At 46.0% G+C, this 57671-nt stretch carries 42 protein-coding genes, 1 tRNA gene and 1 pseudogene (1 of these 44 running past the window's edge); 9 read left to right on the plus strand and 35 right to left on the minus strand.

The features are described from left to right. Nucleotides 1-144 (plus strand): annotated as a pseudogene (locus ACKI5J_RS14910) (acetyl-CoA carboxylase carboxyl transferase subunit beta); the annotation flags it as partial. An 86-nt stretch (nt 145-230) separates the two neighbouring features. Here ACKI5J_RS14910 and ACKI5J_RS14915 read toward each other — a convergent pair. The 3 genes from ACKI5J_RS14915 to glmM form a co-directional block, all read right to left on the minus strand. Then, entirely contained in the window at nt 231-671 is a 441-nt protein-coding gene (locus ACKI5J_RS14915; protein WP_407430279.1) for a hypothetical protein, read from the minus strand. Nucleotides 672-766: 95 nt separating this feature from the next. Beyond that, a complete protein-coding gene (locus tag ACKI5J_RS14920) occupies nt 767-1891 on the minus strand; it encodes a cysteine desulfurase family protein (protein WP_407430280.1) in 1125 nt (374 codons plus the stop codon). 13 nt (nt 1892-1904) lie between these two features. Further along, nucleotides 1905-3293: a phosphoglucosamine mutase gene (gene glmM / locus ACKI5J_RS14925; protein ID WP_407430281.1), complete on the minus strand. Its 1389-nt coding sequence runs from the start codon at nt 3291-3293 to the stop codon at nt 1905-1907. A 132-nt stretch (nt 3294-3425) separates the two neighbouring features. Between glmM and ACKI5J_RS14930 the strand changes: the two genes are divergently transcribed. From ACKI5J_RS14930 to ACKI5J_RS14940, 3 genes are read left to right on the plus strand one after another with little or no spacing between them, the layout of a single operon-like run. Next, on the plus strand, nt 3426-4187 hold the full coding sequence (locus ACKI5J_RS14930) for a class I SAM-dependent methyltransferase (RefSeq protein ID WP_407430282.1): 762 nt from the start codon (nt 3426-3428) through the stop codon (nt 4185-4187). Next, nucleotides 4180-4761: a phosphatase PAP2 family protein gene (locus ACKI5J_RS14935; protein WP_407430283.1), complete on the plus strand. Its 582-nt coding sequence runs from the start codon at nt 4180-4182 to the stop codon at nt 4759-4761. Before ACKI5J_RS14930 ends, ACKI5J_RS14935 begins: the two co-directional genes overlap by 8 nt. After that, a complete protein-coding gene (locus ACKI5J_RS14940; protein WP_407430284.1) occupies nt 4743-5462 on the plus strand; it encodes a ZIP family metal transporter in 720 nt (239 codons plus the stop codon). Before ACKI5J_RS14935 ends, ACKI5J_RS14940 begins: the two co-directional genes overlap by 19 nt. Before the next feature lie 5 nt (nt 5463-5467). On the opposite strand, the gene ACKI5J_RS14945 is transcribed toward ACKI5J_RS14940, so the two are convergent. From ACKI5J_RS14945 to ACKI5J_RS14985, 9 genes are all read right to left on the minus strand, one after another. Next, nucleotides 5468-5917, minus strand: a complete 450-nt coding sequence (locus ACKI5J_RS14945) for a MarR family winged helix-turn-helix transcriptional regulator (protein WP_407430285.1) — start codon at nt 5915-5917, stop codon at nt 5468-5470. Then, complete coding sequence (locus tag ACKI5J_RS14950) at nt 5880-6086, minus strand: DUF5522 domain-containing protein (RefSeq protein ID WP_407430286.1); 207 nt, start codon at nt 6084-6086, stop codon at nt 5880-5882. The genes ACKI5J_RS14945 and ACKI5J_RS14950 overlap by 38 nt, the downstream gene beginning before the upstream one ends. Further along, nucleotides 6086-7027, minus strand: coding sequence for an MBL fold metallo-hydrolase (locus ACKI5J_RS14955; protein WP_407430287.1), 942 nt, complete (start codon nt 7025-7027; stop codon nt 6086-6088). The genes ACKI5J_RS14950 and ACKI5J_RS14955 overlap by 1 nt, the downstream gene beginning before the upstream one ends. After that, nucleotides 7014-7619 (minus strand): dephospho-CoA kinase, encoded by a 606-nt coding sequence (coaE, locus tag ACKI5J_RS14960; protein WP_407430288.1) that lies wholly within the window; start codon nt 7617-7619, stop codon nt 7014-7016. The genes ACKI5J_RS14955 and coaE overlap by 14 nt, the downstream gene beginning before the upstream one ends. A 4-nt stretch (nt 7620-7623) precedes the next feature. Further along, nucleotides 7624-8481, minus strand: a complete 858-nt coding sequence (locus ACKI5J_RS14965) for a hypothetical protein (protein ID WP_407430289.1) — start codon at nt 8479-8481, stop codon at nt 7624-7626. Nucleotides 8482-8635: 154 nt separating this feature from the next. After that, nucleotides 8636-8950, minus strand: a complete 315-nt coding sequence (gene yajC / locus ACKI5J_RS14970; RefSeq protein WP_407430290.1) for a preprotein translocase subunit YajC — start codon at nt 8948-8950, stop codon at nt 8636-8638. A gap of 7 nt (nt 8951-8957) precedes the next feature. After that, complete coding sequence (locus ACKI5J_RS14975) at nt 8958-9395, minus strand: DUF1573 domain-containing protein (RefSeq protein WP_407430291.1); 438 nt, start codon at nt 9393-9395, stop codon at nt 8958-8960. Between the two features lie 6 nt (nt 9396-9401). Then, on the minus strand, nt 9402-10349 hold the full coding sequence (gene nusB / locus ACKI5J_RS14980) for a transcription antitermination factor NusB (protein ID WP_407430292.1): 948 nt from the start codon (nt 10347-10349) through the stop codon (nt 9402-9404). Nucleotides 10350-10420: 71 nt separating this feature from the next. Next, nucleotides 10421-11509: a Glu/Leu/Phe/Val family dehydrogenase gene (locus ACKI5J_RS14985; protein WP_407430293.1), complete on the minus strand. Its 1089-nt coding sequence runs from the start codon at nt 11507-11509 to the stop codon at nt 10421-10423. 314 nt (nt 11510-11823) lie between these two features. Here ACKI5J_RS14985 and ACKI5J_RS14990 point away from each other — a divergent pair, with 314 nt between their 5' ends. The 4 genes from ACKI5J_RS14990 (at nt 11824) to ychF (ending at nt 16177) form a co-directional block, all read left to right on the plus strand. Then, nucleotides 11824-13617: an ABC transporter ATP-binding protein gene (locus ACKI5J_RS14990; RefSeq protein ID WP_407430294.1), complete on the plus strand. Its 1794-nt coding sequence runs from the start codon at nt 11824-11826 to the stop codon at nt 13615-13617. Nucleotides 13618-13695: 78 nt separating this feature from the next. Further along, nucleotides 13696-14019: a DUF3276 family protein gene (locus ACKI5J_RS14995; RefSeq protein ID WP_106290833.1), complete on the plus strand. Its 324-nt coding sequence runs from the start codon at nt 13696-13698 to the stop codon at nt 14017-14019. A 130-nt stretch (nt 14020-14149) separates the two neighbouring features. Then, nucleotides 14150-15037 (plus strand): agmatinase, encoded by an 888-nt coding sequence (speB, locus tag ACKI5J_RS15000; protein WP_407430295.1) that lies wholly within the window; start codon nt 14150-14152, stop codon nt 15035-15037. A gap of 39 nt (nt 15038-15076) precedes the next feature. Continuing rightward, nucleotides 15077-16177, plus strand: a complete 1101-nt coding sequence (ychF, locus tag ACKI5J_RS15005) for a redox-regulated ATPase YchF (protein ID WP_407430296.1) — start codon at nt 15077-15079, stop codon at nt 16175-16177. A gap of 83 nt (nt 16178-16260) precedes the next feature. On the opposite strand, the gene ACKI5J_RS15010 is transcribed toward ychF, so the two are convergent. From ACKI5J_RS15010 to ACKI5J_RS15110, 21 genes are all read right to left on the minus strand, one after another. Continuing rightward, the gene (locus ACKI5J_RS15010; RefSeq protein ID WP_407430297.1) at nt 16261-18846 is read right to left on the minus strand and encodes an alpha-amylase family glycosyl hydrolase; all 2586 of its coding nucleotides are present in this window, start codon (nt 18844-18846) and stop codon (nt 16261-16263) included. Nucleotides 18847-18877: 31 nt separating this feature from the next. Next, nucleotides 18878-20227, minus strand: coding sequence for an MFS transporter (locus tag ACKI5J_RS15015; protein WP_407430298.1), 1350 nt, complete (start codon nt 20225-20227; stop codon nt 18878-18880). Nucleotides 20228-20244: 17 nt separating this feature from the next. Beyond that, entirely contained in the window at nt 20245-22053 is a 1809-nt protein-coding gene (locus ACKI5J_RS15020; RefSeq protein ID WP_407430299.1) for an alpha-amylase family glycosyl hydrolase, read from the minus strand. Nucleotides 22054-22082: 29 nt separating this feature from the next. Then, nucleotides 22083-24401 (minus strand): glycoside hydrolase family 65 protein, encoded by a 2319-nt coding sequence (locus ACKI5J_RS15025; protein ID WP_407430300.1) that lies wholly within the window; start codon nt 24399-24401, stop codon nt 22083-22085. Between the two features lie 32 nt (nt 24402-24433). Continuing rightward, a complete protein-coding gene (pgmB, locus tag ACKI5J_RS15030) occupies nt 24434-25084 on the minus strand; it encodes a beta-phosphoglucomutase (protein ID WP_407430301.1) in 651 nt (216 codons plus the stop codon). A 1-nt stretch (nt 25085) separates the two neighbouring features. After that, nucleotides 25086-26939 (minus strand): glycoside hydrolase family 13 protein, encoded by a 1854-nt coding sequence (locus ACKI5J_RS15035; RefSeq protein ID WP_407430302.1) that lies wholly within the window; start codon nt 26937-26939, stop codon nt 25086-25088. A 115-nt stretch (nt 26940-27054) separates the two neighbouring features. Beyond that, nucleotides 27055-28125, minus strand: a complete 1071-nt coding sequence (locus tag ACKI5J_RS15040) for a SusE domain-containing protein (RefSeq protein ID WP_407430303.1) — start codon at nt 28123-28125, stop codon at nt 27055-27057. Nucleotides 28126-28225: 100 nt separating this feature from the next. After that, a complete protein-coding gene (locus ACKI5J_RS15045; protein WP_407430304.1) occupies nt 28226-29803 on the minus strand; it encodes a RagB/SusD family nutrient uptake outer membrane protein in 1578 nt (525 codons plus the stop codon). 17 nt (nt 29804-29820) lie between these two features. Continuing rightward, entirely contained in the window at nt 29821-32808 is a 2988-nt protein-coding gene (locus ACKI5J_RS15050) for a SusC/RagA family TonB-linked outer membrane protein (protein ID WP_407430305.1), read from the minus strand. A gap of 354 nt (nt 32809-33162) precedes the next feature. Beyond that, the gene (locus ACKI5J_RS15055; protein ID WP_407430306.1) at nt 33163-34167 is read right to left on the minus strand and encodes a LacI family DNA-binding transcriptional regulator; all 1005 of its coding nucleotides are present in this window, start codon (nt 34165-34167) and stop codon (nt 33163-33165) included. 120 nt (nt 34168-34287) lie between these two features. Then, nucleotides 34288-34776 (minus strand): peroxiredoxin family protein, encoded by a 489-nt coding sequence (locus tag ACKI5J_RS15060; protein WP_407430307.1) that lies wholly within the window; start codon nt 34774-34776, stop codon nt 34288-34290. A 140-nt stretch (nt 34777-34916) separates the two neighbouring features. Continuing rightward, nucleotides 34917-36086 carry an alginate lyase family protein gene (locus ACKI5J_RS15065; protein ID WP_407430308.1) on the minus strand — a complete coding sequence of 390 codons (1170 nt, stop codon included), beginning with the start codon at nt 36084-36086 and terminating at the stop codon, nt 34917-34919. 3 nt (nt 36087-36089) lie between these two features. Then, on the minus strand, nt 36090-37262 hold the full coding sequence (locus tag ACKI5J_RS15070; protein WP_407430309.1) for a glycoside hydrolase family 88 protein: 1173 nt from the start codon (nt 37260-37262) through the stop codon (nt 36090-36092). A 12-nt stretch (nt 37263-37274) separates the two neighbouring features. Beyond that, the gene (locus ACKI5J_RS15075; RefSeq protein WP_407430310.1) at nt 37275-39725 is read right to left on the minus strand and encodes a glycoside hydrolase family 2 TIM barrel-domain containing protein; all 2451 of its coding nucleotides are present in this window, start codon (nt 39723-39725) and stop codon (nt 37275-37277) included. A gap of 49 nt (nt 39726-39774) precedes the next feature. Continuing rightward, a complete protein-coding gene (locus ACKI5J_RS15080) occupies nt 39775-42471 on the minus strand; it encodes a glycoside hydrolase family 2 TIM barrel-domain containing protein (protein WP_407430311.1) in 2697 nt (898 codons plus the stop codon). 23 nt (nt 42472-42494) lie between these two features. Continuing rightward, a complete protein-coding gene (locus tag ACKI5J_RS15085) occupies nt 42495-43595 on the minus strand; it encodes an alginate lyase family protein (RefSeq protein WP_407430312.1) in 1101 nt (366 codons plus the stop codon). Then, on the minus strand, nt 43595-45835 hold the full coding sequence (bglX, locus tag ACKI5J_RS15090) for a beta-glucosidase BglX (protein WP_407430313.1): 2241 nt from the start codon (nt 45833-45835) through the stop codon (nt 43595-43597). Before bglX ends, ACKI5J_RS15085 begins: the two co-directional genes overlap by 1 nt. An 81-nt stretch (nt 45836-45916) precedes the next feature. After that, the gene (locus ACKI5J_RS15095; protein ID WP_407430314.1) at nt 45917-46735 is read right to left on the minus strand and encodes a hypothetical protein; all 819 of its coding nucleotides are present in this window, start codon (nt 46733-46735) and stop codon (nt 45917-45919) included. 55 nt (nt 46736-46790) lie between these two features. Next, entirely contained in the window at nt 46791-48419 is a 1629-nt protein-coding gene (locus ACKI5J_RS15100; protein ID WP_407430315.1) for a RagB/SusD family nutrient uptake outer membrane protein, read from the minus strand. Between the two features lie 12 nt (nt 48420-48431). Then, entirely contained in the window at nt 48432-51629 is a 3198-nt protein-coding gene (locus ACKI5J_RS15105) for a SusC/RagA family TonB-linked outer membrane protein (RefSeq protein ID WP_407430316.1), read from the minus strand. Between the two features lie 380 nt (nt 51630-52009). Continuing rightward, complete coding sequence (locus tag ACKI5J_RS15110) at nt 52010-53950, minus strand: 7TM diverse intracellular signaling domain-containing protein (protein ID WP_407430317.1); 1941 nt, start codon at nt 53948-53950, stop codon at nt 52010-52012. A 266-nt stretch (nt 53951-54216) separates the two neighbouring features. Between ACKI5J_RS15110 and ACKI5J_RS15115 the strand changes: the two genes are divergently transcribed. Continuing rightward, a tRNA-Arg gene (locus tag ACKI5J_RS15115) sits at nt 54217-54291 on the plus strand. Between the two features lie 316 nt (nt 54292-54607). Here ACKI5J_RS15115 and ACKI5J_RS15120 read toward each other — a convergent pair. Beyond that, complete coding sequence (locus tag ACKI5J_RS15120) at nt 54608-56254, minus strand: glycoside hydrolase family 28 protein (protein WP_407430318.1); 1647 nt, start codon at nt 56252-56254, stop codon at nt 54608-54610. 86 nt (nt 56255-56340) lie between these two features. Further along, nucleotides 56341-57671, minus strand: partial view of a sialate O-acetylesterase gene (locus tag ACKI5J_RS15125; protein ID WP_407430319.1) — the 3' portion only. Its footprint extends 667 nt past the window's final position; the window shows 1331 of its 1998 coding nt (coding positions 668-1998); the start codon falls outside the window, past its right edge — the gene reads right to left on this strand; the stop codon is at nt 56341-56343.

Raw genomic sequence — 57671 nt, forward strand, 5'->3', positions numbered from 1 at the left:
ATTAAAGAAACCATTAAAAAAGACCTTCCTAAAGGATTTCAGACTTCAGAGTTTGTACTGGAGCACGGCTTCCTCGACTTCATCGTAGACCGGAGAGAAATGAAAAGCAAAATCTCCAACTTCATTTCACTGATGAATAACTAACGTATCCATGCGGGCAGACGCCTGCTGCTACACCGAAACGCCCCGTCTGCAACATGCAAACGGGGCGTTTTAGTGAAACAAAACGCTTAAAGATCACCTCCGGACCCGGTTCCTGGCTCATGGCCTACAATGGGATCTGACCTTCTGGATTCCAACCGGGACGAAAATCCCGTGTCAGGCGAATTAAGATGCTGAGGGGCATTGCTTGCAGTGGTCGGCTCATCATCATCGTCTAAAACGATATCTTCCTCATCATCATCATCGTCCAGAATAATGTCATCGTCATCAGCAAAGTCATCATCCTCCGTGAGGTCATCGTCTGCAATCAGATCATCGTCGTCATCATCAGGATCCATATCACGTGCAACGATATCATCATCTTCATCGTCATCTATTTCATCAACGTCGAGATCAAAGTCGCTGTCATCTTCATCATCAAGAGGTGTTATATCATCTTCGTCTTGAGGGCCGGAATAGGTTTCCGCTATTCGCTCTCTTTCCTGATACTTTTCTTCAAATAGTTCCATACATCAATCAGTTTAAAGGTTTAACACCCTTACTAACAAACGCATACAGGTACATTGTTTGAGGAAATAAGAAATATTACATTAGCCCCACGATATTAAACGGCCAGGGCTTCCTTCAACTTCGCTATGGTGAAATCAATTTCTTCTCTTGTAGTGAACTTACTGAAGGAGAATCGGATCGCTGGCCTGTCCGGACTTGCCCCGATGGCTTCCAACACATGCGAGCCGATGTTCGTACCCGAACTGCAGGCACTGCCGCCCGAAACTGATATACCCGAAATATCTAAATTAAACAACAGCATATCAGCCATTTCCATCTCCGGAAAAGATGCATTCAACACCGTGTACAGGCTCAAAGAAGGATCCGTTTCACCGTTGAAACTAACACCCTGTATGGTCTCCAGCTGTTCTTTCATATAAGACTTGATACCCTGAATGTGCTGATGATGCTCATCCATATCCCTGTATGCAATCTCCAGGGCCTTAGCCATGCCGACAATGCCATAGATGTTTTCCGTGCCGCCACGCATATTCCGCTCCTGGGCACCACCGCTAATCATCGGAGCAATCTTCACCTGATGGTTGATATATAAAAATCCGGTTCCCTTTGGTCCGTGAAGTTTATGCGCCGCACATACCAGAAAATGCACTTTCAGCTTCTGAACATCATGAGGATAATGCCCCATCGTTTGGACCGTGTCACAATGAAACAATGCACCGTGCCTTTCACATATCTCCCCTACCGCCTCGATATCCGTCAGCGTACCCAGCTCATTATTCGCGTGCATAAGCGACACCAAGCTCTTTTCCTGCGCGATAAGCTCCTCCAGGTGAGCGAGGTCAACATTTCCCTTACTGTCAATGTTCACATAGCTTAGCCGGATCTGCCCCTGCTTCTCCAGGTCCTCCAACGTGTGCAATACCGCATGATGCTCAGTCCTTGCCGTCACCGCATGCTTAATGCCATAGCTGGCAATTCCCGACCGGATAGCCGTATTATCTGCTTCCGTGCCGCCGGAAGTAAAAAAAATCTCCGAAGGTGCCGCATGCAGCAAACCTGCAACTGTTTTCCGCGACTTCTCCAATAGCGATCTCGCCTCCCTGCCATGACCATGAATTGATGATGGATTGCCAAAACAGTTTTCCATCACCGAAGTCATCTCCTTCAACACTTCCGTATCAAGAGGAGTGGTCGCGGCATTATCTAAATACACCCGCATTACATCCTATTAATTAAGCTCCTAAAATTGTATTCATATCTGCAATCAACCTGGTTGCCAAGGCGTTTGCATTTTCTTCCGACGTCGATTCAGAATATATCCTGATAATCGGTTCAGTATTTGATTTTCTCAAATGCACCCATTCATTATCAAATTCGATCTTCAAACCATCTATGGTCGAATGAGGCTGATCGATATACTTATCCTGTACCTGCTTCAACAACGCATCAATGTCCATACCTTCTCTAAGCGTCATCTTATTCTTGGAGATGAAGTAGTTGGGATAAGAAGCACGCAACTGAGACACTTTTTGACCAGATTCAGCCAGATGAGTCAGAAATAAAGCGATTCCAACAAGAGCATCCCTGCCATAGTGCAATTCAGGGAAGATCACTCCACCATTACCTTCACCGCCTATAATCGCATTAGTCTCCTTCATCTTGTTCACCACATTCACCTCGCCCACTGCAGCCGCCTGGTAGGTAAAACCAGCCCTTTCAGTCACATCCCGCAATGCTCTCGTCGAAGAAAGATTCGATACCGTATTACCTCCCTGCTTCTTCAAAACAAAGTCTGAAACCGCTACCAGCGTGTACTCTTCTCCAAATACAGAGCCGTCTTCACAGATAAAGCACAGGCGATCCACGTCCGGATCAACCGCAATACCCAGATCGGCACGTTTTGCCACTACCTCCTGCGAAAGCGCTACCAGGTTTTCAGGCAGAGGTTCAGGGTTATGAGGAAAATGGCCGTCAGGGGTACAATACAACTCATGGATCGTCTGGACGCCTAAAGCTCTCAATAAAGCCGGCACGAAGATACCACCCGAAGAGTTAACACAGTCAATCGCAATCTTAAACTGCGCCTTTCTGATCAGCTCCACATTCACCAGAGGCAAAGCAAGAATCAGATCAATATGCTTTTGCATATAACTGTTATCCATCGTGATGGTTCCCAAACAGTCTACTTCCGAAAACTCAAGATCATCCATCGTCTCCGCCAGCTCGAGAACCTCCTTACCTTCGATATCATTGATAAACTCGCCCGAAGCATTAAGAAGTTTCAGTGCGTTCCACTGTTTCGGGTTATGGCTCGCCGTAATGATAATACCACCACCGGCACGTTCTAAAGGCACCGCAACCTCAACAGTAGGCGTAGTAGAAAGCCCCAGATCAATAACATCCATCCCGATACTTTGCAGGGTGCCGGCAATGAGGTTACGAACCATTTCACCGGAAATACGCGCGTCCCTGCCAATAACAATCTTGTTCTTTCCGGTCTTCGCAGCTATCCACTTGCCATAAGCCGCCGTAAACTTCAATATATCTACAGGGGTTAGACCATCTCCGGATTTACCGCCGATAGTACCTCTGATTCCTGAAATTGATTTTATAAGAGTCACGTTTAGATTTTTATATGAGCGTCAAAAATAAGAATAAAACAGTTAAATCATCTTACCTATACCTGTGTCCGTTTTGCCTTCCAACGCGTCTTTTACTATGGTTGTTAAAGGGAGATAAAAAAATATGTAAGTTTGCAACTTTGTAAATTCTACGATATGCCCGACAAATGGTATCAGAGCTGGTTTAACTCGCCATACTATCACATTCTATACAGTCAGCACAATGATTCTGAGGCCGAGTTTTTTATCGATAACCTTTGTTTGCGACTGAAGCCTGCTCCCAATGCCCGGATCCTCGATATTGCAAGCGGCAGAGGCAGGCATTCCATCTACCTCAATAAAAAAGGTTTTGATGTTACAGGCATTGACCTATCGCACTCCAATATTACTTATGCCAAGCACTATGAAAATGAAACACTTCATTTTTACGAGCATGACATGCGGCACCTGCTATACATCAACTATTTCGACGTCGCGCTGAACCTTTTCACAAGCTTTGGCTACTTTGAATCAGAGAGCGATCACGTTAAGGCCCTTCAGGCATTCCGTAAATCACTCAAACCAGAGGGCTTGCTTGTTCTTGATTATTTCAACAGCAGCAAAATTTTAAGCCACCTCACCAATAAGGCGACCAGGAAAGTGAGCGGCATAGACTTTCATATAACTAAGCACGTAAGTAACGGCAAAGTCATCAAAACCATTAACTTTGAAGACAAGGGCCATCATTATGAGTACAAGGAAGAAGTCGTCGCTTTTTCACTCACCGACTTCGAAAAAATATTTAAGCTAAGCGGCTTTGAAATAATCCATTACTACGGGGACTATTCACTGTCAGAATACGAAGAGACAACATCCGACAGATTAATATTTATTTGCAAAAAAGCAGATGATTGACCAGCTAATGCAACTTGACCACCAGGCCTTTCTCGGGATCAACCAAGGGCTTGCCAATCCATTTTTCGATTGGATCATGCCCCTGCTCCGGAACAGATTCTTTTGGATCCCGCTCTATTTCTTTCTGATCGTCTTTCTCGCAAGACATTATAGAAAGTTCGGGTGGATATGCATCATTTTTCTGCTAATCACCTTTGCGATAAGCGACTTCGTAAGCGCATCGATGATCAAACCTATTTTCGAGAGGCTGAGACCTTGCAATGAGATAGGTTTCAGAGAAGAGATTCGTTCCCTGGTACACTGCGGAAGCGGGTTTAGCTTTCCCTCCTCGCATGCAACCAACCATTTCGCCATCGGCGTCTTTCTCATCGTAGTCTTTTCTCACCGCTGGAAACCCATAACGATCCTGGCTCTGGGATGGGCCTTCAGCATCTCATTTGCCCAGGTATACGTAGGCGTACACTTTCCCGTAGACGTAACCGTTGGCGCCCTGTTGGGATCACTGGTCGGCTACGTCGTTGGCTCTACCTTCCTCACCCTTTATATGAAACAAATATGGAATACTGGAAGCTGATAGTCCTCTTTGCCAGCTGTTTCCTGGGAGGAATGAGCATTTTCTTTTTTAAAAAAGAGAACACCAAAAGCATTAAGCTCCTACTATCTTTTAGCGGAGCATATCTGTTTGCCATTACCGTCTTACACCTCATTCCGGAAGTATACGAGACGCACGACCATAACATCGGCCTGTATATACTCGGCGGATTTCTGTTTCAGATCATGCTCGAGCAGTTCTCAGATGGTATCGAACACGGTCACGTGCATAACGCTGGTCACAGCCACCATCATTTTCCTTACGGAATCATCATCAGTCTCTGCCTTCACGCCTTTCTGGAGGGTATGCCGCTCACACAAGGGCATCAAAACGAACTGTTGTTTGGCATTGCCCTGCACCACATTCCCGCGGCCTTCGCCCTTGCAAGCGTGTTGGTGCAGAACAAGATCAGCAAAAACATGATCATCGCCATGATCGTCTTGTTTTCACTGATGTCTCCCTTCGGATACATCCTGAGCAACGGGCTCAGCAACGGCTCCATCGGCAATATCGATGCCTACTTCGACCGAATAATGGCTGTGGTCATCGGAATATTTCTGCATATTTCCACCACTATTCTCTTCGAATCAAGCGTCGATCATCATTTCAACAAAAAGAAACTGCTCGCTGTATTGGCCGGCACCGCTATCGCCCTAACAGGCTTTTTTATGCACAGCCACTAGCAAGACTATCCTCGCAGCTTATCCAGCAATACATTAAGCTGCCTGGCTTCATCCTCTGTAAGGTTGTTTTTGAGAATGTCTACAGGTGTCACCACCGGATCCAGATACGCAAGCACATCGAGTCCTTTTTGGGTAATTAGGATATCTACAGCTCTCCGGTCCACTGCGTTCACGGTACGTGTTACCAGCTCTTTCTGCACAAGCCTTTCCACTATACGAGATGCATCAGACATTTTATCGAGCATACGCTCCTTAAGCAGGTTGATGGTTGAAGGGTTTGGAAACTGTCCACGCAGTATCCGTAAAAGGTTATATTGTTGCAGTGTTACTTGTTCAGTACTCAGGCGCTCTTTTACCAGCCCCGTAACCCAGCTATAAGAATAAATCATATTGACTACCAGCTTGTGATAATCATTCTTAAATCTTACCTGATGGATTTCCTTCTCTAATTCCATTTGTATTCAAATTAACGGTTAATCTTTCTTCTTTATCTGATTGTCCGTAATTCCATGGGCAGTTTAAACAACTATTTTCACAGCAATATCCCCGCTTCTGGTGATAATCAGCCGTGAAAACCATGTACCCTTCTTCATTAAAATAATAGTCTTTGTGCTCTTCCAGCATCAGACTAATAATTTAACCGGCATCACACCAGCAAAATGCTGTCTCAAGTGTTCACCGTCCCCGTGAAGAGTCCATACTTCTAAAGGCTTTACAGCCTCTATATATTTCAAAATATCATTCCAGTCCGCATGATCGGATATATAGATCGAAAGATCATTCTGAGCCTGCAAACGCTTCCAGCCCGAAGCGAAAGCTCTCAATACTCCCTTAGCTCTGAAATAACAGTCAAATGTAAGAGGAGGAACAATATAAACAAACCCCTTATCAGGGTATTTCATCAATTTCCGGTTATATGGAGCGTAATTGCCCGGATGGAAACCGAAATCTTCATACAATTTCGTAATGCCCACCATGGAATGGTGCAAAAGGACCGAACGTTGCGGACAATGTTCCGTTATCAGGTTGACGAGTCGCTGGCTTTTCCCAAGCGAATACGAGCCGAGTAATACATTATGACTGCTGGCATTAAGCTTTCTGATTTCTTCTATTGGATCGGGATGAAGTACCTCCGGATTGGCAAAGGTTGTCTCCGTTATCAGCACATCTGCCTGCACCATATCAATCCGTTCACAGGTAGGATCTTCCTGCATCTTGATGTCGCCCGTATAAAGATACCTCGTGCCCTCGTATTCCATCAGTATTTGAGCTGACCCCAGAATATGTCCGGCAGCAATCATGGTAATCTTTATCGCACCGATGTAAAAAGGCTGATGAAAATCTAAAGTCTTAAACTGTTTCGCCGCATTCTTTCTAAGTCTCAGCTGCATGATCGCCGCAGTAGCCTTGGTGCAGTAGACAAGTTCATTTCCCGCACAGGCGTGATCTCCATGTGCATGGGTGATAACAGCCGTCTTTACGGGCAGTTTCGGGTCCAGGTAAAAATCCCCTGCCCGACAGTATAATCCCGACTCTGTAAAGGCCAGGAAGTCATTTATGATCATTATTTATTAATGCTAAATCAGTTATTTGGTGATGCAGGGCAAGCACCTGAGGTATGAGCGGCTTCGTCTCATCATTCACAATCACGAAGCTCGCCAGTTTCTCCTTCTCTTCATCGCTCATCTGTTTGTCCATGCGTTTTATTACCTCCTCTTTGCCAATACCATCCCGCAACATTACCCTGGCTGTTCTGAGGTCAACCGGCGACTTAACTAATATCGTATAAGCACAATCCTTCGAAGATCCGCTTTCAAAAAGAATCGCCGCTTCCTTCAACACATATAACCCCTCTTGAGCAAAAGACCACCTGTCGAAGTCACGAAAAACCGCTGGATGCACCAAACCATTCAACTGCTGGAGCCGTTCGGCATTATTGAAAACGATAGCTCCTAAAAATGCCCGGTTAAGCGTTTGTCCGCTATATGCCTCTCGGCCGAACACCGTCTTAATTCCATCGATCAGCTCAGGGTCAGTCTGCATCAGTATTTTGGCCCTTACATCAGCATAGTAAACGGAAACGCCTAAGAGCTCAAATAAGCGGCATACGGTAGTTTTTCCGCTACCTATACCACCGGTTATTCCAATTTTTAACATGCGGTTATTTTATAAAGAAATCGACAACCTGGGGATCCACTTTCACCATTTTAACAAACTGGGGGCGTCTTCGGATCATTACAGGGAGCTGCGAGTAACTATTTGCCGACCTGTCCTTCAGATCAATAGCCACGGAAAACGAATCAACCTTCATAGCAGGATAGCGACTAAGCGGAGTTAAAACCGTTATAGCCACACGTTCGGGCAGCACCTGAACCTCTCTTCCGCCCGCATTTAGCACTTTTACCGGTACCTCTATGATCTTCTCCGTAAACATCTCCACAGGGATCTCCACTTTAACCGACAAGGGAAACACATCAATATTATTAGCCTTCGACTCCATGAAGCCTATTTTCGCAGTTACCGGCGCATCTACATCGTTCCGCGTAAGCATGGTCGTAGGCCAAACTTCAATATTTTTCAAGTCTTCGGTTGCTCCGTTGACAATGACATGGTTCGGCGTCATTCTTATGGGACCGGAAATGCCATAATTCTTTTCAAAAGTGAGATTATGCATCAAACGGATAGGAATCTTCTTAACCGAGCGCTTGGAGAAATCGAAAAACAAGGTGTCTGGAAGTACGGAAATAACTTTCTGACTGGAGGCAAACTGCCTGTTTATATCGCCTAGTTGATTGGAGAAAACAATAAAGCTACGCGTATTTAAAGACTTCAGGCTTACATTTATTGCCGTAGGCTGCAAACGCAGTCTGGAAAACAACAATTGCCAACCAGAGCCTTCTATTTGAAGCGTCACACTATCGTCTTGCAGCGGATGGTATGCCCGGTTCTCAGGCGGATCCACATAGTTGACTTTAGATTCAACCTTGTAAATATAATTGCCCGATAATGCAATCATCATCCAGGTAGAAAATGCGACAATTAAACAGCTAACAAACACTGTTAAACGTCGTCTTTCAATACGATTCAGAGTTATCAAGGGCATAAAGAATAAAGATATAACAAACTTCCCTTAATAAGCAGAATGCCGTCTTAAAAGACGGCATTCAAAATTTCTAAGCTTTAACAGCATTAAGCGCCTTAGACGCGTCAAGCGAAATCGCCGACTTGTCAAAGCGAATCTTCGCGCCACTCTCCACTTCGATTAAGAAAGAGGTTTCGTTCATATCAACAATTCTGCCGTGAATACCTGCAGATGTAATTACCCTATCTCCCTTTTTCAGCTCCTCGATAAACTTCTTCTGATCTTTAGCTTTCTTCATCTGCGGACGGATCATGAAAAAGTAGAACACGATGATGATTAACACCATTGGCAAGAAGCTCATCAGCTGAGACGCACCGCCAGCTTGTAGTAAGATTGATACTATCATTTTGAATTTATTTAGTTAAAGATTGAACTTCACCCTTGATGAAAAGTTCTGTTGAAGGTGTTGCCGCATTCGATGCAATAATAACCTGTTTATTTTGTACACCCACCTTACCTGATGTGTCGAATATAACCTTGATAACTCCGCTCGCCCCAGGTGCAATCGGCTCATGTGGATAATCAGGCACCGTACACCCACAGCTTGCCGAAGCGTTTGTGATGATCAGCGGGCTTGTACCTGTATTGGTAAATTTGAAGTCGTGAGATACCTTATCTCCGTCTTTAGCCTTCCCAAAATCGTATACCGGGCTTTCGAAAACAATGGTGGCCGCACTTGCGGAATCAGCCGCAACCGAATCCTGTGTATTCTCTTTAGATGATGTGTTGCTGTTACATGCAGATAAACTAATTGCAAGCCCCGCAACGGCAATGATAAAAAGCTTTTTCATATAAATTTATTCTATTAATCCCCGACCTACCTTACGGATTTTACCCGCAGCCTTAAGGTCGGCTAAAATTTTGTCTAAAATACCATTAATAAACAAATTACTTTTAGGAGTACTGAACTCTTTTGCGATTTCAATGTACTCGTTCATCGTTACCTTAACCGGTATCCCCTGGAAGTGAATAAGCTCCGCGATCGCCATCTTCATCAACAGGATGTCAATAATAGCTATACGATCTGCGTCCCAGTTTTTTGTTTTATCAGAAATAAACCGCTGGAATTCCTCGTCAAATGCAATCACCCTCGAGAAAAGGTCGAGGATAAACTCCCGGTCTTCTGACCATGACGAGCTGATAAGGGCAAGCTTATTTTCTGCAGGAACCTCACTCTGGAAGTTACTGAAAGTCTTGGCGAGCATGGCCTCCAAAACCTCCTTGTCTACAGGCCAGTTAATGAACTTCTCTTCAAAAGTCTGTTCAATTCCTGGCGTTACACGAATGATTTTTTTGTAAATATATTTAATGATGTCTTTCTCCGCACGAAGGGAGGTATCTTCACTTTCCAGATATTTCTGATAAGTCTCAGATTCTTTCAGGATGTTAAATATCTGCTTGGTCACCTCCAGATCAAGACTGGATGCCAGTGAGTATTTCTTGGCGTTAATCTGGAAGGCCGGGTTCTCCCTCAGCAGCTGAATAAATTTATTGGTATTAAGCTTGGTGTTAGCATTCAGGTCGCTCTCCGAAGGGCGGTGCTTATTCGCACGTTCATCAGCGTCAACAAGTACATAGTCGGCAACATCAACAAGTAAACCAAGCAGGTAGATATACATCTCGTATACCTCATCTACGCTTTCTAATAATTTTTTCTCGAAAACCTTTACTACTTTGTCTTCTGAAGAGTGGTACGCATATAATACCTGTAATACTTTTACTCTAAGCTGCCTTCTGTTTAACATGTTATAAGAACGATTTCTAATAAATATACTCCACTTACTGATGATCTTCCGCCAATGCGGACTTGATACATCTAATAAGCTCCTTTAATTTTCTTTATGTCTGCGATACGCTTCTCAGCAATGATGTCTGCCGCCCTGATAGCCGGAATATGATCCTGGGCAGACTTCTGCAATACACTCCTTGTTGCTGAATAGATATTCTCTGCAAGCTGCATCGTGCGCTTGCGGCTATATCCGGATAATTCGGAGTAGCAGTTGATCATCCCGCCCGCATTAATCAGATAATCCGGCGCATAAAGGATGCCTTTATCAAGAAGCATTCTTCCGTGCAGGTCCTCATCAGCCAACTGGTTATTTGCCGAGCCCGCTATGATTGCACACTTCATCTTTGGAATAGTTTCCGAATTAACAGTACCTCCCATTGCACATGGTGCGTAAACATCAAACTCAAAATCAAGGAGACTGTTGTTGGAAACAGCCTGCGCACCATATTTGGCCGCTACACGCATCAAGCGATCCTCGTTGATGTCACTTACGTAAACCTTCGCATGCTCCTCGCGAAGCAAATGAACCAGATTCTCGCCTACCTGACCAATTCCCTGAACGGCTATAGACCGGCCAACGAGACTATCATTCCCGAAATGTTCTTTAATACAGGCTTTTATACCCATCAGCACCCCTTTGGCTGCTATTGGCGAAGGATCACCGCTTCCACCCAGGGTTTCAGGAACGCCGGTTACGTACTGGGTTTCCATCCGGATATATTCCATATCCTTGGTCGTGGTACCCAGATCTTCCGCTGTAATGAATGTTCCGTTAAGGTTCTTGATAAAACGACCGAAACGGCGCATTAACGCCTCCGTCTTGTCAGTAGAGCTGTCGCCAATGATAACTGCGTTACCTCCACCCAAATTAAGTCCGCTGATAGCGGCTTTATAAGTCATGGTACGTGATAGCCTTAGCACATCACTCAATGCATCTGCTTCTGTACTGTAAGTCCACATCCTGGTTCCACCTAATGCGGGACCCAGAGTGGTATCATGGATGGCAATGATAGCCTTCAATCCTGTATCCTCATCACTGCAGAACACAACGTTCTGATGCGATGACTTACTTAACTGATTAAAAACAGAACCTTCTTCAAACGACTTTAAAGACATATTTTTTTGGACGGAATGAGGCTTCAAAAGTAGTAATTTTTTCGCGATAATCATGGCACTTTGTGGCTGGTTCGCATATTTTCTATCCTTCGCCGTCATGAATAAGCCTGGTTCCCGCTCCGATCAGGCTAAGACCATCTTAAAGTCAGTGACGTATCAACGTCGTACCAAGGTCGTACCAGCTTCGGACCAGCTTCGGGAAAATTCGAACAAAGGCCGACGCCGATACGAGCTTGGTCCCTGCCTTGTAGCTATCTGTATAAGACATGGTCAGAGGAGATCTCCAGTAAATATGTACTTTTGCAGAACGGGATATGAAACATCTGGCCTATCTAAATAAATTCTTCTACAAGTATCGCTGGAGACTGATTCCGGGGATCATTTTTGTAATCGTTTCAAACATCTTTGCCGTACTTCCGGCGAGGGTTATACAAATCGCGTTCGACCTGGTAAGCGAAAACATTGGAGTATACCGGCTGTTCGACGGGTTTGACCGGCAAAAAATAGTTTATGAAGTTTTTAGTTCCAGTCTGCTGTTCTTCGGTGCGCTGGTGCTGGCATTAGCCCTCCTTCGGGGTCTGTTCCTGTTCTTTATGCGGCAAACCATTATTCTGATGTCGCGGCATATTGAATATGATCTCAAAAACGAGATATACGCGCATTACCAGGACCTTTCCATGAGCTTTTACAGGAGAAATGACACCGGCGACCTGATGAACAGGGCAACGGAAGATGTGAGCCGTGTCCGCATGTATGTAGGACCTGCCATCATGTACAGTCTCAACACGATAGTCCTCTTCATTCTGATCATCGTTTCCATGGTCAACGTCAGTGTGAAGCTGGCTTTTTTCAGCCTGCTGCCACTTCCGTTGATGGCTGTCATTATCTACTACGTCCACTCTATGATCAACACCAGGAGCGAACAGATCCAGAGACAACTTTCCCGTTTATCAGGGTTCGCTCAGGAGAACTTCTCCGGAATACGGGTGATTAAATCCTATGGAAGGGAAGACGATATCCGCGAAAAATTTGCGAAAGAAAGTGAAGAATACAAAAAAACCTCCCTAGCACTGGTTCAGGTGCAAGCTATTTTCTACCCCGTATTGCTGCTGCTCATTGGCATTAGCACCATTGTCACCATCTATATAGGCGGACTGGAAGTTATGGCCGGCTCCATCTCTGCCGGTAATATTGCGGAGTTTGTGGTGTACGTAAACCAGTTGATGTTTCCGGTAATGTCGCTCGGATGGGTCACCTCGCTGATTCAGCGGGCAGCAGCCTCTCAGAAGAGAATCAACGAGTTTCTGGAGACGAAGTCTGACATCCGTTCCAAAACATCATCTCCGCTTCAAATCAAAGGGAAGATTGAATTCCGAAATGTCACCTTTGTCTACCCGGATACAGGCATCAAAGCGCTGAATAACGTTTCGTTTACGATTGAACCGGGACAGTTCGTCGCCATCGCTGGCAGAACCGGGTCGGGCAAATCAACCATCGCCAATCTGATCATGCGCATGTATGACCCGACAGAAGGAAGCATCTTGATTGATGGCGTGCCGCTTCCAGATGTGGACCTTAAACAATACAGAAGTAAGCTGGGCTTTGTTCCTCAGGAAGTTTTCCTGTTTTCTGACACGATAGCGAATAACATCGCCTTTGGTGAGGCGTCTACGGAAATGCCGAAAGTGTACCAGGCGGCGAAAGACGCGGCGGTTTACGCCAATATCATGAAATTTGAACATAACTTCGAAACCTTGGTGGGCGAACGGGGCGTTACCCTTTCGGGCGGACAAAAACAGCGTGTTTCCATTGCCAGGGCATTGATTAAGTCTCCGCAGATTCTGGTGATGGACGACTGTCTTTCAGCTATCGATACGAAAACTGAAGAAGAGATTCTGAGAAATTTGGGAACTAATTTACAAGGCAAAACGAGCATCCTCATTTCACACCGCATATCAACCATAAAAAACGCTGATAAGATACTGGTGTTCGATAAAGGGCAGATTATTGAGCAGGGAGACCATGAAGAACTGTTAAAAACAGACGGCCCTTACCGGTACCTCTATGAAAAACAGCTTTTGGAAGACCAGCTGCCTGAAGAAAAGTGACTATTTGTGTAATAAATTGTATTTTGATCTTTAAATATTTATACGTTATATTTACCGCAACCAAACTTTAACTATAACATGGGAGATTTTGAAAACAAAGAGAGAGAAGAGGTTTTTTCAAAGAAAGTAAGAGCCGGGAAACGTACCTATTTTTTTGATGTAAAGTCAACACGTTCAAATGACTATTACATTACGGTTACGGAGAGCAAGAAACGTCTTGAGGACGGGGTTTTTGTTAAGCACAAGATCTTTTTGTACAAAGAAGATTTTGAGAAGTTTGCCGAAGGTCTGAAAGACACCGTAGACTATATCAAAGCTCACCAAGATGTTATAGAAAAAAAGTATGAGTTCAGCGAGCAGCCGGTTGAAGTTGCTAAAACTGAAGATGATTTTACGTTTTAACAGACTTAAGACTCGTTAAAACCATTTTATAAGAGATTCAAAAGAGAAACCATACCGCATGCGGTATGGTTTCTCTTTTTTAAAGACCACCCTGCTTGATATTTTATATCTTTGCCCTTATTTTTCAAGAATGAAGGCTATATCTGGTAATCAATTCCTCGGACTTTACGACCCTGCTCTTACTGCCTATGATAGCAGTAAGGTGGTAATCCAGCAGCTTCCCTATGAGTATACCTCGTCTTATATTGCGGGTTCTGCTAATGGTCCGGCGGCTATTGTCGCAGCATCCGGGTTTGTAGAATGCTATGACGAAGAGATCGATACCGAGATTGTTGATGAGATAGGAATCCACACAGCGAATCCCCTTGATTTTGATAACGTGGTGAACGAACAGGCCATTAGCCTCATCGAGAACTCTACCAGCCGGCTGTTGAAAGACGACAAGTTTGTGGTTTCGTTGGGTGCTGAACACACTGTAACCTACGGCATCGTCAAAGCGTTCGCCAGAAAATACCCTAATCTGAGCATCCTTCAGATCGACGCTCATTCTGACCTTCGTCAAAGCTATCAGGACAATCCGCTGTCGCACGCTTGTGTGATGGCACGTATTCATGATATGGGCCTGACGATCTGCCAGGCTGGTATCCGTGCGCAGGCACGCGAAGAAGCTGAACTGATCAAGTCGTCTGAAAACATCCATACCCTTTACGCTCATCAGATACGGACCAATCCCCTGTGGATCGATGAAATCATCGCGCCGCTGAATAATGATGTTTATATCACCATAGATGCCGATGGATTTGACCCTTCTATTATTCCAGGTGTGGGTACCGCAGAACCAAACGGTCTGTTCTGGACGGAAACATTACAGTTACTTCAGCAGGTTTGCAAGGACAGAAATGTGGTAGGCTTCGACATTGTAGAATGTGCTCCTATAGAAGGAAGCATCCTGTCTGAATACACCCTTGCCAAACTGGCTTATAAGCTGATCGGATATCGCTTTCAAACATCTGTATAATTAGTTATATAAAATTTAAAATTCAACTCACACACATAAATGGCTTTACAATGCGGAATCGTTGGTTTACCCAACGTTGGAAAATCAACTCTATTTAATTGCTTATCGAATGCTAAAGCGCAGGCTGCCAACTTCCCTTTCTGTACGATAGAACCGAATGTTGGCGTTATCACGGTTCCAGATGAGCGCCTGACCAAGCTGGCTGAGCTGGTGAACCCTAACCGCGTGGTTCCAAATACGATTGAAATCGTAGATATCGCCGGTCTCGTTAAGGGCGCAAGTAAGGGTGAAGGGCTGGGCAACCAGTTCCTCGGAAATATCCGTGCTACCAATGCGATCATCCACGTTCTGCGTTGCTTCGATGACGGCAATGTGATTCATGTAGACGGTTCTGTTGACCCCATTCGTGATAAAGAGATCATCGACACTGAACTTCAGCTTAAAGATCTTGATGCTGTAAGCAAGAAGATCCAAAAGGTGGAAAAGATGGCCAAGACTGGCGGCGATAAAGATGCTAAAAAGGCTTACGAGGTTTGCAATGTGGTGAAGGCTCACCTGGAATCAGGTAAGTCTGTGCGAACTGCTCCGATTTCTGATGAGGACAGAGTTTTTATCGAAGACCTGTTCCTGCTGACCGAAAAGCCGGTCGTATACGTTTGTAATGTTGACGAAAACTCGGTTACTAACGGAAACGCCTATGTGGACCGCGTGAAAGAAGCTGTTAAAGAAGAGAATGCCCAGGTGTTGATCATTTCTGCGAAGATTGAGTCAGAAATCGCCGAACTGGAAAGCTATGAAGAAAGACAGGAATTCCTGAATGACCTGGGTTTGCAAGAATCTGGTGTTAGCCAGCTGATCCGTGCAGCGTATCGGCTGTTGAACCTGGGTACCTACTTTACCGCAGGTGTGCAGGAAGTTAGAGCCTGGACCATCACCCTTGGGTTTACGGCGCCACAGGCGGCTGGAGTTATTCATAGTGACTTTGAAAAAGGATTTATCCGCGCAGAGGTTATCAAATATGAGGATTTCGTCAAATACGGATCTGAGGCGGCTTGTAAAGAGGCCGGTAAACTGAGCGTGGAAGGAAAGACCTATGTTGTTGCAGATGGTGATATCATGCATTTCCGCTTCAACGTTTAAGGCGCTGCTTACACACAAAAAGGGCTTCAAGTTTCGCCAACTTGAAGCCCTTTTTGTGTGTAATAAAATGGCTGGAGTTTGCGCTATTTCAAGGGCGCAGTGCTGTATATATGGTATGCTCCCGCACCCAGACCGAGCGTTAGGGCCCCCCCGGATATTTGCGTCCTGCTGCCGCTGAAATGATCATACCAATTTCCTGCCGCCGGGAAAGTGACGGTGGCCTGTTTCGATACAAGATCAAAGTTTCCTACTACAACCACATTCATTGAAGGGCTCTTTAAGGTAATCGTCTTTACCGCTCCGCTAAGGTTATACAGGAAATCTGTAGAGGAGAACACCGCATTGTTCTTCTTCAGGTTAATAAGTCTGGAGTACACCTGAGAAAGCGCCTTACGCCGGGCATCGTTGTTGTACTGCCAGAGAATCGGCTTCTCCCCTGTCCGTCCGTTTTCATCGATTGACTTATCGTAACCGAGTTCGCCGAACTGCCAGACCATCTTAGGGCCGGGAACAGTGAAGAAGAAGGCAGCCGCAAGTTCCTGGCGCTTCAGTGCTGTAGCCAGGTCCCTGGTATTGTAGGTGCCTGCGAAGCCGCCGTACTGTATATTTTTAAACATCAGCCGTTCTTCGTCATGACTTTCCATATAGGTTACCAGGCTGTAGGGCTTTTCGAAACCGTGCTTGTCATAAAAGGCGCGTGATAAATCCGAGTTGTTGACATACCCCATCGTTCCTTCGTTATATGCATGGTTCATGTTATTCCAGAGCATCATACCTTCGTTACTTAGCTCCCGCTCTTCAGCGTCGGCCGCAAAGTGCTCGAGTATCACGTAAAACGTTGGATCTATCGTTTTGATGAAGTTATGGTATTCTTTCCAGATCTGAATGCGACTAGCGTCGTAGGCGCTCCAGGTATTAACAGCGGCATCGGAAGTACCGGAGTTCTTTTGTGTAAAACCCTTCGAAAGGTCAAACCGGAAGCCATCTACTTTATATTCTTCTATCCAGAACTTCAAGACATTTTTAACAAAACGTTTGGTATCAGGGCTCTCGTGATTGAAATCATATCCTACATTGAACGGATGGGTGGGATCGGCGTTGAACCAGGGATTGCCCGCCGAAGGTTTTCCTGAGGTCTGGTCGAAATACAGCTGTACCATAGGCGACTGTCCGAATGCATGGTTCAGCACCATATCAAGGATTACAGCGATTCCTCTGGAATGACATTCGTCAATCAGTTGCTGCAGGGCAACTTTAGTACCGTAGTACTTATCTGCAGCAAAGAAGAACGAAGGGTTATACCCCCAGCTGGAGTTGCCTTCAAACTCCTTGACGGGCATCAGCTCGACGGCATTGATACCGAGGCGGCTGAGGTAATTGAGTGTATCCTGTAAAGCGGTATAGTTATGCGCTCCGAGGAAATCACGCAGGTGTAGTTCATAGATCACCAGATCTTTTGTTTCAGGCCTTTGAAAGGAACTGTTTTTCCAACTGTATTTCGAACTGCCGGCTTGTATAACGCTCACGTTTCCGATGGTTTTGCCCTGCGGGTATGCCTTCAGATTGGGATAAATTGCTGACGGTATGTAGCTGTCATTTGACGGGTCAAGAATCTTCTCACTATAGGGGTCGGCAAGTTTGAGCGATCCGTCCACCCAATATTGGTAGGCATATTCTTTCGCGGGATCGAGGTTATCGACCTGTACCCACCAACTTTTGCCATCGGGGGTTCGTTTCATGAACTGCGCGGCTTCAGGCTTCCAGTCATTAAAATCGCCTGCTACATAAGCGAACTGCTTGCCGGGGGCATATAAGACAAAGATTGCAGAGCGGCCGCTGTTGATGAAGGTGACACCTTCTTTTGCCCCCGAAGGAAGCTCGGCAACCTCAACTGTCCCGTTTACAGTGAAGGTGAATGATGACTCGACTGTAGAGCCGGCACTGGTTGCTACCACTTTGACTGTCTGGCTGCCTGTGCCTTCTACCTTCTTATTGGCGGTGATGGAAGTAGCGTTTGAGGTTGTGGCAATCGCTGCTCCGTTTAGATACAGTGTGATGTTCGCCTGCCGGGAGGTGATTGCTGAGATCGTCAGGTCCTGCCCCATTTCCTTTACCTGTACGGCAGGCGCGGGGGTATAAGTAGGTGAAAATTCCGGATTAACGAAGCGCACGTCAAGAGCGCCAGGCTGCGTTACAGGCAGATAGATATCGCTGTTATCGGCATTACGCGCTACGCGGCTTCCGTCTGCGTTTCTGAAAAGCAGGGCCAGCTTCAGAATCTTTTCGCCCGCCGGAACCTTAAAGAAGGAGCGCGGACTGATGCTGATCTTGTAAAGATTGTTGCCAAGCGCCGTCAAAACCACAGCCGGGTCCGGTGTATTAAAAGAGCTGGTTTTTACGTACTTCCAGTCTGAGGCACCGGTACTTTTGTCGGTGATCACCCCGGCATGCATATAAATGTCTCCGGAAGCGTCTTTCAGGCCTCCATTACCCCTGGCGGCATCGAAAGTAATAGTAACAGCATCCTCTCCATCAGGAAAATGGGGCGCCCAGGTTATCAGCCCTCCTGATGCCTCTACTGCCGGAACGTCGACATCGTTAATGTCTTTTTTCTTGCAGGCCGACAGGATAAGCAGCGGCACAAGCATGCAGATAAAAATGTTTTTCATAGGTATTGGTTAGTTATATGATTTAGAGCGACTATGTCCTGGATCTTTCACCCTGATCTTGTACATACAGCACAGAAAGGGCGGCTAGAAGCATCAGTACACCGGCCATGACCAGCGCATAAATAGCCTGTCCGCCGAACACCTGCTTCAGTATCATTCCTCCGAAGAATCCGTTAACAATCTGCGGAAAAGTGATGAAGAAGTTGAATATCCCCATGTAAACACCCATCTTGCGGGCGGGAATGGAACTCGACAGGATTGCATAGGGCATAGCCAGTATACTTCCCCAGGCGAGGCCTATACCAATCATCGAAAAGATCAGCAACTGCGGATCGTCAATGAAGTAAATCGATAGCAATCCGACCCCTCCGGCGCATAATGAGAATGCATGCGCAATCTTACGGCTGGTCATTCTGGCAATTGATGGCAGGCAAAGCGCGTAGACCGCTGAAACTCCGTTATAAATTCCGAACAAAATCCCTACCCAATTGGCCGCATCCGCGTATTGTGTGGATGATGTATCTCCCGGAAGAACTTTGTAAACATGTTGTGCGATGGCCGGTGTAGAAAACACCCACATGGAGAAAAGCGCAAACCAGGAAAAGAATTGAACCAGCCCTAATTGTTTCATGGTTTTGGGCATATTGGAGAAATCGGTAAAAATACTAAGTATTCCCTTCTGCTCTTCCACTGCCGGCTCGTGTGACTGAAAGCGCGCATGTTCCTCAGGAGAGTACTCTTTGGTGGTAAATACGGTCCATAGCAGTGTAGTGAGCAAAACCGCAGCACCTACATAAAAAGAGTAAACAACATTGTCGGGAACCTGGCCTTCTTCTGCAATCTTTGAAACGCCCATGTATTCGGAGAAGATATAAGGAAGCCAGGAGCCGATTACAGCACCTGCACCTATCAGGAATGTCTGAACAGAAAAACCCACGCTGTGTTGGCTATTAGGAAGATTGTCTGCCACGAGCGCACGGAAAGGCTCCATCGCCACGTTAAATGACGCGTCCATAATCATGAGGATACCAGCACCCACCATTATGGGAGGTAGCATATAGGCCAGCACAGCAGAGTTAGGCATCAAGATGAGAGCCAGCGCAGCAAGGATGGCACCGACGAGGAAATATGGTCTTCTGCGCCCCAATCTCGTCCAGGTCCTGTCACTGTAGTGGCCGATGATCGGCTGGATGATCATTCCCGTTATGGGTGCTGCCAGCCAAAAAAGGGACAGGTGCTCCACATCTGCGCCGTATGTCTGCAGAATTCGTGAAGCATTTCCATTTTGAAGGGCAAATCCGAACTGGATCCCGAAGAAGCCGAAGCTCATGTTCCAGATTTGCAGGAATGACAGTTTTGGCTTATCTATAACAGTACTCATAACATAGGTTTAGTTGGTTAAAACTTGTATATCAGGACATCTGAGGGTCCGAGGTTTATTGGTATGCCTGCAGATGCGGCGTCCGTAGTAAATGTTTTTCCATTCATAAGATCACTTACTACGATCTCTCCTTTACTCATCCCTTTAATTAGCTCTTGGGGAACAGTGATGTTTGTTTTCAAGGTCTTTGACCGATCAAAGTTGGCAACGACCAATACCCGCTCTTTATCTGTATAGCGTATAAAGGCATACATCCGGTTGTTGAACGCCGGCTGGTTGCTCAGCTCTATAAATTCACCGCGGACTATTGCTTCTGTTTCTTTTGATATACGCAGCAGGTCGCTATAGAACTTTCTTAATTCATGTTGCTCCTCGCTCAGCTTGCCACCGTCGAAAGCACCATTGTTCATCCATTTCTGATGTTCTGGAACGCCCCAGTAGTCAAAGATGGTAGTCCGGTTGTCATCCCCTCCAAAGCCTTCAATGCCCTTTCCTGGCTCAGCAACTTCCTGACCAAAGTAGATCATCACGGGTCCGCCTGAAAGCGTAGCGGATACGACCATACCCGGTTTGGCGTAAGCGGGATTTCCGGCAAAGGCTGGCGATGCAATCCGTTCTTCGTCATGGTTCTCCAGGAAGCGTAGCATCTTTGAAGAAAATGCCTTGCTTTCTACGTTTACAACATGGCTGATGTCTTTTACGTCTGCTTTCGGCTCATTCCTAATCAGTCGCTTTATGCCATCGTAAAGCCCCACCTTGTCATAAAGATAATCAAACTTACCCTGGTTAATGTACTTTTCGTACTGCCCGGGATTGTAAATCTCTGCGATAAAAATAACCTGAGGATTCACTTCCTTGATCTGGGGAATGACCCAATTCCAGAACTCAACAGGGACCATTTCTGCCATATCACATCTGAAACCGTCTACCTTCTTATTAACCCAAAATACAAGGATGTCTTTCATCTTAAGCCAAACGGGCGGAATCGGATCAAAATAAGTCTTCTCTTTGTTCTGATAGTCAACGCCATAGTTGAGTTTACTCGTTTCAGACCAGTCGCCCAGACTCGGTTTGGCCGTAAATACATTGTTGCCGGTAGCCTTAGCCGGATTCTCGTCAAATTGGCGGTCCTTTAACGGACTCTTAAAGTCTTTCCCGCCAGCATCCGTACCTGCCGGAACGACAAATGGTTTTCCGGGGATGTAATAGAAGTCGTTAGCAGGTGAAAATGCCTTGGTGACATCATCTGTTTCCCCAAAATCCGTTACACCTGCCGGCTTCGCGTCAGACGAGTATGTGCGGGCTACGTGGTTGGGTACAAAGTCAATAATAACCTTCAATCCGTGCTTATGCGTCCGCTCTACCAGGGACTCAAATTCAGCCATCCGGTTCTTTACATCGACAGCAAGGTCAGGATCCACATCGTAGTAGTCTTTAATCGCATAGGGTGATCCAGCTCGGCCTTTTACGATATCGGGATCATCAACGTTAACACCTTGTGAAGAGTAGTCAGTCATCGTGGCATGTTCTATGATGCCGGTATACCAAAGATGAGTAATACCCATTTTTTTAAGTTCCACGAGTGCCCTGTCGCTGATATCATTAAATTTTCCGACACCATTTTCTTCTATGGAACCGTAGAACTTGTTCGTGGTTTTCTTGTTACCAAATAAGCGAACCATGATTTGATAGATATTGATCTTCTCGGACGACATGTCGGTAGTATTTAACGAATCAGTAGTGGTCGGCACTGACTTTTTCGTGCGATTACCGCACGACATCCAGACTATGGCTGCGATCAGGGCTATGAGGAAGCGAACTTTCATCGAATAACAGGTTATATTATGTAGTAAATCTATTGAAATTCAGCGCAATGGCTCTCAACGTTCACGGTACTTAATCCTTCCAGAAAAACCGCCTTTCCGAAAAGAAGAACCGTGATGGCTGTACCGGAACGGTTATTCAGACATACGCCATCTTTATCTACGCTGATATTGATCACCGTCCCGCGGAAGATGACATTAAAAGAGAACGATTCCCATTTTTTTGGCAGGAATGGGTGGAACTGCAATTGCCCGTCCCGCACACGCATTCCCGCGAACCCTTCGACTACACTCATCCAGGTGCCCGCCATAGAAGTGATGTGAAGGCCGTCCTCGGTATCGTTATTATAGTCGTCCAGATCCAGGCGCGATGTACGGAGATAAAACTCATAGGCACGTTTCTGATCACCCAGCTTGGCTGCCAGGATAGCGTGCACACATGGAGAAAGTGAACTTTCATGCACGGTCAGTGGCTCATAAAAGTCGAAGTTCCTGCGCAGTGTATCTTCGTCGAACTGGTCTTCCAGCAAATACAAGCCCTGAAGAACGTCGGCCTGCTTGATGTATACAGAGCGGAGAATACGGTCCCAGCTCCACTTCTGGTTGAGTGGCCTGTCTGACGGGTCAAGTTCTGTAACGGGTTTCAGCTCCTTATCAAGGAAGCCGTCCTGTTGCAGAAATACGCCAAGCTGTTCATCCTTCGGGTAGTACATATGGTCAATGATATGCTTCCATGCCTGAATTTCCTTATGCGCATCGAAAGACATCTTTGTCGTTAACTCGATATAGCGGTCCGGATGCTTGCCGCTTACATAGTCAAGTGCTTCGATCGCATATTTCATGCACCAGCAAGCCATGGTGTTGGTGTACCAGTTGTTATTGACGTTGTTTTCGTATTCATTCGGACCAGTGACGCCAAGCATAACATACTGCTTCCTGGCCTCACTCCAGTTAACCCTCTGGCTCCAAAACCGCGCTATGGCGACCAAAACTTCCAGTCCGTATTCACTTAAATACTCCTGATCGCCGGTATACCGGATATAATTATAAATGGCAAAGGCAATGGCGCCATTCCTGTGGATCTCTTCGAAGGTGATCTCCCACTCATTATGACATTCCTCTCCGTTGATGGTAACCATCGGATATAAAGCTGCACCATCTTTAAAACCGAGCTTTTCCGCGTTCTCGATGGCTTTCTGCAAATGCTTATAGCGATAAATAAGCAGTTTGCGTGTGACGTCAGGAGAGGCAGTAGCCAGATAAAACGGTACACAATAAGCCTCCGTATCCCAATAAGTTGACCCTCCGTATTTCTCTCCGGTGAACCCTTTGGGGCCAATGTTCAGACGCTCGTCTTCACCTGTATAGGTTTGGTTCAGCTGGAAGATGTTGAAGCGAATGCCCTGCTGAGCTTCCACATCGCCTTTGATGATGATGTCGCTTTCGCTCCACTTCTCTGCCCAGGCCGCAGCCTGTTCCTGCAGCATGGTGTCAAAGCCTTTCTCTGAGACGCGGCTCAGGAGGTCTTTGCCTGCCTGTAGTAACTGGTCTTTGGGATAGTTTTCAGAGGATAAGTTAACCGCATATTTGATGACGTTAATCTCCTCTCCCGCTTTGATATTCACCTGAACACGCGCGCCGACATACTTCTCCCGGCTCAGCTCTTCGATAGCATAATCCCGGTCTGTAGCAAGCGTAAATCGTGTAGCGGTACAAACCTCAAAGGCCGTTTTCCTGGTCCGCAGTGTCAGATACGCCTCCTCTCCCTTCACTTCCCTATATACTTCCTCCCAAAACTTCTCGTCATAGTTCGCATCCTGATTCTGAATATCACCATCGATATAAGGAGTAATGGTAAGTGTATCATCAAAGTTCAGGGCTTTTACGCAATATTGAATAGCGGCAGCTTCATCATCCACGATACTGCAGAAGCGTTTTGCGTGAACCTGAAGCATTTTGCCGCTTTCAAGCTTTGCTGTGAATTCGCGTTGCAGATAGCCTTCCTTCATATTCAATATCCGCTTGAAATCTGACACCTCAGCAGTGTAGAGGTCAAGAGTTTCTTCTCCGGCCTTGATATCTATTCCGATCCAGTTGGCAGCGTTCAGCACTTTGGCAAAGTATTCCGGATAGCCGTTCTTCCACCAGCCTACGCGCGTTTTATCGGGATAATAGATCCCCGCAACATAGTTTCCCTGTAATGTCTCACCGGAATAACGTTCTTCAAAGTTGGCCCTCTGACCCATGCGCCCGTTGCCCAAACTGAAGATACTTTCTGATATTTTGTTTAAATGAGGATCAAAACCTTCCTCTATGATATTCCACTCGTCAGCAACGATATACTTCTTCATCTTATTCAAAAAAATTATTCAGCTAATACAGACTACATGGCGTCTAACATATTGACGCGAAACCCTGAAAGTCCATTTACAACCACATCGGCGTCACGTAATATTTCCGGTGACCCGATCCCGACTACTTTCATTCCACCGGCACGGGCAGCTTCCACCCCCGCTACAGCATCTTCAAAGACGACACACTGGTTTGGCGGTATTTGCAAAGCCTCAGCACCTTTAAGAAAGACCTGGGGATCCGGCTTAGATGCAGAGACAACATTACCATCAATGATGACATCGAAAAATGAGAGTAGGCCTGTGCGTTCGAGTATCAGACCGGAGTTCTTGCTTGCAGATCCCAGGGCAGACTTAAGTCCCGCAGCTTTTACCTCAGCCAGGAACTCCTTCGCCCCGGGCAGAATCTCTTCAGGAGTCATAGCCTGGATCATTTCTACATACCAGGTATTCTTTCGTGTGGCAAGTTCCAACTTTTCAGCAGGTGTCTTTTCTACCCCTCCCCAACCGAGGATGAGTTCCAGGGATTGCACCCTGCTGATTCCCTTGAGTTTTTCATTATCGTCCTCGGTAAAGTCGAAGCCTAGTTCATTAGCCAGCCGTTTCCAGGCGCGATAATGGTATACGGCTGTGTCAACTAGTACTCCGTCGAGATCAAATATACAAGCTCTTATATGTGACATTCTATTTTTGTAATTCCAGCACCCATGTGGTCTTTGCGGGTACGTTGATGGTTTGCAGTGAGTTGATTTTTTGAGAACTGATGATGTTGACAGCCTGAGTGAACCCGTCCAGGCGCTCATAGAAGCGTTTTAATGACAGATCTGATGCAGTATCATTCGTGTTCATAATGATCATCACCGTTTTATCTGCGTTATACCGGAAGTAGACATAGATGCCGTTTTCAGGCACATACTGCATCAGCTTACCGGTTTGCAGCACCTCGTTGTTCTTACGGTAATTCGCCAGTGTGCGCACGAAGCCGAATGCTTCGTTTTCTTTCTGCGTACGCCCCTGTGCGGTAAACTTGTTCTCCTTATCACCAGCCCATCCTCCTTTGAAATCTTCGCGAACAAGACCATCAGGATTGGAAAAATTCTTCATGAGAATCTCCGTACCGTAATACAGCTGGGGGATTCCCCTTGTGGTGAGTAACCAGGCTATACCCGATTTGAAATCATCAAAATCCTCCCCGACCACCGAATAAAATCTGCTCAGGTCATGGTTGTCCAGAAATACGACATTTCTCGTAGCATCCTGATACATAAAGTCGCTCGCAATGGTCGTGTAAAGTTTATTTACGCCCTCATTCCAACCGAACTTTCCATTTAGGGTTTCGTTGATTCCCCAGAGCGTCTGGAAGTCGGTAACTCCGGGAAGCTCGGTATCAAAGCCTCTGTTAATCGTATTTCCCTGGGTAAAAAACGTCTGATTCGGGATGCCATGTACCCAGGTCTCAGCAAAGAAAGTAAAGCGAGGATATTCAGCCTTTATGAGCTTAGCCCATTCAGCCATAAACTCAGGATCATTGTAGGCGTAGGTATCAAGACGAAAGCCGTCCAGACCTGCGTATTCAATCCACCAGATATGGCTTTGGGTCAGATAGTTTTTCACCAATTCGTTATTCTGGTTCAGGTCAGGCATATGGCCGTCAAACCAACCGTCTGTCATGATCTTACGATCAGCCTCGGAAGCATACGGATCAAATAGTACCTGGTCTTTGAACGAGGACTTCGTGAACTCAGGCCAGTTATGTACCCAATCTTTCGAAGGCATATCCTTCAGTATCCAATGCTGACTTCCAAAGTGGTTATGCACCAAATCCTTGATCACTTTCATTCCACGGGCATGAGACTCATCAACCAGCTTTTTATAGAGCGCATTGTCGCCAAACCGGGGGTCTATCTTGTAATTCTCGGTGTTAGCATAGCCATGGTAAGAAGTTTTCGGCTGGTCATTCTCCAGTACGGGGTTAAGCCAGAGAGCAGTTACACCGAGGTCTTCGAGATAATCCAGGTTGTTTATAATGCCCTGTATATCTCCGCCGTGCCGGTAGTACATGGAATCGCGGTTCAGGGTCGTTTCCTGCATACCTTTTATCACATCGTTGCGCTTGTCGCCGTTGGCAAAGCGATCTGGCATGATGAGGTAGATAAAATCTTTATTGGTTACCCCGAGAATGCGGTTAGATGATTTGTCGCGTTCCTTCAACTCGTAGGTATAACTGAGCTTTTTCTGATTTTTTCCTTGAAACTCTATATTGAATTTGCCCGGCTTTGCATCGGCTGCCACCAGCAGGTCAAGAAAGAGGTAGTTAGGGCTCTCCACTTTATGGACTTGAGAAAGCGTAACACCGGTGTGGTTCAATTTTACCTCCCTGGAGGCGATGCCCTTCCCATGGACTACCAACTGCAACTTAGGGTTGTTCATACCCACCCACCAGAAAGAGGGTTCTATCCTTTCGAGATCCGGTACCTGAGCAAATGCCGCGAACTGTAAGAAAAAACAGACGAGGCTGAAAGTAAATTTAAATTTCATTCCTTATGTAATTAGGGGATGTCGCAGCAGAGTGACAGCGACTGTTTAAAAACAGGTAAAGAAACAGGTCTACTGCCCGGCTTCTGGGTAGATTCCCGGCAGTAGACTTATTGAATTACTTCTTCCTCAGCGTATACATATAGTAAGCGCCGTTAGACAGATCCAGGGTAACATCATAAGTTCCTGATTCTGCCAGCTTGAAGTTTTTACCTCCAAAGCTCAGTACACCTTCACTACTTCCAGCACCCAGGTCGATAAGCCACTCGCCGTTGGCTCTGAATTTAAACTCCTTATCGTCTCCGCCCGTCAGTGTAACGGTAGTCTTCCAGACCTGTGCTTGTTCATCGTAAGTAAGTGGAGTATCTGCCTCCCAGCCTCCGGGAGTTGCGTTGCCTATCAAAGCCCAGGTAGTCTTCACCGCAGACCAGGCTAAGGTCTCCTTGTTGAACTTGATCAGGTAGTAACCCGCTCCTTCTTGTTTCACATTTCCGCCGGTTAAGCTTAAAAGTCCAGGCCCACCGTCACCATAAGCAGGTTCCGTCCAGTTTCTGGCGGTAGTAAGCTTAAATTCAGTAGAGGCCGTCGGAAAGTTCACAAATCCTTCATACATGCCATCATTCTTCGCAGAACGAATCGCGGGCGCAGTTTCAGGTGACCATCCCTGATGACTTCCTACAACGTAGAGAGATGGATAGTCAGGAACCGTTGACAGGAGATAGGGGGTTACTTTCATACTCACGACATTTGAATACACCGGCATGGAATTATCAGACACCATGGTTTTCAAACGAACCTCCAGCGTAGATTCTACATTAACCGGGAGTTCAAGCCTGTTCACAAGCAAGGCATTAAAATCAGCGCCGTTGTATTTTCCGAGAGTCCGCCCGGTCATATCGACCTGATAAGGGGACGCAAAGTTCTGTCCGGCAGCATCCATTTCCAGTGTGTATTCCACAACATCGATGGCGCTTTGCGGTTGAGACCAGGCCACCTCATATTTGTTCCAGGAGAACGAGATCACCGTATCTGCAGCAGTCTCCTCAGACAGGGTCAAGACATTTGACGACGCTGCGAGTACCGGGGATTCGCCAGTATTGATGGTTAGCTTCTCCTCCTCTTTTTTACAGGATGCAAGCACGAGTATGGTCAGTGCAATTATCCCTATATTATTGAATATCTTTTTCATCAGACTATAGTTTCTTTTTTATGGTAAACAAGCTATCGACCCAGAGACCGCTGCACGGCGTGAACGCCTGTGGATGATAGTTTCATATATGCGAGATATCTTAATAACCGGTGTTCTGTGTCAGGTTTGGATTCGCAATAACATCAGATGCCGGAAGCGGATACAGCGTGCGGTAAGGCTCCACAGCCTTTCCGTTGATAACGCCACCTTTATATGGCCATAAATAGTTTCCCTCTACAAACCGGCCATAACGAATGAGATCTGTACGTCTGAAACCTTCCCAATATAGCTCTCTGGCACGTTCATCTAAGACGTCATCGACCGTAAGTGCGGATACATTGCCCGAAGCATTACCGTAAGCGCGCTGACGCAGGAGGTTCACGTAGTTTACTGCTGTTGAAGAGCTGCCTGTTCCTCCTCGCAGTACCGCTTCGGCATAAATCAAATACATCTCTGCCAGGCGGAACAAAGGAAAGTCTGTCGAACAGAAAGTACCACCAATAGATTCGGCAGTGGCGCCTGTTGATGTGATATTCGTAAACTTGGTCACTGCAAGGCCTTCTTTGAAGACAGACATGTCGTTGATTACCGGATTGTCGCCAAAGAACATAGCTCTCTTGTCTGCTGTCGTTTTATAATCTCCAAAAGATTCCGGAAGATTCTCGCGGCTGCGGTTTCCGCCCCATCCACCTCTTGGAATACCAAAGCTTTCAGGTTTCATATCGCCGTTCACAGCGGCATTGATCAGGTATGTCGTACCACCGTAATTCTGGGTTTTTACACCATCGTAGTTGATGGAAAAAATAACCTCAGGATTATTAAGGTGGTTATCAGCCTTAAACAAGTTGGCGTATACAGGGTGCAGAGAATATTTACCTGAGTTTATCACCTTATCGGCATAATTTGCTGCTTCTGTAAACTTAGATGTGCCCGTATATACCTGTGCATTGAGATAAAGCCGGGCTAGCAACGCCCATGCAGCACCTTTAGTTGCACGTCCGTATTCATTCGTTTCCTGTAGGTTTGCTTCGATTGCAAGTAACTCCGACTCGACGTACGCGAATAGATCTGCACGGGAAATTTGCTGCGGAGACTCCTTACCTACAGTACTTTCTTCTGTCACAAAAGGAGGATTGCCGAAAAGGTCCATCAGCACCCAGTATTGAAATGCTCTTAAAAAGCGTGCTTCATTAGCATAATCCTTAATAGTGGCAGCATCGGCACCAGAAATACCCCGGGAGGCCAGTTTCGCGTCGGTACTCTCGCGTAAAAACTCATTAACCAGTGTAACCTGATAGATGCTGCGTGCATAAACACCGAGCAACATAATGTTAGAAGACGACCAGTTCATATAATCCAGGCCTGGAATGCCGTCATCGCCCACCCAGGCACAGGCGGCCTCATCAGTAGGTAATTGTTGCACCATCCAGTATAAGCGCAGAAAGTCAGACGTTCCGGCATCAATCCCGCCAAGATCACCTGAACCAGGACCTTGATTACCCGTATTAGCCATACTTCCGTATACTTTGGCGATCCCGCTTTTATAGCCCTCGGGCGTTGAGTAGGCAACATCTGCCGTGATATCATTTGTCGGTGCCAGATTCAAATCCTTCTTACATGAAGAAGCAAGGAATAGGCAGCCTATTATCGCTGTGAATAATTTATTCTGTTTTTTCATCTCGATTCCTATAAAAATTAAAAGCCAATGTTTAGACCCAATACAAATGTTCTTGGTCTTGGATACAGCTGATAGTCAATACCATTCTGCACCTCTGGATCAATTCCTTTATAATTGGTCACCGTAAACACGTTTTGAACGTTAGCCGAAACGGTCAGGTTGCCGGTTGTGCGATTATTAAGGATATTACCTGCGTTATAGCTTAGCCCAACGTTATCCATTTTCAGAAATGAAGCATTCTTTACGAAGTAATCACTCTGGTATTGAGCAGTGGTAAAGCCTGAATGGTAAAAGTCTCTGGTGACATTGTTTAAGATACCTGCACCTGCGTTCAATAAGGCAGACCTGGTAGAGAAGTTCGATGATACGTTGTCGTAAAGGTAATTACCTAAACTAGCACGCATAACGGTGTTCAATGTCCATTTCTTATAGTTAACTCCTGTCGAGAAGCCGAGGATAAATTTCGGAGCAGGAGACTTGTAGAAATACCTGTCATTTTCGGTGATGGCCCCGTCGCCGTTCAGGTCAGCATAAACGCCCTGCAGTGGCTTTCCCTCAGCATCGTAAACCTGCTTAAATACATTGAATGCGTAAGGCGCGCGGTTTAACGTATGTGCCTGAACGAAGTTTCCGGTAGACCCCTTAATGCCTCCTGTAAGCACCCGGTAGTTGGGGTCAAATGATGCCGTAAGATTGGTGACCTTCAATCTGTTATAAGTGAGGTTAAATCCGAGGTCCCATGAAAAATCATCCTTCAGTACAGGCTTGCCATTCAAAGAGAACTCAAAACCTGTTGCTTCCATGTTACCTACGTTGGTTAGCAGCTGATTGCTGAAGTTCGAACCAATAGGAATAGGGATAACGCTTAACAGATCTTTCGTTTTCTTTTTGTAAACATCGATACTTCCATTGATGCGACCGTTCAAGAACCCGTAGTCTAAACCTGCGTTGTATGTTTCGGTCGTTTCCCACTTCACGTTTTCGTCATACGCTACCGGAGCGTTCATATAATAAAACTGGCCACCGAATTCATACATGGATTCGTTGCTGCTGGTCGCATAATTTGGCAGGTAAGAGTAATTGGCTATACCCTCCTGTTGTCCGGTTACACCATAACTTAATCTCAGTTTCAGGTCCGAAAGTGCTGGAACTGACTGCAAAAAGTTTTCCTCGTTGATTCTCCAGGTAAAAGCAGCAGAAGGGAAAACACCCCAGCGGTTATCTTCGCTAAAGCGTGAAGAACCATCCGTACGCACTGTACCTGCCAGAATATATTTCTCGTTAAACGTGTAGATTACGCGACCATAATAAGACAATAGTCTGTTTTCAGGCTGGTCAAAAGGATAAACCGGCGTAGAAGTAACCGTGGTACGGTCGCCCTGATAGGCGTTAAAATTGTATACTTTGGTTCTATTGGCGTAAAACCCATATCCTGCCGTTGCGTTAATGTTACTTTTCAGGGAAGGGATATCTTTGGCGTAGTTCAGATAGAACTCAACCACCTTATTGGAGATATCAGATTTGTACTCCTTGAAATATCCACTTGTAGATGCACTCTGCGCGGCAAAATCAGGAATATAGGTGGAGCCCTTACCCTGGGATACATCATACCCCAAATTCAGGTTGGCGTGCAGCTCAGGCAGGAAGTGGAATGAATAGTCGAACTGCAAGTTACCGAAACTACGGGCTGTTTCGCCCTGATCGTCTTTTAATTTAATCAGTCCTACGGGGTTCCTTGGCGCATTGGGATTCGGAACTCCGGAAGCCTGTAGCCACTCAAAATAATTGCCGTATTTGTTTTCTGTACGAACAGGCTGCGTTGGGTCAAATTGAATAGCATTAGCTATCCCGTCCTGAAAAGCAAAACGTGACTTCGTCATTGATCCTTTCAGGTTCAGGTCAATCTTCAGGTGATCGTCAAACAACTTAGGTGTCAAACTAACAGCTCCTGAAGTACGTTTAAGGTTGTCCGTAATCAGCGTTCCGTCCTGATTCAGGTATCCCAGAGATACGCGATAAGGCATATTCTTGTACGCACCAGCGATGCTGAGATTGTTGTCGGTAGTGAAAGCCTTCTGATAGATTTCATCCTGCCAGTTCGTGTTTGCCGATCCCAACATCGCAATCTGCGACGCTGATCCGTTCGCATTAACGAAATCGCGGATCTCATCGGCAGACAGAACATCCAATTGTCTTGCAACCGTAGCAACCGAGTTCTGAGTACTAAAGCTCAAAGCGGGTTTTCCACTTTTCCCTTTTTTAGTGGTAATTAATACGACTCCGTTGGAGGCTCTCGATCCGTAAATAGCGGTGGCATTTGCGTCCTTCAGTATAGTGAAGGTTTCAATGTCATTAGGATTGATTAATGAAAGAGGATTTCCTACACCAGGCAAGGTATTATTGCCGTCTTTGTCTTTGAAGCTTGACAAAGGCACACCATCTACCACTATTAGAGGGTCATTACTTGCATTCAGCGATGCTCCCCCGCGTATCCGGATCGTGCTTCCGCCACCCGGCTGTCCCCCATTGGTGGTAACCTGTACCCCGGCGATTTTACCTACGATCAGCTGATCAGGCGAAGTAATGGTACCTCTTTGAAAGTCTTTTGAACTTATGGTTGAGATTGAACCGGTGACATCCTTTTTTTCCTGGGTACCGTATCCTATCACCACAACTTCATTTAAATTTTGCGCTGATGGCACAAGTTTAAGCGACAGCTGCGTTGCTCCGTTAACAGTGACTTGCCTGTTGAGAATTTCGTACCCGATAAAGGTAACGGTTACAGCATATTCACCTGTAGGGAGGTTAGGGAGATTAAACTGCCCGTTGCCGTCAGTAGACGTTCCCCTGCTCAGGCTTTTAATGTTAACAGATGCCCCTGGCAGGGGTTGATTAGCTTCATCCAGTACCACTCCGCTGATACTTCCTGTCTGGGCATAGCTCCAGCCGGACAGCGCAACGAAGAATAGCAACAGAAGGATTCTCTCCATGTAACGTTTTTTCATTTTAGGGTTATTTAAGTTTGAATGTAGGGTTAGCAAAACCAGCGTTTTGTATGGGTTAAAGGTAGTCGGGAACGTTCCCGAACAAAAGCTTTCCCAACAAAAGTTATTAACATTGTTGCTTCAAGGCTAGCTCATTCGGTCTGAAAGATTCTTCGGATATCTGGAACAGTATATAATACTCTTTATCAGTTAGTTACAATATAATAAAACTCGCGTCGGCTGCATGGATACATCGTCAGAGAAGAGCGCTCGTTCTGGGAACGTTCCCGAATGTGGAAAACTTTAGGATGTGTAAGCACTGAATATGCGCCTTTCGGACGTAAAAAAGATGGTGAAACGCTTAATATTTACTCGCTAGAGACTGGAGTTTCGGATGATGAGTTCAGAGGCCAGCACCACATTTTCATGTTCATCCGGATTGGCATCTTCAAGACGTCGGAAAAGAATACGGGCGGCCTCCTTCCCCATATCAAAGGCGGGTTGCGTAATGGTGGATAACGAAGGATTTAAAAGGGACGCGATCTCCAGACTGGAGAAACATACCACTTTCAGGTCCTGGCCTATTCGTATACCCTGCTCGTGACAAACATAGTAACTGGCGAGCGCAAGTCGTTCTACTGAAGCAAACACCCCATCGGGCTTAACGGTTCGGAAAACTTCGTCGAGCAACTCCATATTGCTCGACATTTCATTGCTGCAATCAATAACCAGATCTTCAGAAAACTTGACTTTTGAAGACTCGAGAGCATCACAGTAGCCCTGCATTCTCATCTTTCCGATCGACAGATTTTTATTCACTACCAAATAAACAATCTTTTTACAACCTTGATCCAGAAGATGTTTGGTAGCCGTAAAGCTACTTTCATAGTCGTTTGTCAGCACTTTCGATGCAACAACATCATCATACACACGGTCAAAGAAGACTAGTGGAATAGTCTTCTTTCGTATTTTATGCATATAGCTGTGGTCTTTTGCCTCACCCGAAACAGACATAATAATGCCATCAACCCTTCCGTTGTGAAGCTCAGAAAGGAATTCCACTTCTTTATCGAAATCGTCATTTGTCAGGTATATCAAAACATGGTACCCCTTTACCCTGGCGATCCTTTCAATGCCATTAATCGCCCTGGAAAAGAAATTATTGGCAATCTCCGGAACCACAACTGCGATGGTCTTGCTTTTATTTTCCCTGAGATTACTCGCGAGGTGATTGGGTTGATAGTTCAACTCCCGTGCCATAGCCAGTATCCTCTCTTTCGTCTCCTTATTGATGTCGTTATGGCCACGGAAAGCACGCGAGACAGTAGAGGTCGATAGGTTTAGCTTTTCTGCTAGTTGTTTAATATTGATTGAATCCATTTAACAGCACTTATTAGATACGATTGCCGCTAAAACAAGGCATTCAAATATACAGGCTTTTTGATGTAACTTTTACGCTAATTTACACTTTAAATGATCTCTGGCATTTCTGAATCACGACTAAAGGCCTTTGATTTTTTCGAAGATATACGGGATTTTCCTTTCGTCCTTCTCGTACAGTTCAAGCCGTCTATACCTGTTATATACATAAACGGAAGGATATTGCTGAGGCTGAAACTTGGGCAAGAATTCTTTATTCAGATCATTAAGTATCGTTACGTTCTTTTTATTAATGAGCTGAGGCCCGTACTTTTTCACGAAGTCGAGCGCTTCTTTTCTGCCATCGAGGGTCACCAGGTAAACTGAAACGCTCCGAAGATCAGCATACCGATCTCCGAGTGTCTTCATGGTAGTCTTGCAGTGTGTACACGTTACGTCGAAAAAGCTAAATAGAGAAGCACGGTCCTTCGGTATTTGTTTCGAAAAGAAAGGATTACCGTCTACAGTAAAGAATGTAAAATCTGGAATTTCCCTGGCAGGGCTTTGTGCTCCCGCACCCGCTCCAAAGAATAAAAGCAGACTGGCGACAACTATTATGGGTAATTTCATATTATCTTTTTGTTGTGTTCGTTAAATAAAAGAAAATTACCCCTCATTGCCAAGTAAAAACTGCTATTCAGCAACGATTACAACTCAGCGGTCAGCATCATCTGTTCACCCATGAAATCTTTTTCTCTTTACTCCTGCAATTAAAACCATATGACCGGATGCCTGACCGGAAGGTTGCGTATCACTTCCTCTGTCTCCGGTTGATGGTCAAGTCGTTTCCAGGTCTCGAAGTATCGCTTATTTCCGAAAGCCCTTGCGGCGAATAAAAGAGAGGGATGAGCGACTGGCCACTGATCCCAATACATTACATCTTGCTGAAAAGGCCACTTTGCTTTATCCTCAATAAACGGATGCAAAAAGCTCACCCCCTTGTTCATAGATCTGCCGTCGGCGAGCTTGAAACTCCATAAATCCTGTTTATCGTCAGACAGGATCTGGCAGATCATGCTCATGGCGTCAAGATTGAACAGAGAATACCCGTAAGGCTTGGTCCGCTTCAGTTCTCGCGGAAAACCTCCATCCGCTGCCATTTGCATCGGCAAAAGCACCTCCTTGAATCGCTGGCGACAGAAGTCCAGCATTTCCAGATCTCCCGTCAGCTTAGCAAATGATGCAACCTGCATCACCCAACAGGTTCCATGATTATTTTCCGCATTCATCTCATCTTTTCCATATGGGTGATCAGTCAGCCATTTGATGTAGCTGGCAAACCAGCTTTTCACGGGACCTATCACTGATGAAGGCATATTCCTGGAGCTCTCCATCACCAAAATCCCCTGGGCAACTTCCATCAGCTGTATAGTATCAATGATACCGATCCCTCTTCCTGTAAACCTGCCCTTAATAGCTTGCGCATACAATAGATGAGGATTCATGAGAGTTTCCGGATCTACAAACCAAGCTTTAAGGTGTATGATTGCATGCTTTACGTATCGTTCGTCTCCGGTAATTTTGTATGCTGAAGCCAGGGCTCCGATGATTTGACTGAAGCGGATCATGGCCTTGCGGTGGGCTGTAAAATTCTGGGGGTTGGTCAGTCCATCCCTTTGCACATAAGGGGCGGCAGGATGGGTACTATCCGGCCACCAATAGTCGCCCTCTGAGTAGAAATCATGCTTACCTCCGGCACTTCGTTCAGACTGCTCCGCCGTAATCGTGACAGGCTGCTGCTGCAACGCCCATAATGCCTCTTCCATTACTTGCTTGCGTAAAACGCTTACAGCCTTCTTTTCGATGTCAACACCAAACACATGGCTGACCGCAACTCCGGTCAGCCAGACAATGCAGAACACATATTTATCTAACATCATATACTACTTCACTTTTTTGCTCCTTAATAAAGCCTCCACGTAATAATAATCCGCATAGTTTATCGGCACATCGATCTCACTATTCGCTGGCCTGTGCCCCGTGCTGTGCTGTAAAATAAACCCGGAGTTTCCCCGCAGGGGCGATTTATAACTTCTACTCAAACTGCTCAGTATGGCGTCAGCCTTTTTTACATAAGGCGTTGAGTCTGTATATCCTGCCAGTTCATAAAGAGCCGAGGCGGTTATTGCAGCTGCAGAAGCGTCCCGGCTGGTGTTAGGGATACCTGGATCATTATAGTCCCAATAAGGAACCAGATCTTTCGGAAGATTAGGATGATTTAAGATAAAACCCGCAATGTTTTTCGCCTGCTGCAGATATCGTGGATCTTTCGTTTCCCGGTAACAGATAATATAGCCATAAAGCCCCCATGCTTGTCCCCGCGCCCATGCTGACTCATCTGCATACCCCTGATGGGTAACACGTGATCTCACGCTTCCATCCGCAGGACTGTAATCAACAACATGGAACGAGCTGTAATCCGGTCGGAAATGGTTTTTCAGTGTAATATCTGCATGTTTAACCGCAATTTTATAAAAAGATGAATCTCCCGTAAAGCGTGTCGCTTCGAAAAGAAGCTCAAGGTTCATCATGTTATCAATAATAACCGGATATTCCCATTTGTCACGATTATGATCCCAAGAACGTATCACCCCGGTTGTCGGATTAAAACGTGTAGACAATGATTTCGCCGCCTGTATAATCACATCTTTATAGGCTTCATCCTTGGTAAGTCTGTAACCATTTCCGAAACTACAGTATATCATAAATCCCAGATCATGAGTACCTGTATTGAACTGTTCCTTTTCTAATTTGGCTGTAAAGGACTGTGCCTCCTTTAGCCATTTCGGATCTTGCGTATAGTCGTACAAATACCATAACACACCCGGGAAAAATCCACTCGTCCAGTCTCTTGATATAACCATCTTGAGCTTTCCATTTTCAATGGTCCTCGGAGATACTTTCTCCGGACTGCCTGTAATCCCCTTTATTTCCAGCAGCATTTGCTCTGCCTGTACCTGGGCAAATTTAATCTCCTCGCCAACATTTGGCCGCTTTTGTGCCATAGAAGGCAGACTCTGAACAAAAAGAAATAGTAATCCTAAAAAATAACGCATAATTGGTATAGCTTATAAGTTGATAAAAACTGTTTCAATTCCCGGTGTGCTCACAGCAGCCACACTGCTTCCTCCCCGTTCCTCTATACGGATAATTGCCCGGCCATTATATAACTGAACTTTTCTTGATCCGACAGACGTACCTCTGTCGTCAATTAGTTTGCCGTCTCCTGAAAGCGAAAAGGTTACCAGCTGCGATGAATCCAAACATTGCACTCCCCGGGCGTCATATAACCTTGCTTCTACAGTTGATATGCCATTCTCCGAGGCGGTTTTAGACAATACAAGCCTCGCTGCTTTCCCCCATGACCGGGTTTCATAATCGAAGTGAACGGTATCTCTCACAATTGTCTTGCCTTTCCATGCCCTGACTTCCAGCGTGTTCTTTCCGCTTTCGAACACCAGATTCCAACGTAGGCCTGCCGCAGGAAAGTCAGCACTGTTTCGGCTCTTTATTCCATAGCTCTTGCCATTGAGGAAGATCTCTGCACGTTCACAGTTTGAAAATACCTTAACCATTTTTTCTTCTCCCGCCTCTCCCCATCTGACCGGCCATGAATGACCATAGATATGGACCATTGGTTTTTCTGTCCAATAAGACTGAAAAACATAGAACGACTCCTTTTTGGTGAAGTCACGCTCGACCACACCCTTCTGATTCATGTAAGGAACCGGATTTTCTGGTCGTACAGGCGTTGAAAAATCCTTAAAAGGCCAGTATGCGGTTCCACTTAACCACGGCATCGTTTCCTGTTCTTTCAGATGCCAGTCGATCAGGTTACAGATATATGATTCGCTCCAGTCGCCGTCTTTCGATACCCGCGAAGCACCCCCATATAAAGATGCATCTCCCAACCTTTCGTCTGCTCCCTGATTTCGCTCGATCTTTTGAAGAGCGTTATCAGGGTTTTCAGAATGCCGCCGTGCGTGACTATCTCCCCCCCACTCCACATGCAAGAAATGCTTTACGCGTCTATTCTCTTCTTCAGAGACCTTCTTGTAGTCCGTATACACTCCCCGATACCAGCCTGCCCATATAGACGGAGAGTAAACATCTACTATATCCCTGCAGAAATCACATCTTCGGATAGCCGTCTTTCTTGACGGATCGAGTGTATGCGACAAGTCATTCAGCTCGGTCATGAAAGCTCGGATCTTGTCCTGGTCAAACTCCGGAAAATCCCCCGGCCAATCGTTCTCGTTGCCCAGGCCCCAGATAATCACCGAAGGATGGTTATAATGTTGTTCAATCATATTGGTCAACATTCGTCGTGCCTGATCTTTGTATATGTCACCGCCTAATCCGCCTCTGCACCAGGGAATTTCTTCCCATACCAGGATCCCCAGGCTGTCGCATAAATCCAGTACGATACGCGACTGCTGATAATGACCAAGCCGGATAAAATTAACTCCCATATCCTTCATCATCAGCATCTCTTGCCTGATCTGTCCCTCAGACATCGCTGCCGCCACACCCGCATGGTCCTCATGCCGGTGTGTGCCCCTTAGCAGAAGTCGCTTTCCGTTTAAAACAAAGGGGCCATTTTCCAAAAATTCAAAATGACGAAAACCTATTTTTTCCTGATGAACGTAGTCTGTTTCAGCGTGTACAACAGCTTCAACCGTATATAGCACCGGTTTATCCGGCGACCAGAGCGCGGGTGACTTCATCTTAAATTCCGCCAGCAGCTGGTCACCGGAAAGGTTGCCCGTATTTACTCCGAGGGTTTGCAATATCTTATTTCGTGAGTCCTTCAGACGAAGCGTTACCGAAGCTTTACCGATCTGTCCTGGATCATAAAACCTTCCGCGAACATGAACATGTCCCGCTTTTCCGCTCTTATCCACCTCCGCCTTCACAAATAGCTTTTCCAGGCTCAGCTCCGGAACATAAACAAGGTTCAGATAACGATAGATTCCCCCATAAATATTAAAATCACTTAAGTCCGAAGGGATCATCTCCAGATCCCTTGAGTTGTCACAACGGATGGCAATAGGGATCATACCCTTGAACTGAGCCCCGAAAATATCCGTTTTCTTGAACGCAGCAACAGCGTCAGTGATATCCACTGTCCATTCGTCGTACCCGCCTGTATGAGAGCCCACTTTGGTGGTATGCACATACACATCCGTCTTCTGTCCCGCGCCCTCAAAATGCAGCAATATGCGCCCTCTGCTGTACGGATTCTCCACTTTAAGACGAGTGCGGTACCATCCTGGTCCCTGGTAATAATTCACGTCCGGATCCACCGCATCCTGTGCGTTAAAACAATGAGGCAACGTCACCTCTTCCCAGATCGGAACGCTTTCTGAGCTGCCTTTTGCTGCCACCCGCACAGCTTCCCAGATGCCACCTAAATCTTGCTTTAAGAATTCCCATCCGGTGTCGATTCTTGACTTTTGCTGAGCAAAAGATTGCCCCCAGAGCATGGAGACCAACAGCAAAACAATGTACCTCTTCATATATTTTATATTAATTGAGCCCTCTCTTTGCTGAGAAGAACGAAACGTTTTAATACTTCTTTATTACTTGTATTGCATTTAATATGGGCTCGCCACGTTTTGGATGAAAGCCTATTTCTATTCCTTTTCCGCCAACTACATCAACACTGATTCTTTCTGAATGAGCAGTGAACGCCCCGTAACTCCCGGCCACGTTGACATCCCGAAAAACAAGCAGACTATTTACCGATACATCAAACATGCGCTCCTGAGCTGCCTGCTGATGTTCCGCTTGACCAAGATTATAAACCAAGGCCTCTTTTTTCTCATCGCTCGTCAATTCGGCAAAATGCAGTACCAGTTCATAGTGCCCGTCCTGAACATCCATTTTATACTTTTGAATGCCCACTTGTTGAGTCTGATAAATAGGATCATCCTCCGTTCCCCGTATATTACGGTCTGTGCCATAACCTTGCCTGGCTTTCGATGCCAATTGGAAAGCCGTTCCTCCTATATGGCCCCGGCCGCCCGCTTTATAGGGCTGATCGGGTAGCCATACCAGGCCAGTCTGTACCTCACTGTAGATCCGCTTTGATCCCAACAGCATATTGACTTGCCCGAAAGGCACCTCGTTGTTCCACTCTCGCGGTATCAGACGAAACTCCACATGCCGCACATCACGATACTCTCGCCCCGCGGAAGCCATGACCGCTTCAATGCTATGGGTTCCTGAAATAAACGGAACCTGCCAGCTGAAGCGTTTGTCGGACCGATGCTTCGTTCCCAGCGACTTTCCATTTAAAAATAGCTCAACGGACTCCCCATTCGAGAAAACGTCCACTGATTGCATGCAAAATAGCTGTCCCGGATCAGCATAACCACTCCTGCGATCCCAGTCAGAAATTTGAATAAACGGACGGGACAGGAGTTTAGACTGATAAAAACGATAAAGGTCTTTCAGCTTTCTGTCGATGGTCAACAGGCCTTTGTTATTGATATGGGGCATCGTTTCCTCCCTTGTCTCCGAATTAAAATCCGCCAGGTTCCACGCCATGCCGGCCGCTATAAAAGGCCTGTCCATTATAGCTTTAAGATAAACCTCATGGTAATCCAGCGAGTATTCTATGCTTTTATCAAAGCGCTCAGGGGTTTGCGAGCGAACGCGGGGATCCGCATCTGCTCCGTATTCGGTGACGACCACCGGCTTGTCCGGGAACTCCTGATGGAATTTATCCATAAAAGATGCAAACCCGTGAATGTTGCCTGAATACCAGCCTTGATATAAATTCCATCCGGTTATCATAGGGATGTCTATTAATCCGGCATCCTTATATCGGTTAAAATCACCATGATGAGCCAGCATGGTATATCTGGACGGATCCTCCTTACGGGTTAAAACTTCGAGCTCTTTCGCCAACCTGGCTACATTAGCCAAATAAATCTTCTGCCTATCCGGTTCTCCCACAAACTTCATCCTCAACAGAACCTCGTTCATGTATGCCCAGATGATCACACTCGGATGGTTAAAGTTCTGCCTGATCATCTCCACCTGCATGGACTTGCAATTCTGGTAGAATTCCTCCGTCTCGGTAATCGCATTAACAACGGGAATCTCAACCGATGCGAGTAGCCCAAGCCGGTCACAGGCCTCCAGCACCGCCGGGTCCTGAGGATAGTGGGCAACCCGCAGAAAGTTCCCACCCATCGCCTTAAGTAGCCTGACATCTTCTATAGCATAGCTATCCGGCAATGCATTACCTAATCCTTTGAAATCCTGATGCCTGCTGGCCCCTATTAATTTATAAGGCTTTCCGTTTAGATGAAAACCGCTCTGCGCATCGAACCGGAACCACCTGAAACCTACAGGGCCCGACACCTCATCGAGAATAACGTCTGATCGGACATCCAGAACCTGCACCAGTACGTGATACAGCACCGGGCTTTCAGGACTCCAAAGTTTCGGTTGGTGAATACTGGACAGATGCTGTTGCAGAGGTGTTTGTCGTCCTTTCTTCAGTACCACCAATGACGTTTTTTCTCCTACTATCCTACCGTTCGGATCTCTTAACGTAGTTCGCACCCGGATGCGCTGATCCTTTTCAGATGTATTTTCAAGGTCACTTCTAATATGAAGAGAGGCTTCATTTTCAGAAACCCGCGGCGTGCTTACATAAATTCCTTTCGAACCGTGGTCAAGGCTGAAGTGTATCTGGTCGGTCGCTATTAAAAATACATCACGGTAAATTCCACCGAAGAAGGTAAAGTCGGCCGACAAAGGGGGGATATCTTCATTATGCCGGTTGTCAACGCGGACGAGAATCTCATTACGGGCACCCTCTTCGAAGCTCACCAGTTGATCTATCCGGACCGAAAAGCCCGTATAACCGCCCGTGTGGGATCCCGCTTTCTTACCGTTTACCCATACATCTGCTATCTGATTTGCTCCTTCGAAGAAAAGAAACACATTCTTTTTCTTCCACGCCTTATCCACTTTCAATTCCCTACGGTAGACACACACCGCCCGGTAATATCCCGGCTCATCATCATTCACGTCACGATCATTCCAGGTATGAGGCAGGCTGACATTCTCCCATGAAACGGAAGTGCCTTCGGTATTTTTGCTGAATTGCCAGCCGCTGTTAATCCCGACTTTCAGCCTTCCTTCCTGCCCGCTTGAATCGGGTGATTGAAAAACCATCACCAATAGCAGGATGTAAAACAGTGGCCTGAAATGGTGTTGCTTATCCTTTTTATAAGTTCTTTTCATATCTCTAAATAGTACCGAAGTGTTTAACTCCCCTTCTGCTGGCGCAGCCTGGCCAGCAGAATCTGCCAATCGAAATAAGCGTCTGTACCCGTCTTTGCCTTATCAATCACATCAAGGTATGACCGATCAAAATATACTGCGGGGCTCAAAGCCGGAATCCCTCTGGCCGGTATAAAATCATTAATTTGAAAACCCTTCTCGTTGTTGCTGGCTCGTTTTCTGTCAAACTCAACTTTGCTGTTTAAGAACTCTTTATGGGTTTTGACGCCTTCCATGTAAGGCACGAGGAAGTCAACACCTTTTTTTATTGAACCTCCTGATGAGGAAGTCACCTGAAAATAGTCTTTACCGGTAGCTCTTTTCATCACCGTTATTGCTTTCAGGAAAGGTTCGATACTGAAAATATGGTAGTTCAGCGCATCCCTTTCATGGAAGTCGTAAGTAGAACCGTCCGCATTCAAATTATGACCGATTTGTTTCACAAGCTGCTCTTCCACATGCTGATCATACTTGCCGTCCTGGAGCGTATAGTTGATCATGATCATCATCTTTACCCGATGAGTGTTCCAGTTATTGACAGAAGTACCTTTCCCATTTCGCCCTGACTCATGCTGAATCTCCTTCTCCCGCATACGCGACAACCAGTTATCAATTTGTATTCTGTCTTTAGAAGATATCTTTGAACGAATCAGATCATATGCAAAGACCATATCCTCAAGCTTGGTCTCATTAATGGGGTTTCCGTCAGGTTGATTGGCGTTCGCCCAGGCCAGCAAAAACGAAAGGCATTTCTTTAGATAACGCGCTTCTCCCCCTATACTGGCCCTAAGGGCTAAGCAGAAGATCTTATCTACATCCTGCAAGGCCTGGAGACTGGCCATCTTATTCGGGTCTCCCATCAGCAAGCCTTGGGAAGTGATAAGCGCTATGGGGGCAGGCTGGTCTTTCAATGACTCATCCGCCTTCGTTTCTATTCGTTTATAAAACTGCGAGACCTGTTCATCAGTCTTAACAAGCTTTCTTAAGGCATTTAATTCTGATGTATTCAGACTTACGTACTGTGCCCGGACTGTAGTCACCAGGAAGAACAGGCCGGCAAATAAAACTCTTTTTTTTACCATCATCAGTTTATTAATTGAAACTTCCTCTCAAGCGATATTTTATCTGAACGCGTCCCCAGCATCAGGTTAAACTCACCCGGCTCAGCAGTCCAGTTCATTTGTTGATCATAAAAAGCCAGTTTACTTTTATTGACAACGAATTGAAGCTTTTTACTTTCTCCTGGCTGAAGCATCACTTTCCTAAAATCCTTAAGCTCTTTCAGAGGGCGGGTTACGCTGGCAAACATATCCTGAAGATAAAGTTGCACAACCTCCTCACCTGCGTATTTACCAGTATTTTTAATCGTACAGCTTACCAGGATAGAGTCCGAAGCATTCATGCTGGTCTTATTTAATTCCAGGTTTGTCAGGGCAAATTGCGTATAGCTCAGTCCGTAACCGAAAGCATATCGGGGGGTATTGGGCAAATCAAGATATATCGATCTGTACTTCCGGTCGTTCTCGTTCAGCGGAGGTCTCCCCGTATTCTTGTAACTATAAAACAAAGGAATCTGGCCTTCTGATCTCGGAAAAGTCATAGGCAGCTTGCCTGCAGGGTTATAGTCGCCAAACAGGACATTCGCCATCGCATGACCAGCCTCACTGCCCAACCACCAGGTATACATAATAGCAGGTACATGATCGGAAGTCCAGTTAAAGATGAGCGGACGCCCGGCCATAATCAGAACCACCACCGGCTTTCCGGTAGCCTGGACCGCCTTAATCAGCTCCTCCTGAACACCCGGCAAGTTTATATTCGCCCGGCTGTTTCCTTCGCCACTCATATCAAATGTCTCTCCAACCGCCATTATCACTACATCTGAACGTTTGGCCGTCTCTATCGCTTCTGCAAAGCCGGCGCGCGAGGTGTCTCCGATCGCGCAGCCCTTCGCATATTCAATCTTTGACCTGGATCCTACCTTCTTCTGCAAACCTTCATAAAGAGAAACCAGATCATCATTATCCCACTTGACTGACCAGAAACCTTTCATGTCTTCTTTAGACTTGCCCAAAGGACCTATCACGGCGATTTTTTTGGTGTTTTTTGAGAGCGGCAGTATCTGGCGTTCATTCTTCAGAAGGACGATACTCTTCTCCGCCATCTTTCTCGCAGCTTCTTTGTTTTTAGCGGAGTTTAAAACCTTTTTTTCGCGCGCCTCATTGCTGAACCGGTAGGGATCATCGAATAATCCCATCTCGAACTTTTTCGTCAGGATCCGACGTACTGCATCATCAATAAGACTCACACTCACCTCCCCTTTTCTCACCAGGTCCGTTAAATGAGGGAGGTAGCTATGACTTTCCATATCCATATCACTACCAGCCAGCATCGCCATACGTGCCGCTTCGCGATTGTCTTGAGCATAGCCATGTGGAACCATCTCCTTAATGGATCCCCAATCGCTTACAATAAATCCCGGAAATTTCCAGGAGCCTTTCAATATATCCCGCTGCAGATAACTACTTCCGGTAGCCGGAACACCGTTCAAATCATTAAAAGCATTCATAAATGTCGCTACTCCTGCATCCAGCGCAGCCTTGAACGGCGGAAGGTATACCTCATAAAGCATGCGCTCACTCATATCTACCGAATTATAGTCCCTTCCCGCCAACGCAGCACCGTAAGCGGCGAAGTGTTTAGCACAAGCCATAATCGCATCCAATGTTCCCAGTCCCTTTCCCTGAAAGCCCTTTACCCGGGCACTTGAAATAACTGAGCCCAGATAAGGATCCTCGCCCGCTCCTTCCATCACCCTGCCCCACCTTGGATCCCTGGAGATATCAATCATGGGTGCGAACGTCCAATGAATTCCCGCAGCCGAGGCTTCTTCAGCAGCAGTTCTCGCTGCTCCCTCAATTGCCGGAATATCCCAGCTTGCCGCCTCAGCCAGTGGTATAGGGAAGGTCACTCTGTAACCATGAACAACGTCAAGGCCAAATAACAGAGGGATTTTAAGGCGCGATTGCATAGCAAGAGCCTGTACATCGCGGGTATCCTTCGCTCCCCTGACATTGAGCATAGAACCAACCCTGCCAGATTTTATATCCTCATATTTTGTGCTGTTTACGGTAACCGGACCGGTTGCCAGCCGGTCACCCGTATATTGATTCAATTGACCAACCTTTTCTTCGAGTGTCATTTTTGAGATCAATTCATTGACCTTATCATCGATAGTCATCGGAGATGGTACTCCTGTTTGACCGAACAGCTGTGAGTAACCCAGTACCAACGAAAGAGAAACCGGAATAATTAATTTAAACATGTATTTGAAATATGACTTCATATACCATCGCCGGTGCGGGCGATGGCATACTATTAACTGATGAACTTTGACACTTTCTGGTTAATATCTCCAGGGGTACACGGTTGCAGAACATACATGAACAGTACCATTCAAGGCGATAATTCCGGCTGTAGAAACATTCGTTTGATCATTGACCTGTAAGGGCGAATAGTCGCTATTCAGAATTTTCATGTTAATCTTGCCTTCCGGATCAAAACCATTTCCCCCTGCCTCATAATTGTACGTAAAGACCCTGGCACCACTGGGGTTCAGATTCGGACTAGTGGCAGCCACCGCATATCCTAACCGGGATTCCTTTGTGGCGACAGATCCTGCCGGCAACAGGGTTTGAAAGCTTGTATTTTCCAAAAGGGCATTTGAAAATCCAAATTCCCCCTGAAAGATCAGGTAGAGGAAATAGTTCCGCACAGTTTCCTTGCTGTAGTCGCTCCACTTATTAGCAGGCCGGCTTACCGGCGTCACGCCATCGGTAGCAAACCGTATGCTTCCGTCGGCGTTTTTCTCAATCACCGGAAAGTCAAACCACATACCAGCCGTAATAACTCCCGTTGTCGCATTTCTGACTCGTATCGCATTATTGCTCAACAGAATAAAGGATCTTCCGCTTTGTTCATACTCGGTAAGATCCATCTCGGCGTATTCGAGCCCCAACTGCATCCACTTGAAAATGGTATCATTGGCGACAAGGGGATTTTTGCCTCTCTCTTCCAGATACTGGCGGGCAGTTTTATCAATATGAGGATCAAGAACGGATTTCTCGTACGGATAATCCTCCTGGAGATCCAGTCCGAACATCGAACAACCGCTCAAAAAACTGCTTAGGAACAGTCCTGATAGTAATATATAAATTCGTTTCATCTGATCGTTTTTAAGATGATATACTTTCTTGATTTAAGCTTCCTGTACGAAGTGCTTACTGCCCTCCATACGGTTCGTTCTGCACAAGCAGACTGTTCGCATACATGACGTTCGTGCTGAATGGCCAGTAGTATTTCCGTTTATCACTACCCCACCCGGTAGCTGCATTGCCAGCAGCTGTCTGACGGGCTATCAGGATAGGATCCATGACGTCCTTCACTTTGTCCGTACGCACCAGATCAAACCATCTTACACCCTCACCGATAAGCTCAAACTGTCTTTCCTTCAATATTTCGTTCTCCAGCTCATTTGCTCCCGCAAATTGCCCAGCGTTAACCAACGGAACTCCCGCACGACCTTTTATCAAGTTCAGATACTTTACTGCATTATCCCTGTCACCTATCTTGTTCAGCGCTTCGGCATACAACAGGTACATGCCGCTTAAACGGTACAAGGGAATGTAAACGTTCGTCTGCTCATTGCCAGGTAAATTGCTCGTATATAAAGTCGGCACAAACGTATAACCCGCCGTTGCCGTTGCCGCAGTAAATGTGCCGGCGTAGAACTTCCAGAAGCTCCGGTCGCGGATAGGTTGATTCGTTGCAGACGTGATGTTATAGGTCTGCCTCACTCTCAAATCTGTCGTCGCAGTGGTCGTCCCATATACCGCTGTAGACCTCTGGGGCCACTCGGTCCACAATGGATCAGCCATACGTATCTGAGGCTCATTCATTGTCCTGGATACACCCGCCATACATGCACATCCGTTCGCTACATAATCCCAGTGGATACTGAAGATGCTTTCAACACTTGAAGCCGGACTCACAAACTGCGTATTCCAGGTCGTTCCCGATTGCAAGTCACCTAAAGCGCCGCCTGCACCCGTTGCCAGCGCACCAGAAGCATTGTACACTTTTCCTGTAGGCGCCTTTGCGGCGAACAAACGTTTGAACCACACAATAGCGTTATCGTAATCGTGTTTCCACATGTAGATATCTGCCATAATCGAACAGATAGCGCCTTCGCCAAGATACCAAACGGTTGGAGTCTGGTTTTTTGTAGTCAGCTGATAGGCAAGTTCCAGATCCGCTATTGCCAGCGCCAGGATCTTCTCCTGAGGTTCTTTAGCTGCTTCCGGCTGATCATTAATACTGAGATAGGGCTCTGTCCGGATAGGCGCATCTCCCCAAACCCGGGCAATCCAAAAATAGCAAAGCGCCCGCATCGCATGCGCCTGGGCAGTATAACTTGCTTCCAGAGCAGGAGTCAACGCAATGGGTGAACCGGGAGCCGCAAAGTTCTTAATCTCCGGAAGTTTTTTAATCAGCAGGTTTGCCCGCCCGATAGTACTGTACAACGACGAATAATCCGCATAAGAGTTGTTCGCTGTCAAACCGTTAAATTCGATCTCATTGGTGGCATTAACGGAATATGAAAGCCTTCTTTCCCAATTGTCAGACCGCGCCTCTCCCCACCAGGTAATTCGGTTATTGTACTGCCCTTCTCCAATCATGGTAGACTGAAATTCGCCATACATTCCCGCGAGCGCTGCTTCTGCATCCAGCCTGCTTTTGAAAAAAGCTTCCAGCGTGCCCTCTGAAACCGGTTGCTCATCGATCGACTTCGCACAACTCACTAAAATCATCAGCAAGCTCAAAATATAGATATGAAATCTCTTGTTCATGTTTCTTTCCTTTTAAAAACCTACCGTTATACCAAAACCTAGTTCCCTGCGCTTCGGATATTTCCCATTGTCCTCTCCCGGCGTTAGTCCCGATGACGAAGTAAACTCCGGATCGTATCCTGAATAATTGGTGTAAGTGAGCAGGTTAACACCGTAAACGTAAGCCGCAATGTTCCTGGCTAATGCCTTTCTCGCGAGGTCCGGACTAAACCGATAGGTCAGACGGGCGTTGGACAGCCTAACGAATGTTGCATCCTCCAGGAAGTAGCTGTTACCTCCACTTCTCTGACTACCTCTGGTATCTTTGTCCGGATAAAAAGGAAATGTCGATACATCACCCTGCTTGGTCCATGCACCATAAATGGCCTCAGGCAGCGAGGGGTTTCCATTATTGGCAAAATTGGTCAGGTTCTGTTTGAATTGATTATACACCTTTCCACCGATCGTCGAATTAATGATAAAGGAAAAGGAAACGCGCTTATAGGTGAAATTATTGACGAAACCTAAGTAAGCATCTGCCTGCGCATTTCCGATAACGTGGCGATCGTTGTCATTGATTACCCCGTTATTATCAATATCCTGCCATTCGGTATCACCGCCCAAGAGCACGTTTCCGTTATGGTCGCGCTTTTTAACAATTTCACCACCGTATACCTGGCCATCAAGTTCATAATGATCCGCTACAGACGTACCGGTACGGCCTAAACCTCCACTCACGGTAATCCCTACCGGAGTCAGCTTTCTCCCGTCAGGCGTATAAGCATTCGATACATCATACTGATAGATTCCAAGGTTCTGCCATCCATAAAAATCACCTATTCTGCTTCCTTCGGCAATCAGATAGCGCGCATTCCCCCCGCTTACTCCTCCTGAACCCGTCGCAATAAACGACTCACCATTGTAGAGCCTGGTAATTTTGCCCCGTTCGAAAGTCAGGTTCGCATTAACCGTCCAGTTGAAGTTCTGCGAAACGACCGGATTGCCCGTGAGAACCAGCTCCAATCCCTTATTTTCAATATTGCCCACATTCACCTTAATGGAGCTGTATCCCGTCTCTCTCGGCATCTGGCGATCGTAAAGCAGATCCTCGGTTGTCCTCACATAGGCGTCAACGATGAAGCCAAGGCGCCCCTTAAGAAAACTCAAGTCCAGGCCCAGATTTTTGGTAACCGTCGATTCCCATTTAAGTGTCGAGTTACTGAAACTTCCGGTGGGCGATATCCCGGATATACCGTTATAGCTGTTTCCTCCAATTTCCACCCGGTTAATAGACTCATAATCCCCGATCGGATCATTTCCGCCGCTACCGTAGCTGAACCTTAACTTACCGTCATCCAGCACTTTCTTAGTCCATGAAAGGAACTTCTCGTCGGTGAAACGCCATCCCACAGATCCTGCAGGAAAGCCTCCTGAACGATTGTCTTTTCCAAAACGCGATGACGCATCATTTCTGTAAACACCCTGTAGTAAGTATTTGCCTTTATAGCTGTAACCTATGCGTCCGAAGTAAGAGGCCGTAGAAAACGCTCCCGCTCCCACACGCTGCTGAGAGAGATTGGTCATGTTACTACCCGTTATGGTAGTGACGTTCTCTAAAACGAAGTTGGTGCCGGTCAGGTAAACATTATCATAACGCAAGCGGTCACGGGTAATACCCGCTGTAGCGGTAAAAGCATGATGCTCATTGAGCGTCTTGTTGTAATTCATGTAGGCCTGTGCCTCGTAATAGAACCGTTTGTTAAACTGGTTCACGGCCGAATTCGTGGTACCGGTCTGCGTGGAGATATATCTCGGCGTAAACTGCACTCGCTGCCCGTCATCGAGCTGGGCGTTTAATGCCGCCGTAAACTTGAGGTTGTCCAGAATATCATAGTTAACGGTGTTGACAAACTGAATTCTGTAGTCTTCTCTTGTATTCGTTTCCTGAAGAGCATAGGCCACCGGATTCCGCTTGTTATTGATGTAGCTGGTCAGACTACCGTCAGGGTAATAGATGAGGTAACTGGTAGGCCTGTCAAACACGGGCCGGATGGAGTTATTCACATTCGCCATATTTCCGGTCTGCCTGTACACCGATAGGTTGGTCGAATATTTTAGTTTTTTCAGAGCCTGATAATCGACGTTTACCCTTGACTGAATGCGTTTACTGTTGCTGTTTAGCGCGATCCCCTTATCATCAAGATAGTTAACGCTACCGGCATAGGTCAGATTTTTGCCGCCGCCGCTGACGGAGAATCTCAAATCGTGTTTTTGCCCCAGATTACCCAACAACAGGTCCTGCAGGTCATTCGCCGAATTCAAGCTTGGATTCAATGAATCTGTTAAAACACCCAATTGCCCCTGCAGCTGCCTGTAGTAACGAATATCTACGGGGTTAGACTGCTGAATTTCATGTGCAATCTTACCCATAGTGTATACGTACTGCACATCCAGTCTGGGTTTACCTTCGACTCCCCGCTTCGTACTAATCAGGATGACGCCATTAGCCGCCCGGGATCCGTAAATCGACGCGGAGGCTGCATCTTTTAGTATCTCAAAACTTTGAATGTCACTTGGATTAATGGCGCTGATACTTTGTGTAATGACACCATCAACGACGTACAAGGGACTGGTTCCGTTGCCTTCTGATGAAAAAGTAGAAGGACCGCGAATGGTGATAGAGCCTTCAGCACCTGGTTCACCGTTATCGTTCATTACCATAACCCCTGCGGCCTGACCTTGCAGCGCATCGAATATATTCAAGGGTTGCCTGTCTTCAATCTGTGCTGCCGTAACGGTTGATGTAGCACTTGTCAGGTCCCTCTTCTTAACTGTCCCGCCATAACCGGTCTGCACAACCACAACTTCATTGAGCGTATTGATATTCTCACTTAGTTTAACCTCCACTTGCAACCGCCCTTTGAGCGGCTCCTCATGCGGATTGAACCCAACATAAGAAAAGACAAGGATGGCGTCCTTCTCAGCTACCTTTAAACTAAATTTTCCATCGGTATTACTGCTAACACCTGCGGTTGTACCTTTTACCCGGATACTTACACCTGGCAAAGGTTCCCCTTTGATATCTGTAACTAAGCCCGTCACGTTTATCTGTGCATATACAGGCGACAGGTAAATACTCAACAGGAGCAAGTACAGCAATTTTTTCAAGCAAGGAAGGTATCCACTACGACTGGCGGCTTCCCTTTCTTTAGAATGGTATAGTTTACCCATAAAACATAATTGGCTTTTGACTATTAAGCGCCCAACACGTGATGGGTCTCATAATCGATTCAATACTGGTGTTGGTTAGTTCAATTCGGCCCCCGTAAACCTGGTTTCAAAGGCGTAATAAAAATGGTTTGGATTTTTAAGTCGGCATTTTGATTAAGTACTAATTGGTATGGCCAAATGTAAACGAATATTGGGGACAAAAACAACAAAAAAAGCACATAATCAACTGTTAATTAGATAGTTATATATTTCATGATACACCTAATTGCAATCTTCGCTTTTTCCTATTTGGCTGGTAATAAGCTACAAAGAGAGAAATATCACGTTTACTTAAGCGTATCATGATACACTTAAATAGCATTAAAATAACGTGTTATTTTTCACTTTTCAGCGTAGACAAGCGAAACGTCAAGAACAAGTTTACTCCATCCCTGTTCCCCGGCGTTCTGAATATCCTTCTTTCGCTCTTCCATCAGCTTCTTCATCCTGCTGCTATAAGACCAGCAGGTGCTCTGACGAATCCCTAAGATTTCGGATAATCTATGCGATGAAATTTTTCCCTTCGTGCTATACACAAGAAACAGCATGTAGAAGGCCTTATTGATCGGAATGCGGCTGTTCTGGAAAATGGTATTTGCGATTACCGATTCTTCATACCTGCATTTAGTGCACCGACGGCTGTAGGGAAGCTGCCCGTGGAGATAATTCGTATTGGAGCACTTCTTGCAACTGTAAGCCTCTGTCCATTTTAATTCTGACAGAAATCTAAAGCATGTTTCCCGATCCGGATAGATCTTACTAAACTCGCTGAAATCAACATCCTGAGACATTACACGTGCACGTGTAACCTTTTCTATGTTAACATGAAGATCTTTGTTGTCCTTCTCCAATAAGCTGTTGATACGATTTATTTCCGCTGATTGCCTCTCAAGCAATGCATTTGCCTTCGAGAGTTCCACATTCTGCTGCTCAATAATAGAGGCCTTCTCCACAACCTGGCGGGTTCTCTTATCCACGAGGGTACTGAGCTCCCTATTAAGCGTGTCTTGCAGCTTTTCATTGACCTGGAGTTGCTGAATCATTCTTTTTTGGGCCTTTACTTTCTTTTTCTTCAAATGGGCAACATTATCTCCTATTGCGAATGACACTAACACCATTTCCATCACAAAGCAAAAACTTAGGCTATAATGTGTTATCGGCCCATATGGCAACCAACTTACATTAAGCAGGATCAGTACCTTGATAATTACTCCCAGTATCAGAAAAGAATAGCCTATCACAAAGAAACGTGCAGGACGATAACCACTCTTCCATACATATACACCTACGTACAGGGCGGCCAATGCAGGCACTACTTCCACTATTTTGTAAGTAAACAGATTCTTATCGATCAAGCAAGCTACCAGGAATGCCACCCTGAGAATAATTATACTGTTGATCAGTCGGTATAGCTTGGGAAACTTGGGTTTAAGATATAAGAAGCTCGATGCAAAAAGCAGGGCGAAGACGCTACTCGAAAACAACGCAATCCCGTAAGAATACTGATTCCAGTCGGGATAGTTGGGCCACAAATATTGAAATGCAATCCCGTCTATGCACATCTCGTACAAGCCGATACTTAAATTGTACAGCACATAATACAGATATTGCCGCTGTCTGACTGCAAAGAACATGAGTATATTGTACAGGCTGAATACAATGATCATCCCATAGAACACACCGAAGATCATATACTCCTCGATCGCATACTGAACAAACCATTCTACATTTCTCAATACGATGATAACACTTACCGATTGAGACGACTTCAATCTCACGTAGTAAACATTCTCCCCCGTTAGGGAATGGTCGAGATTAAACGTAAAGTTTTTATGCTGAAAGGTCCGATGATGAAAGGGGTATTGGTCGCCAAAGTGATGAGCGGTATACCTTTTATACTGATCCGGAGAGTATAACGTAACCTCATCTATCGTCTGGTCAAAAAACTCCAGGATCCAGTTTTCTTTTGACGAAGGAAGAGAGCGTATTTTTATCTTGAACCAATAGTACGACTTGAAATTAAAGATCTTCGGTGTATAATATCGGTTCTTCTTAAATAGGGTGTCTATCCCCGGCTTTAAAACATCAGACAGCTGTAAGGTGCCTCCTGGATCCTCGTACATCTCAATTTCACCGTAAGAAAAAATGTGCTGAGGTACATGGTCCCGGATGGAAACGACTTCCTGGGAGAATAAACCATTCTTCGAAGCAGAAAGCAGAATAAGTAAAGCAAGAAAAATAAGTCTCTTATAAGCGAAATTGCTGCTTTTTGCGCATCTCATCGGACAGTTCTAATTATCGCAAACACTTCACCGCAATACACCGCCAATATATTGCCGGCCTCATTCGTTGATCTGCTGTTAAGTAAAGTGCTTCGTGGTGTTTATAAATGGTACTGACAAAAATATGAGAATATGTCGTCTGCACAAGCTTTATTCAAACATCTTATGTCATTTAAACGAGCAGGCCGGTCGGACAGAATACGGACTTTTTGATTTTTACAAAAATCTAAAAATACTAAGTCTAGATTGCTATATTTGCCCACTCTGTTCCCGTAGTTCAATGGATAGAATTTTAGATTCCGGTTCTAAAGATATGAGTTCGAATCTCGTCGGGAACACCAAATTGAAAGGGCTTGGCTGATAGTTGTATTTCTGTCAGCCTTTTTTTATGTTGTTTATTGCTGATATCTCTCAGAGACTTCCTGAGCCCGTCCGGCCTTAATTGACACTCTTTGACACAGTTCGTCTATAGGGCTGGCCCCTGTTACTTCACAGGATCCCCCTGTAATAAGCGTACTTCAGTCTTATGAGAAAAAAAATCAATCCAAGCACGACGACATTTTATGTCCCTTTAGGAGAGATAACTAAAAATTAAAAAGGATAATTTACAGATCGTCATCTATATCCTAGGGACGATCTGTAAAATTATCCCGGTTCTTACCTGAACGCTACCTGCCCCTTAACCGCTCCACCAGTCAACTCAAGCATTTGTTTTGCCAATTTCGTGTCCGTGTTTCTGATACTTATCTTCTGGTTGTCCTTACCATCTGCCTTCACCAGTACACCCAAATCAGAGCCATATTTCAAACCATCAATTGTTATGTTCCTGGCTGTGTTGACAGATACCAGAGGTTTTGACGGATTTGTCTGCAACTGTACATTCTCGATATTGATGTTACTCGCTTCAATCAGCTCGATTCCTGTATTGGCTTTGAAAACCGAGTTCTTAAGCGTAATATTCTGAATGGGCATTTCAGAAAGACCTCTGATGAACAAAGCTGTACTCGCCCCGCTGCAGGCGATATTCTCAAAAACCATATTTCTGAAAACCGGAGTACCTTCGTTTACAACTGGTCGGGTATCACGCTCACTGTCGGTAATGAACTTCACGAAGTAATGCATATCAAAGAATACTGCTTCCTGAATGATATCTTTCATGTAAAGGTTCCGGGCGTAGATATTTTCAACTACTCCTCCTCTGCCTCTCGTTGATTTAAATCTTAAACCTTTATCAGTCCCAAGAAAACTGCAGTTTTCTATAAACAAGTTGCGCGCGCCACCACTCATCTCACTTCCTACAACAACTCCACCATGACCTTTGTACACGGTGTTGCCACGAATAATTCCATTTTCAGACGGTCTGCCCCTTTTTCTACCTTCCTCGTCTTTACCCGACTTGATACAAATAGCATCATCTCCAACGTCCAGAATACTATTTTCGATGAGAAAATTCCTGCATGATTCAATATCCATCCCGTCACCATTATGTGCATAGTCAGGATTTTTTACCATCACATCACTAATCGTGAGGTCTTCGCAAAGGATCGGATGCAAGCACCAGGCAGCAGAGTTCTGTAGAATAACACCTTCAATAAGTACTTTTTTGCAATTGTTCAACACCAGAAGATTCGGTCTTAGCACATCCTTCATATCTTCAAAAGCAGAAAGCGGTTTTCCGGGTACCAACAGCATGCTTTTTTTCTGCACGTTGGCGTCTTTAAACTGCTGACTAGGATACCAGGTTTTACCATCATCACTCACCACTCCTCCCGAAGCCACTTTCTTTTTCCAATCCGGCGGTGGTAGCTGGCTTTGGTGCACGGCTCTCCACGCATCGCCATTTCCGTCGATTATTCCCTTTCCGGTAATAGCGATATTCTCCAGGTCTTTTCCAAATATGGGAGATTCATTTCTGGCGACCTTTCGACCTTCATATTCTCCCTCCACGATCTTATACTGCGACTTGTCGTCAGTGAAAAACAATGTCGCACTTTTTGCAACATGGAGGTTTACGTTACTCTTCAGATAAATCGGTCCACTCACCCACAAACCTGCCGGAATCAGGACTACCCCTCCTCCCTTTTTGTTGCAATCTTCTATTGCCTGGTTGATAAACCGGGTGTTCAGCGTCCTGCCATCGGGCACGGCGCCATACTTGACAATATTGATAGTGTCGTTTTTAAATACTGGTCTGGTTACTTTCGGGAGATTGTCCCACGAATAATTTTGAGATGCCGTGGAGGTCTGAGCCTGGGCTCCGAGACCCAGGGCCACAGAAAGAAGGATAAATAATTGGGTTTTCATGTATATCAAATATGTAAACAAAATGGCCCCCATAACAGGAATTTAGGTAAATAAGCTGTTACGGAGGCTCCTGTGCGAATGGCTAGCTATCGCTGTCCATATGCCGGGTCAAACCAGCTGTCTGTGCGAAAAGGCGAGGCTGGCAGCCCGGCCCCATTAACCAGATTGCAAACCGGATTATTCGCCCAGGCGTACCGTACCGCCACAGGTTTCGCTACCTGCGGACTGCTCACTACAATCTGGTTGCCCCGTATCTGCGCATCTGCCCAATAGAATTTCTGATCTTCGCCGGCCACAGCAAAACCAGCTAACGGCTTACCATCGCGGGTACGAAGTCCTCCCTCAGCATGTGTAAAGCGCAGAACCATCTCCTTACCTTTCGCCTCACTCGACTTCAATAAAGGTCCCGAATACGCCGTCTTCTCACCATACGTATTAGCCAGCGCGATCAAAGCAAGCCTACCGCCTACATCCTGCTTATTTTTGGGATGGATGTCTTCTCCATCACCAATGTCGATGCTGACTGCCATGCCCGTATTTGGTAATGACAACGTTTGGAGCTGAGCTTCCCGTAAAGCTGCCCATCCTGTCGCTTCAGGCTGATCATTTACTTTCATAAAATTCGCCAGCTGCACGAAGTAGAAAGGAAAGTCTCCCCTGCCCCACTTATCCCGCCAGTCGCTGATCATAAGCGGAAACAATTCCCGATATTGATAAGCCCTTCCGGCATTGCTTTCGCCCTGGTACCAGATAGCTCCCCGGATGGCAAACTGAATGAAGGGATGGATCATGGCATTATAAAGAACCGTCGGTCTGTTGGGGCCTTCATTGGAAACCGGCATAGCAGGTACGTCTTTCAGGTTAAATCCCTCCTTAAATTGCCAGTCGCCGTCTAATGATATGCGCTGGCCATTGTCACCGATCAACGCTACGGTGTTCTTGTCGCTTGAAAAACCACCTTCACCTGCAAAGTCAAATACCCTTACGGTAATCACCGCTTCGCCCCCCTTAACCGCGGCTGCCGGCACCGTGTAAACGCGGGGCTTATTATAGCCTTGTGTCGCGCCGATCTCCTTTCCATTGAAATACGTGATATCATCATCATCGATTACACCAAGATTAATCTTCAGCTCCTTCCCGGCCCATGATGCAGGTATACTGATCTTCTTCCTGAACCATACCACCCCGTCGAAATTGGGCAGGGCCGACCGTTCCCAAAAACCCGGTATAGTCATCTTCTTCCATGCTGCGGCGTCAAACACGGAAGCCGCCCAGATCGCCGAGCCACCTTCAAAGCCCGCATCACGCGTCTTTACCGAAGATTCCCATTCCTCCATCTGCTGCTTAAAAGGCTTGTCATTTGGATTTTGTGGTGCGTTCTCCATCTGCACAACCATATCTCTGAAGTCGGCCATCT

Origin of the sequence: Arcticibacter sp. (assembly GCF_045629565.1) — a bacterium.
In the GTDB taxonomy this organism is placed as follows: Bacteria; Bacteroidota; Bacteroidia; order Sphingobacteriales; family Sphingobacteriaceae; genus Arcticibacter.

Coding starts and splice junctions, on each gene's coding strand:
- ACKI5J_RS14915 (WP_407430279.1), bottom strand. CDS start 671: ATGGAACTATTTGAAGAAAAGTATCAGGAAAGAGAGCGAATAGCGGAA.
- ACKI5J_RS14920 (WP_407430280.1), bottom strand. CDS start 1,891: ATGCGGGTGTATTTAGATAATGCCGCGACCACTCCTCTTGATACGGAA.
- ACKI5J_RS14935 (WP_407430283.1), top strand. CDS start 4,180: ATGATTGACCAGCTAATGCAACTTGACCACCAGGCCTTTCTCGGGATC.
- ACKI5J_RS14940 (WP_407430284.1), top strand. CDS start 4,743: ATGGAATACTGGAAGCTGATAGTCCTCTTTGCCAGCTGTTTCCTGGGA.
- ACKI5J_RS14945 (WP_407430285.1), bottom strand. CDS start 5,917: ATGGAATTAGAGAAGGAAATCCATCAGGTAAGATTTAAGAATGATTAT.
- ACKI5J_RS14950 (WP_407430286.1), bottom strand. CDS start 6,086: ATGCTGGAAGAGCACAAAGACTATTATTTTAATGAAGAAGGGTACATG.
- ACKI5J_RS14955 (WP_407430287.1), bottom strand. CDS start 7,027: ATGATCATAAATGACTTCCTGGCCTTTACAGAGTCGGGATTATACTGT.
- coaE (WP_407430288.1), bottom strand. CDS start 7,619: ATGTTAAAAATTGGAATAACCGGTGGTATAGGTAGCGGAAAAACTACC.
- ACKI5J_RS14965 (WP_407430289.1), bottom strand. CDS start 8,481: ATGATGATTGCATTATCGGGCAATTATATTTACAAGGTTGAATCTAAA.
- yajC (WP_407430290.1), bottom strand. CDS start 8,950: ATGATAGTATCAATCTTACTACAAGCTGGCGGTGCGTCTCAGCTGATG.
- ACKI5J_RS14975 (WP_407430291.1), bottom strand. CDS start 9,395: ATGAAAAAGCTTTTTATCATTGCCGTTGCGGGGCTTGCAATTAGTTTA.
- nusB (WP_407430292.1), bottom strand. CDS start 10,349: ATGTTAAACAGAAGGCAGCTTAGAGTAAAAGTATTACAGGTATTATAT.
- ACKI5J_RS14985 (WP_407430293.1), bottom strand. CDS start 11,509: ATGTCTTTAAAGTCGTTTGAAGAAGGTTCTGTTTTTAATCAGTTAAGT.
- ACKI5J_RS14990 (WP_407430294.1), top strand. CDS start 11,824: ATGAAACATCTGGCCTATCTAAATAAATTCTTCTACAAGTATCGCTGG.
- ACKI5J_RS14995 (WP_106290833.1), top strand. CDS start 13,696: ATGGGAGATTTTGAAAACAAAGAGAGAGAAGAGGTTTTTTCAAAGAAA.
- speB (WP_407430295.1), top strand. CDS start 14,150: ATGAAGGCTATATCTGGTAATCAATTCCTCGGACTTTACGACCCTGCT.
- ychF (WP_407430296.1), top strand. CDS start 15,077: ATGGCTTTACAATGCGGAATCGTTGGTTTACCCAACGTTGGAAAATCA.
- ACKI5J_RS15010 (WP_407430297.1), bottom strand. CDS start 18,846: ATGAAAAACATTTTTATCTGCATGCTTGTGCCGCTGCTTATCCTGTCG.
- ACKI5J_RS15015 (WP_407430298.1), bottom strand. CDS start 20,227: ATGAGTACTGTTATAGATAAGCCAAAACTGTCATTCCTGCAAATCTGG.
- ACKI5J_RS15020 (WP_407430299.1), bottom strand. CDS start 22,053: ATGAAAGTTCGCTTCCTCATAGCCCTGATCGCAGCCATAGTCTGGATG.
- ACKI5J_RS15025 (WP_407430300.1), bottom strand. CDS start 24,401: ATGAAGAAGTATATCGTTGCTGACGAGTGGAATATCATAGAGGAAGGT.
- pgmB (WP_407430301.1), bottom strand. CDS start 25,084: ATGTCACATATAAGAGCTTGTATATTTGATCTCGACGGAGTACTAGTT.
- ACKI5J_RS15035 (WP_407430302.1), bottom strand. CDS start 26,939: ATGAAATTTAAATTTACTTTCAGCCTCGTCTGTTTTTTCTTACAGTTC.
- ACKI5J_RS15040 (WP_407430303.1), bottom strand. CDS start 28,125: ATGAAAAAGATATTCAATAATATAGGGATAATTGCACTGACCATACTC.
- ACKI5J_RS15045 (WP_407430304.1), bottom strand. CDS start 29,803: ATGAAAAAACAGAATAAATTATTCACAGCGATAATAGGCTGCCTATTC.
- ACKI5J_RS15050 (WP_407430305.1), bottom strand. CDS start 32,808: ATGAAAAAACGTTACATGGAGAGAATCCTTCTGTTGCTATTCTTCGTT.
- ACKI5J_RS15055 (WP_407430306.1), bottom strand. CDS start 34,167: ATGGATTCAATCAATATTAAACAACTAGCAGAAAAGCTAAACCTATCG.
- ACKI5J_RS15060 (WP_407430307.1), bottom strand. CDS start 34,776: ATGAAATTACCCATAATAGTTGTCGCCAGTCTGCTTTTATTCTTTGGA.
- ACKI5J_RS15065 (WP_407430308.1), bottom strand. CDS start 36,086: ATGATGTTAGATAAATATGTGTTCTGCATTGTCTGGCTGACCGGAGTT.
- ACKI5J_RS15070 (WP_407430309.1), bottom strand. CDS start 37,262: ATGCGTTATTTTTTAGGATTACTATTTCTTTTTGTTCAGAGTCTGCCT.
- ACKI5J_RS15075 (WP_407430310.1), bottom strand. CDS start 39,725: ATGAAGAGGTACATTGTTTTGCTGTTGGTCTCCATGCTCTGGGGGCAA.
- ACKI5J_RS15080 (WP_407430311.1), bottom strand. CDS start 42,471: ATGAAAAGAACTTATAAAAAGGATAAGCAACACCATTTCAGGCCACTG.
- ACKI5J_RS15085 (WP_407430312.1), bottom strand. CDS start 43,595: ATGATGGTAAAAAAAAGAGTTTTATTTGCCGGCCTGTTCTTCCTGGTG.
- bglX (WP_407430313.1), bottom strand. CDS start 45,835: ATGTTTAAATTAATTATTCCGGTTTCTCTTTCGTTGGTACTGGGTTAC.
- ACKI5J_RS15095 (WP_407430314.1), bottom strand. CDS start 46,735: ATGAAACGAATTTATATATTACTATCAGGACTGTTCCTAAGCAGTTTT.
- ACKI5J_RS15100 (WP_407430315.1), bottom strand. CDS start 48,419: ATGAACAAGAGATTTCATATCTATATTTTGAGCTTGCTGATGATTTTA.
- ACKI5J_RS15105 (WP_407430316.1), bottom strand. CDS start 51,629: ATGGGTAAACTATACCATTCTAAAGAAAGGGAAGCCGCCAGTCGTAGT.
- ACKI5J_RS15110 (WP_407430317.1), bottom strand. CDS start 53,950: ATGAGATGCGCAAAAAGCAGCAATTTCGCTTATAAGAGACTTATTTTT.
- ACKI5J_RS15120 (WP_407430318.1), bottom strand. CDS start 56,254: ATGAAAACCCAATTATTTATCCTTCTTTCTGTGGCCCTGGGTCTCGGA.